The organism is Marinobacter sp. CA1 (genome assembly GCF_020546665.1).
In the GTDB taxonomy this organism is placed as follows: Bacteria; Pseudomonadota; Gammaproteobacteria; order Pseudomonadales; family Oleiphilaceae; genus Marinobacter; species Marinobacter xestospongiae.
On record NZ_CP071785.1, the window covers coordinates 285,127 to 341,020 of the forward strand.

Here is a 55,894-nt window from a genome sequence, read left to right on the forward strand (position 1 = left end):
GTGTGGATTCTGCGCAAACTGCTGCACTCCATGGACGACGATACCGCGGCACTGGAGTTCCTGCTCGACAAGCTGCGGGAAACCAAGACCAACGACGAGTTCTTCCTGTCGATGAAGCGTCGGTAAGACCGTCGGCGGCGCTGGCCGCAACAGCTTGAACTGAGATGGGGAGCTTCTTGTTGATACGGGGCTCCCCATTCTTGTTTTACCGACACCGTTTTTGATCCGCTGGCTGTCCCCGACCCAAGCCCAACCCGGAGCCTGACATGAAGTACCGCGACCTGCGTGATTTTATCGAGCAGCTCGAACAGCAGGGTGAGCTGAAACGCATCCGTACCGAAGTTGATCCCTATCTGGAAATGACCGAAATCTGCGATCGCACCCTGCGGGCGGGCGGTCCGGCGCTGTTGTTCGAAAACCCCAAGGGCCACCGCATGCCGGTGTTGGCCAACCTGTTCGGCACTCCCAAACGGGTGGCCATGGGGATGGGGCAGGACAACGTCACCGCGTTGCGGGAGATCGGCAAATTGCTGGCGTTTCTGAAGGAGCCGGACCCGCCCAAAGGGTTCAAGGACGCCATCGAAAAGCTGCCGGTGTTTCGCCAGGTGATGCGGATGAGCCCGAAGGTGTTGCGGTCGGCGCCCTGCCAGGAAGTGGTGATTGAGAAGGATCAGGTCGATCTCTACCAGATCCCGGTCCAGCACTGCTGGCCCGGCGATGCCGCGCCGCTGGTCACCTGGCCGCTGGTGATCACCCGCGGTCCCCACAAGGAGCGCCAGAACCTGGGTATCTACCGTCAGCAGCTGATCGGGCGCAACCGCTTGATCATGCGTTGGCTCAGCCATCGGGGCGGCGCGCTGGACTTCCAGGAATGGCAGCAGGCGCATCCCGGTAAGCCGTTCCCGGTCACCGTGGCGCTGGGGGCTGATCCGGCCACCATTCTTGGGGCGGTGACGCCGGTGCCGGATACCCTGTCGGAGTACGCCTTTGCAGGGCTGTTGCGCGGTGGCCGTACCGAACTGGTGCAGGCCGACGTGGGCGATCTGCAGGTGCCCGCCAGTGCCGAGATTGTGCTGGAAGGCTACATCTACCCGGATGATATGGCGCCGGAAGGGCCGTTTGGTGATCACACCGGTTACTACAACGAAGTCGAGCAGTTTCCGGTGTTCACCGTGGAGCGCATCACCCACCGCCGTGACCCCATCTACCACAGTACCTACACCGGCCGTCCGCCGGACGAGCCGGCCATTCTTGGGGTGGCACTGAACGAAGTGTTCATTCCGATCCTGCAGAAGCAGTTCCCGGAGATTGTTGATTTCTACCTGCCCCCGGAAGGCTGTTCCTACCGGCTGGCGGTGGTGACCATGAAGAAGCAGTACCCCGGTCATGCCAAGCGGGTAATGATGGGGGTATGGTCGTTCCTGCGTCAGTTCATGTACACCAAGTTCGTGATCGTTACCGATGACGACGTCAATGCCCGGGACTGGAACGATGTTATCTGGGCCATCACCACACGGATGGACCCCGCCCGGGATACCACCCTGGTGGAAAACACCCCCATCGATTACCTGGACTTTGCCTCCCCGGTGGCGGGCCTGGGCTCCAAGATGGGGCTGGACGCCACCAGTAAGTGGCCGGGCGAGACCGATCGGGAGTGGGGTACCCCCATTGAAATGACCGCAGAGGTCCGCCAGCGCGTGGATGAGCTCTGGGACGAGCTGGGTATTGACGCCGTGGCCAGGGATGGCGGCGGATTATACTGACATGGCTGACATGACGGGGGCGCGGTTTCGCGTTACCCTGCGCCCCGCCGACTTGCGGTACCACGTCGCCCACGGAGAGGATCTGCTGACGGCGGCCACCCGGGCCGGCATTGCGGTACCTGCGGCCTGCCGCAATGGGGTGTGCGAGCTGTGCGAGGCACGGCTGCTGTGCGGGCAGGCGCGAAACACCCGCAACCAACAAGACATTGCCCCTGGCTCGCGGCTGATGCTGTGCCGGACGGTGGCGCAGGGGCCGCTGGAACTGGAGATTGACGCCGTTATGGCAGCAGGACAGAGCAAGCCGAACACCATGCAGGCCTCGGTGGTGGACATCGAACCCATCAGTCACGACGTCTACCGGGTCACCCTGAAACTGCCTCGGCGGCGGGAGCTGACCTTCCACGCCGGCCAGTACCTGTCGTTGCAGGTTCCCGATGCCGAGCCCAGCTACTTCTCCATCGCCAGCAGTCCGTCGGCCACCGACATTGAGCTGCACATCCAGGTGTCACCGGACTGGGGCTCTTCCCAGCGCATTGTCGATGCCCTGAAAGCGTCCGACACGGTGACCCTGACCCTGCCCCACGGCAAGGCCTGTCTCGCCGCCGTTCCTGAGCGTCCGTTGCTGCTGGTGGCGGCCGGTACCGGATTCGCCCAGATGAAGAGCCTGGTGGACTACCTGCGGGAAAATAACTGCCAACAGCCGGTACGGCTGTACTGGGGGGTACGCCGCCACGAAGACATGTACCTGCGCACGCTGGCCCAGCAATGGCATGAAGAGTGGGCGCCGTTGAGCTTTGTGCCGGTGGTGGGTGACAACGAGGACAATGACTGGGCTGGTCACCATGACCAGCTGGTGCGGTCGGTGCTCGCCTCCGGAGCGGACTGGCAGAACGTGGAAGTGCATGCCAGCGGCTCACCGGCGATGGTGTATACCCTGCTGGACGCCCTGCTGGACGCCGGATTGCCACAAGACGCCTTCTTCTCCGACGTGCTGGAATACGCGCCGCGTTAGTACCGGGCGGCGCGCCCTTCTCTCAGCCTGGTGGTTTACGCCTTGGGCATCGGCAGGTCGGGCAGGCCGCTGTCTTTCACCAGCCCCTGCATCAAGAGCTTGACGCTGGTCTCGTCCTCGCCCATGTGGGCGTTGAGACGGCTCAGTTCCGCCATGGTTTCCCGGCTGCGACGCAGTCGCAGGCTGGTTTCAAAATACTCCCGGGCTTTGCCCCAGAGCTGGTTGCGCAGGCTGAGTCGGCCCAGGGCCAGCAGCAGCTCGGCGTTGTTGGGGCGGTCCTGTAACCAGCGTTCCGCCGCCAGCAGCTGTTCATCCGGCTTGTCACCCTGGAGCCGGCCATAGAGGTTGATCAGTTCGTCGCTCCAGTGATTGCGCAGTACCTTGCGCAGCAGGGTTTCGGCCTGGGCTTCGTCACCCAGCTCCGCCAGCAGTTGGGCGTATTCGCGGATGGTCTGCTCATCCCGGCGGACGCTGCCGGGCACTTCATCCCACAGCCGGGTCAGCGGCGTGAGTGAGCCTTCACCGGCTTCCGCTGACTGCCGGCGGCAGTCGGCCGCGGCCTTCTGCATCAGGTTGTGCCAGATGGTACGCTCCAGTTCCTCCCGCTCATCGTCGTCCACCAGCCCGCGTTTGCGCAGCTCTGGCAGCAGCTGGGACAGCTCGCGCCAGTCCTCCAGGCGGACGTAGGTGTTCTTGAGCAGTTTCAGTACGAATGGGTGATGGGGTGCCTGCTTGCGCAGCCGTACCAGCGTGGCCAGAGCCGGCTCGAGACGGTTACCCGCCAGTTGCAGCTGGGCCTGGGTGATGCCCACGGCCATGTCTGATCCCGGGGTGCTGTCGAAGGCCTGACGCAGCAGTTCATCAACATTGTCGTGATCGCCGGACTCAAAGGCCGCCTGGGCCGCCGCCAGATAGTTGATCAGCGGGGTATCGGCGTGGCTGGCCGAGGCTTCCAGCAGCTTGCGGGCCCGTGGCCAGTTGCCCTCGGCCAGGGCCAGCAGGCCCTGGGTGGTGCGACGGCGGGCGCGGCGGGCGTTGCCCTGGGCCAGCCAGCCGGTAACCAGGCTGGTGCGGTGAAACAGCCGTCGACTGAGGTTGGCCAGCATCAGCAAGGTCGCCACCAGAACCACCAGCAGGAACAACCCAACCCAGAAGTTGGTCTCGATCAGCCGGTTGCCCAGGCTGATGCGAATGTAGCCCAGGTCGTACTGGATGCCCATGCTGAGGGCGGTCCCCAGCAGCAGGGCGAACAGGATCAGCAGCAGGTAGCGGATCATTGGCCGTTGCCTCCCTCGCTGTCTGCCGACTCACTGCTTTCGGTGTTCAAGCGGCCGGACAGGCGGGCCTTGAGCAGCGCCAGGGATTCACTGATATCCGGCAGCTCGGGGTCGACCTGTTTGCCTTCCAGCTCGGCCAGGGTGTCCAGCAGCGCGGTGATGCGGTTGTCGGTGCCATCGTACCACTGCTCGAGGGCGCCTCGGGCCTTGGCCAGGGCGCGGTCATACAGCACCTGGTTGCCCCGCAGCACCGCCAGTTCCGCTTCTTCCAGCATCAATTGCATGTTGAGGCGGGCGTAGGCGGCCTGTTCCGGCGACATCAAGGGCTGTACCGGCTGGTCCAGGCGCCGGTAGGAGACGGCGTTGCCCACGGTGGTCTTGACCTGTTGCCAGGCCCGGGCCCAGATGCCGGGATCGCCGGCGGCCGGGGTGGCCGGCTGGTCCTGGAATAGCGCAGGCCCTTCGCCCTGATAGAGTGTGTCGTCCGTCAGCTCCTGCATGCTGGCGATGGCGGCCTCCAGGGTGAGGTAGAGTCCGGTTCGATCAACGTCGCTGATGGCCTTGAGGGCCAGGACTTCCCGGGCCAGCTGCTTGCGGATGGTGAATACGCCGACGTCATCGGATTCCCGCAGCACCTTGTCGGCCTCGTTGAGCGCGGCCAGGGCGCCGCGAATGTCCTTCTCTACCTGCAGCCGCTGATTGGCAATGCGCATCAGGTATTCGGCTTCCGCCAGCAGCCAGTCGGTGCGGGTACGGTTGCCGGTGGCCAGCAGTTCGCGGGCGTTGTGGTCAATCTGGCGCTGGAAGGTGGCGAGCTGGCTTTGCTGATTGCTCAGACGCTGTTCCAGTGACTGCAGCCGGTCGGCCTGGCGGTCAACGCCAGCGCCATAGCGCTGATCCAGTTGTTGATCGCTCTGTTGCAGTTCGCCCAGGGTCTGCTGCAGTTGCTGTCGCCACTGCCACTGCTGCCAGTTCCAGACCGCCAGGGCGACCACCAGAATGAAGGTGAGCAGGGCCACCAGCCACAGCGGCCAGAGACGCTGGCGCGGGCTGGGGGTGGATTCCACGGGCGCGGGCAGTTGGCTGTTTGAGTCAGTCACAGGCTTCCTTACTTGCTTGTCAGGCCCCGCTGGTGGGGCAAACCCGATTACCGGGCCGGCATGTCGGTATCCGGTGCGGTCGGGGCCAGATGCTGGGCAACGGCGGCGATCACCTGGTGGTCACTCAGCTCCGGGGGGATGCACAGGTTGTGGAATCCCGCCCGGGCTGCCTGATCGGCCACCCGCTGCACCGGCACAACCAGCAGTCGCTGGTACAGAGTATGGTCACTATTCTCACCCAGCGCGATGAAATTGTTCAATGTTTCTCCAGACAGCAGCACCACGGCATGGGGGGCGAAGTCCCGCAACAGGGTGTCCAGCTGCTGACCGGCATCGGCCGGACACTGGCGCCGGTAGAGCGCCAGCGGCGTCACCTCGGCGCCCCGTTGCTGGAGGGTGTCCCGCAGCAGCTCACGGCCGTTTTCGCCCCGGGCCAGCAGGACTTTCTGCCCGCTCAGCCGGGCCAGTTCCGGCAGCGCCAGCAGCGCTTCGCTGTCTACCCCGGTGCTGGGCCAGTGAGGCTGGAGCCCGGCCTGCTGCAGCACCCGGGCGGTACCCTGGCCGACACCGTACCAGTGCAGGCCCAGGGGCAGCTGTGGCCACCAGGTATCGATCAGTGCCAGCAACTGGCGGGCGGCGTAGGGGCTGACCGCGATGACGTGGTGGAACTGGTCGAGATTCTGGATCGCGGTCCGGGTGGCCGCGGTGTCCGGCAGCGGCAGTCGCTCCAGCAGGGGCAGGGCGCGGGCCTCGGCACCGGCGGCGTGAAACGCCGCCACCAGCCGGTCGGCTTCCGGCTGCGGTCGGCACACCAGCACCCGGCACCCGCGCAGGGGCGACTCAGCGTGGGGTGTGGCCATAGATCTCGGCCAGAATCCGGTCTGCACCCAGCCGCAGCAGGTCTTCGGCCAGTTCGCGGCCGAGGCGTTCACCCTCGCCACGGGGCGCCCGACCCTCGGCGCGGAGAATCTCGGTGCCATCGACGGAGCCCACCAGGCCGCGCAGCCACAGGGTGTCATCGTCTTCGAGCAGGGCATAGGCGGCGATGGGGACCTGGCAACCGCCTTCAAGGCGGTGGTTGAGGGCCCGCTCGGCGCGCACCCGGTCGGCGGAGTCGGGATGGTCGAGGGGAGCCAGTAGATCGATCAGTTCCTGGTCGTCGAGGCGGCACTCGATACCGAGCGCGCCCTGGCCCACGGCCGGCAGCGACACGGTGTCCGGCATGGCGTTGCGGATGCGATCTTCAAAGCCCAGGCGCTTGAGGCCGGAGCTGGCCAGGATGATGGCGTCGTAGTCGCCGGCGTCGAGCTTGGCCAGGCGGGTGTTGACGTTCCCCCGCAGCGTCCGAACCTGGAGGTCGGGGCGATGGGACCGCAGCTGGGCTTCCCGGCGCATGCTGGCGGTGCCGACCACGGCGCCCTGGGGCAACTCGTCCACCGAGTTGTAGTGGTTGCTGACGAAGGCGTCGGTGGGGTCTTCCCGTTCACAGATCGCCACCAGTCCCAGGCCTTCGGGGAACTCCATGGGCACGTCCTTCATCGAGTGCACCGCGAGATCGGCGCGACCGTCGAGCATGGCTTCTTCCAGCTCCTTGACGAACAGGCCCTTGCCGCCAATCTTCGCCAGCGGCACATCGAGGATCTTGTCGCCCTGGGTCTTGATACCCAGCAGCTCGACGGTGATGTGGTCGTGCAGGCGTTCCAGCTCCGCCTTGATGAATTCGGCCTGCCACAGCGCCAGGGCGCTGTTGCGGGTTGCAATGCGTAGGGTGCGTTTAGCCATGGTTGAATCGTTCGCCAAGTCGGTGAAAAGTTGCCGACAAGGTTAACGCGTTGAGTGGCAAATGTCCCGCCATCCGCGGCCGCGGATTTCGCCTCAGAGGCCGGCTCCGTCACCGTCCTGCAGGCGTTCGCGCACCGCGCTGGCATGACGCCGGCTGACCGGCAGGCGGGTGTCGTCCGTCAGCCGGGCGAACCAGTGACCGCGACCGTCCCGCACCAGGCCCTGCAGGTAACGCAGGCCCACCAGGGTGTGACGGTGGATGCGCAGCAGCCGTTCCGGGTACCCCTGTTCCAGTTCCTTGAGGGTGTGGTCGGTCACCGTTTCGCCGCGGTCGTGATGAATGGTGACGTATTTCTGGTCGGCCTGGCAGTAGTGCACCTGGTTGATGTCGATCAACTCGGTACCGCGGTGGGTTTTTACCGCCAGTTGGCCGGCATCGTCGTCCTGGCGTTGTTGCAGTGCCCGCAACTGCACCCGGTTGACGCGACCGGCGCGGGCCAGGGCATCGGCCAGCGCCTGTTGCCGTACCGGTTTGAGCAGGTAGGACACCGCCTGGACGTTGAAGGCATCAATGGCGTAGTGGTCAAAGGCGGTGCAGAAGATCACTGCCGGCGGATTGTCGAGGTTGCTGAGGTGTTCCGCGGCTTCCAGCCCGTCCATGCCGGGCATGCGGATATCCAGCAGCACCACGTCCGGGGCCAGTTCGGCCACCCGGGCGAGGACGTCGTGGCCGTCTGCCGCTTCGCCGCAGACGTGGAACCCGGGCAGGGCGTCCACCAGGCGGCGCAGCCGGTCGCGGGCCAGGGGTTCGTCGTCGGCAATCAGAAGGCGTTGGTCGGTGGTCATGGCGTTGTCATGGTCAGGGGGTTCGGGTGGATCGGTGGCTGGGTACCCGCTGTCGGGGCAGCCTCAGGGTGACGGTATAGATGTCGTGCTGGTGGCTCTGCTTGAGCACCGCCGTTTCGCCGAACAGCGCCTGTAACCGGGCCTGGATGTTGGCCAGCGCCATGCGGTTGCCGTCGTGGCGGCTCTGGTCGGTTTGGGGGCGGGGGTTCTGTACCAGCAGGTAGGCGAACTCGCCGCGCTGGTAACCTTCAATACGCAGGGTGCCGCCGTCGGGGCAGGGCTGAATGCCGTGGTAGATGGCGTTCTCCACCAGCGGTTGCAGTGTCAGTGGCGGAATGGCCTGCTGGTCGAGCTCCGGGGCCACCTGCCAGTCGACGGTCAGGCGGTCGCCGAGCCTCAGCCCTTCCAGCATCAGGTAGTTGCGACACAGGCCCAGCTCCTCGGACAGGCTGATCAGCCGGTCCTGGGCCTTCAGGCTGGCGCGGAACAGTTCTGACAGATCCAGCACGGCGTCTTCCGCCAGGTCCGGCCGGCTGCTGATCAGGCTGGCGATGGTGTTCATGCTGTTGAACAGGAAGTGCGGGTGGATGCGGGCCTGCAGGGCCGCCAGCCGGGCCTGCATCTCGGCCTGCTTCTGTTGCTGCCACTGGGCCTGCAGGTAAAAGTAGCGCAGCGCCATCAGGGTGATGATCAGTGCCGCCAGCAGCTTCTTGCCGATGGCCATCCAGCCGTTGACGCCGGGTTCCGGGTGCAGCATGTTGTCGGCGAACAGGCTGAAGATGAACACGTCGGCGAGCACGATCAGGGTGATCAGGGTGCTGGCGCGGGCCACCGACAATCGGGCCAGCAGGCCCCGCAGCGGGCAGATGATGGCGGCGCTGGTGAGGGCGGTCCACTGCACGAACAGCGACAACAGGCCAAAGTAGTTCCAGTCGATCCAGGTGTTTTCACTGTGCATCACCGCCAGCAGCAGCACCATCAGCTCGCTGCTCACCAGCAGCAGGAACACCGCCCGCACCCGACACAGGTCGGGGACGAAAAAATCATTGACCGGGTCATCCCGGCGGGGCGAGGCTCGGCGTTGCCGTTGGCTCATGGGCATCCTGTCGCTGTCGGTTCCTTGTTCGCTGGCGCCCGGGTGGGCGAGCGGTCCGTCGAGAGTGCTATAATCCCCCGATTTCACCCATGTCCGCAAATGCCGGGCCCTCTGCAGGAACGAGAGACCATGACGGATTCCAACACCACCTCCGAGAAACCCTGGGGCGGTCGCTTCAGCGAACCCACGGACGCTTTTGTTGAACGGTTCACCGCCTCGGTCGGTTTTGACCAGCGGCTGTACCACCACGATATTACCGGGTCCATCGCCCACGCCACCATGCTGGCGGAAGTCGGCGTGCTGACCGCCGAGGAGAAAACCCAGATCATCGAGGGGCTGGAAGCGGTCAAGGCCGACATCGAGGCCGGCGAATTCCAGTGGTCGGTGAGCCTGGAGGACGTTCACATGAACGTCGAGGCGCGACTGACCGACCGTATCGGCGTCACCGGCAAGAAACTCCACACCGGCCGCAGCCGCAACGACCAGGTGGCCACCGACATCCGCCTCTACCTGCGTGACGAAATCGACGTCATCGCCGAGGAGCTGCAGCGTCTGCGCGCCGGTCTGCTGGATCTGGCGGAGCGGGAAGCCGACACCATCATGCCCGGCTTCACCCATCTGCAGACCGCCCAGCCGGTCACCTTCGGCCACCACCTGCTGGCCTGGTACGAGATGCTGGTCCGGGATGCCGAACGGCTGCTGGACTGCCGCAAGCGGGTCAATGTGATGCCCCTGGGCGCAGCGGCGCTGGCGGGCACCACCTACCCGATTGATCGCAGCATCACCGCCCGTCTGCTGGGCTTCGACCGACCCACCGAGAACTCCCTGGATTCGGTCAGTGATCGCGACTTCGCCATCGAATTCTGCAGTTTCGCGGCCCTGCTGATGACCCACCTGTCCCGCTTCAGCGAAGAGCTGGTGCTGTGGACCTCGGCCCAGTTCGACTTCATCGACCTGCCGGACCGCTTCTGCACCGGCTCATCGATCATGCCGCAGAAAAAGAACCCGGACGTGCCGGAACTGGTCCGTGGCAAGACCGGTCGCGTCAATGGCCACCTGATCAGCCTGCTGACCCTGATGAAAGGCCAGCCGCTGGCCTACAACAAGGATAACCAGGAAGACAAGGAGCCGCTGTTCGACACCGTCGACACCGTCAAGGGCTGCCTGAAAGCCTACGCCGACATGGTGCCGGCGATTGTCGCCAAGGCCGACAACATGCGCGAAGCCGCCCGCAAGGGTTTCTCCACCGCCACCGATCTGGCGGACTACCTGGTGAAAAAAGGCGTACCGTTCCGTGATGCCCACGAAATCGTTGGCAAAGCGGTGGCGTTCGGCGTGGCAGAGTCCCGCGACCTGTCCGAGATGACCCTGGTGGAGCTGCAGAAATTCTCCGGCATCATCGCCGAGGACGTGTTCGAGGTGCTGACCCTGGAAGGATCGGTCCAGGCCCGGGATCACCTCGGCGGCACCGCGCCGGACCAGGTCCGGGCCGCGGTGGCACGGGCACGCCAGCAGCTGGGCTGAGCCCGGACTGCGGGTGCGGTATCGGCCGCTGGCGTCCGTCAGCCGCCGATACGGCCGGTTTCCAGGTCCACCACCGCCGGCGTCAGGTCGGCCAGGGGCCTGGGTCGATGCAGGCGGTAGCCCTGGCCGAAGTGAATGCCCAGGGCCCGAATCCGCCGCAGGGTGTCGTCGTCCTCAATGAACGGCGCCACCGTTGCCTTGCCCGCGCCTTCGGCGATCTTGTGCAGGGCCTCCACCATCACCTGCTGGACCGGGTCCCGCTCCAGCTGCTGCACCATTTTCTGGTCAAGCTTGATGATGTCCACCGGCAATCGCGCCGCCAGGGTGTAACTCTCCACCGATGCACCGGCGCCATCCAGGGCAACCCGACAGCCGAGCTCGTGGAGCGCATCGCAGAGCACGGCCACCTCATCCGGGTACTGGGTGGCGTGAGCCTCGCTGACTTCCAGACAGAAACTCTCATTGGGAAACGCCGAGGCCGCCAGCTGGGTCTGGAGGAATTCGGCAAAGCCGTCGTCCAGCACCGAGGCCAGTGACAGGTTGAAGCCACAGTACTTCAGCCGCGGCTCCAGCAGCCGGTGTCGGCCGAGCCAGTCCAGGGTCTGGCGAATCACCTCGCGGTCGATGCGTTTGGCCAGATCGAAACGTTCCGCCACCGGCAGGAAGTCCCCCGGTCGCAGCAGGCCGTCGCCGTCCGGGTTCTGGAATCGCGCCAGAATTTCAATGTGATCGCCCCAGGTGACGCTGCTGACCGGACGCAGTGACTGGTATTCCAGCACCAGGGTGTGCTGGTCCAGGCACTGGTGGATGTGGCTGAGCAGGCGTCGGGCCTCGGATTCCTGCAGTGCCTCGGAGTCGGCGTAGGCCGCGTGCAGGCGGTTGCGGCCCGCCACCTTGGCGGTGTGGCACAGGTCTGCCGCCTGGGACAGCAGATCCTTGGGTGCTTCTGCCAATCCTTCCCCCATCAGCAACAGGCCGGCGCTGGCGGTGGTGGACAGCTGCTGACCCTGCCATTCAAAGACAAACTCTTCGATCAACTCGAGGATGTTGGCGGCCACTTTGCGGGCCTCCGCCTCGGCGCAATTCTCCAGCAGCAGTGCAAAGGTGTCGCCAGCCAAGCGGGCGAGGGCATCCCGCTGCCGCACCTTGAGTCCAATGGCGGAGGCCAGCTCCCGCAGGTAGCGGTCGCAGGTGCCGCTGCCGGCGGTGTCGTTGAAGCTGGTGAAGTGGTCGAGGTCGAGGTAGAGCAGGGCGCCGCCCTGGGCATGGCCGCTTTCCAGCCATTTGCCGGTGCGGGCGAGGAATTCCCGCCGGTTGAGCAGTCCGGTGATGGGGTCGTGGCTGCTGAGATAGGCCCGCCGCCCGCCACTGCGAACCTTGTCGGTAATGTCGCGGGCGACATGTACGGCCCCCAGGGTTTCGCCGTCCCGGCTGCGCAGCAACTGGTAATGCACTTCAAACACCGGCGCGCCACTGTGGCGGGTGGTCAGCGGCATTTCCACGGTGAAGCCTTCGCGTTCGAAGGTGCGATGCCAGAGTCGCTCCAGCAGTCGGCGGTCGTTGGGCCAGGCCTGCAACAGCTCCGCCAGGCTGTCGCCCACCTGCGGCCGGCATTGGTAGGTCGCCTCGAAATGATGGCGGTAGGCGTCGTTGCAGCAGATCAAACGCAGCTCGCGGTCCACCGCTACGACCAGGTCCTGGCTGGCGCCGAGGATGGCGCCGAGCAGCTCCCGGGCTTCGTTGGCGGCGCGTTCCTGCTGCTGGGTGGCTGTCTGGTCCACCAGGGTGCCGGCCAGACGCACGACCTGGCCGTCCTCGTGAAAGGCGCGGCCGGTGAGCCGGACCCGACGCAGATTCTGGCGGGCGGTGATCAGCTCAAAGGTGTGGTCGAAGCCCTGCCCGGTGCGGATGCAGCGGCGGAACAGGGCGCGTACCCGGGGCTGGTTGCCCTGGCAGTAGAACAGTGCCTGTTCGGGGGTGATGTCGCAGCCCGGGCGCAGTTCCAGCAGGCTGAACAGACCTTCGCTCCAGCTGACCTGATTGCTGGCCAGGTCCAGTTCCCACAGCCCCAGCCCGGCCGAGGTTTCCATCATCTGTAGTAGCCGCGGGTCCAGCTGCAGGCCGTCCCGCCACACAATGCGGGCATCGGCGGGCTGGTCGGCGTCACGCTGCTCCAGGCGCAGGGCGACTTCGGCGGTAAAGAAGTAGCCGTCGTTATGACGCAGGGTAATGGTGACCGGATGGCCGAGGCGGAACTGGTGACGATGACCGCTGGCGAAGGGGTCGTCCTGGCGGGTGGCAATCAGGCGGCTGACCGGGCAGTCGCGCAGGTCGCCGTGGCCATAGCCCAGCAGGACTTCGGCGTCGGCATCGGCGTAGGTGATGCGACCGGTGTCATTGACCCGCAGCAGGCCACGGCGACCGCTGGTGTCCTGCGGGTCGCTGCGGTAGCGGCGAATGTAAAATTCTTTCACGGCGTCGGCTCCTCCGGAGGGCAGAGGTTTCTTTCTTATTCTGAATTTGCCACGATGCAGTCATCATACTGATTCCAGTCCCAGAAAGAACCTCTCCCGCGGAGATACCGTGACCGCCCACACACGCCCGATCGCGCTCGACTTTGACGAGGGCATAGACCGCAAGACCCTGCGCCGGTTGCGGGACCGGTTTCTGGCGGTCAATCGCGCTCGCTGGCAGCGGGCGCATTCGGCGCTGACCTACCGCCAGCAGGTGGTGCTGGATATCCTGCCGCTGGTGTTTCACCTCAACCACCCGTCGTTGCCTGGTTACCTGGACCGGGACTGTCCCTATGGTCTCAGCCATTACCAGCCGGGTGACGAGGCGCTGGGAGCGGCCCAGCGGCTGGCGCGGTCGTTTGCCTACCGCGATACCGGCAAGCGTCGCCCCGATCTGCACGGGTTGTTCCTGATGGGCAGTCCCGGCTCGCTGGGGCATTCGGTGGCCAGCGATCTGGATGTCTGGCTGTGCCATGACCCGCAGCTGCCGGCGGTGGCGGTGGCCCAGCTCGAACGCAAGGCCGAGGCGGTGTCGGCCTGGGCCGAGAGTTACGGTGTCGAGCTGCATGTCTTTGTGTTTTCCGCCGACGACTGGCGCCAGCGCCAGCAACGGGCGGAGGTGACCGGCGAAAACTGCGGCAGCGCCCAGCACTACCTGTTGCTGGATGAGTTCTACCGTACCGGCATTCACCTGGGCGGGCGTTATCCGCTGTGGTGGCTGGTACCGGTGGCGGACGAGCCGGACTATCAGGCCCGGCTGCGGCAACTGGTGGACTGTCGCTTCATCCGTGCGGACGAATACATCGATTTCGGTTCGGTGCCCCGGATCCCGGAGGAGGAGTTCCTCGGCGCCGGGGTCTGGCAGCTTTACAAGGGCATCGATTCGCCCTGGAAGTCGATTCTCAAACTGCTGCTGATCGAATGCTACGCCAGCCACCGGGATGCCGGCCCGCTGGCGCTGACCTTCAAGGCGGCGGTCTACGGTGGCGAGACCCGGGCCGATTACCTCGATCCCTATGTGTTGCTGTACCAGCGCCTGGAGCAGTGGCTGCTGGCGGAAGAGGCTCCGGACCGTCTCGAGCTGGTGCGGCGCAGCCTGTACCTCAAGGTGGGGCTGCCGCTGACCCGCACCGAGCAAAGCGCCGAAGGCTGGCAGGGCTGTTTGTTGAACCGGCTGGTGGCGGCGTGGGAGTGGGATCGCAAGACCCTGTCGTTCCTCGATAACCGCCAGCGCTGGCGGGTAGAGGACGTGATCCAGATGCGGCGGCTGGTGGTCAACGAGTTGACCCACAGTTATCGGCTGCTGTCGCGCCTGGCCCGGGACCACGGCAGCACCGCGGCCATCAGCCAGCGTGATATGAACCTGCTGGGCCGCAAACTGTACGCGGTGTTCCAGCGCAAGGCCGGCAAGGTTGAGCTGATCAACCCCAACCTGGCGCCGTCGCTGGAAGAAGAGAACCTGTCGTTCCACCACGCCTCGGAGCAGGGCGGCAACGCCAACGGTGGCTGGCGTCTGTACCGGGATCTGGAGAACCCGGCCGACGCCTTCTGGCAACCGGTCATCCGGCGGGCCCAGAGTCTGACCGAGCTGGTGCTGTGGTGTCACTGCAATGGCCTGCTCACCCGTGCCACTCGTCTGAATGTCCGGGCCGGGGAGACCGCCGCCAGTGTTGCCGAAACCCGGGAAATGCGGGAGGCGCTGGAGGCGGCCCTGCCAGTGCCGCTGCAACCGCCATCGCGGGAGGCGCTGCAACGGCCGGCCCGTCCGGCACGGCTGGTGCTGCTGGTGAACGTGGCGCTGGACCCCCAGGCCCGGCTGACCGAACGGGGGCTGCACAAGCTCAGCAGCCGCAGCGATTCGCTGGGATTCAGTGGGGGCCGTGAGAACCTGGTTCAGGGCATCGACCAGGTGACCCTCAATACCTGGCACGAGGTCAGCCTGCAGCATTACGCTGCCGGCGACACCCTGATCCAGTGTCTGAAGAACGTGCTGGCGATGGTGGCGGCGACACCGGAGGCGATGACGGAACTGACCGTGCACAGCGACAGTTCCGGCCATGGCCCGATCATCGCCCGGCGGGTGTCGGCGCTGTTTGCTGATGTCATGCGTCAGTTCTTTGCCGGTGGCCTGGGGCCGCACCCGCTGCGCTACGTCATCGAGGTGGACCGGCGTTACTTTGTATTGCAGTTCAGTGACCGTGAACCCGGTTTCACCGTGGTGGACAGTGTCGAGGCGTTGCTGACGCATCTGGGCAGTCCGCAACCGGGTTATGTGCCGGTGGTGTTCGATCGCCAGGCACTGCTGGACGACCCGGCGCTGCGCACTGTGTGCCAGGCCAGCGAGCCGGAATCGGTGCAGGTGTTCTATCAGGTTCAGGGGCGCCGGGTGCGGTTGTGGGTGGTGGATGAGGTCGGGTCGCTGTTCCACTGGCAGCAAGCCTTTGTTTCCCGTCGCCAGTTGCTGATGCCGTTGTTGCGTTTTCTCGATACCCTCATTGAGCGTCGTCAGTTGCGGCGTTCGCTGGGCGGATTTGGCGATATTTCCGGTATCCGCTGCTACGAACTGGTGGCCCGGGATGGCCAATGGCTGGCGGAGCGGCGCCAGGTGTCGGCCGACGAGCCCGCCCGCCGGGTGCTGGAGGTGCAGGCGGTTGGGGTGCGCCAGGATGGTGCCGGGCTGGCCTTCGATCTGTACTGCAACGACCAGGAGTTCGCCGCCCAGGAATATGGTGACCGGCTGATGGCCGCGGTGGCCCACTACATTCGCTCGCTTCGTCCCAGCGGTGAACCCTATCCGGTCTATCTCAATGACGTGCACCTGCCCCATGACCTGGAACCCATGGCCTATCAGCAGGATCTGCAGACCTGTCAGTACCTGTCCTACCGCCACCGGCTCGAGACCGAACTCAACCGCGCCCTGGGCAATGCCTGACCTCGCCCCGTGATGGCGGACTCAGGTATACTCGATTCAATTTGCAACTTAGGGGTGGCCGTCAATGAGGCTTCAACGACTTGCCATGATTCTGCTGCTGTTCACCGCCCTGATCGGCTGTGGCCAGAAAGGCGCCTTGTACCGGGACGCCGGGCCTGAACAGGCGCCCGCGGCGGCGGCAGAGCCGGCCGATCGCGACGGGCGCCAGCGCTGACGCCGACCCCGCAACCTGTCAGGACTATCGATGGATCATTTCAACTACCGCAACGGTGAGCTGTTTGCGGAAGACGTGGCGGTGGCCGACCTGGCCGAGCGCTTTGGCACTCCCGCCTATATCTATTCCCGCGCCACCCTGGAGCGCCATTACCAGGCCTATCACAAGGCCCTTGGCGATCGACCGGGGTTGATCTGTTACGCCGTCAAGGCCAACAGCAACCTGGCGGTGCTGAACGTGCTGGCACGACTGGGTGCCGGTTTTGACATCGTCTCTGCCGGTGAGCTGGAACGGGTGATCCGTGCCGGCGGTGATCCGGCCAAGGTGGTGTTCTCCGGGGTGGGCAAGCAGCCCTGGGAGATGCGTCGGGCGCTGGAAGCCGGGGTGCATTGCTTTAATGTTGAATCCGACACCGAGCTGGATCGTCTTAATGCGGTGGCGGCGGAGCTTGGCGTCAAGGCGCCGGTGTCACTGCGGGTCAACCCGGACGTGGACGCTGGCACCCACCCTTACATTTCCACCGGGCTCAAGGAAAACAAGTTCGGTATCGACATTACCCAGGCGCCCGCGGTATACGCTCGCGCTGCGGCCATGAGCAACCTGGAGGTCATCGGGGTGGATTGCCACATCGGCTCCCAGCTCACCACGGTGGCGCCGTTCCTCGACGCCCTGGATCGGGTGCTGGCGCTGGTGGACACGCTGGCGGAGCAGGGCATCCACATCCGGCATCTCGATATGGGCGGTGGCCTGGGGGTGCGGTATCAGCAGGAGCAACCGCCGGAGCCCTACGAGTACGTCAGCCAGCTGGTTGAGCGTCTGGGCGACCGGTCGCTGGCGCTGGTGCTGGAGCCGGGGCGGTCGATTGCCGCCAACGCCGGCATCCTGGTGACCCGGGTGGAATTCCTCAAGCGTACCGAACACCGCAATTTTGCCATCATCGATGCCGCCATGAACGACCTGATCCGGCCGGCCCTGTATAGCGCCTGGCAGGACATCGTGCCGGTGCACCAGCGCGAGGATGAGCCCGAACAGCAGTGGGATCTGGTGGGGCCGGTGTGTGAAACCGGCGATTTCCTCGGCAAGGAGCGCCCGCTGAAACTGCGGGACGGCGACCTGTTGGCGGTCCGCTCCGCGGGCGCCTATGGTTTTGTCATGAGTTCCAACTACAACACCCGTAACCGGCCGCCAGAGCTGATGGTGGACGGCGCTGATGTGCACGTGGTGCGGCGCCGGGAAACCCTGGACGACCAGCTGGCGCCTGAAAGCTGCCTGCCGGAGTAAACGGGATGAGCCAGAATCGACGGGGGCCGCGTTCGCCCCTGATCACGTTTACCAAGATGCACGGTCTGGGCAACGATTTCATGGTGATCGATGCCATCAGTCAACCGTTCCGGCTGCGCCCAGAGATGATCCGCACCCTGGCGGACCGGCATTTCGGGGTCGGTTTTGACCAGTTGCTGGTGGTCGAGCCGCCCGGCCAGCCGGACGTGGATTTCCGTTACCGCATCTTCAACAGTGACGGCTCGGAAGTGGAACAGTGCGGCAATGGCGCCCGCTGTTTTGCCCGCTTTGTGCGTGACCGTCGGCTTACCAACAAGAAGGTGATCCGGGTCCAGACCGCTAAGGGCGTGATCGAGCTGCGGCTGGTGAAAGATGGCCTGGTGGCGGTGGACATGGGCGTGCCTGAACTGGAGCCGGCCGCGATTCCGTTCGTGGCGGACAGCCGTCAGCACACCTACCCGGTGCGGGTGGGTGAGCAGACTGTGACCCTCAGCGCGGTGTCCATGGGCAATCCCCATGGCGTGCTGCTGGTGGATGACGTCGATACCGCGCCGGTTGCCACCCTGGGGCCGGCACTGGAAAGCCACACCTGTTTCCCGGCCCGCGCCAACATCGGTTTCCTGCAGATTGTCGATCGCGGCCACGCCCGTTTGCGGGTTTTCGAGCGCGGCAGCGGGGAAACCCTGGCCTGTGGCAGTGGCGCCTGTGCCGCGGTGGTTGCCGGTCGGTTACGGGGTCTGCTCGATGAGCGAGTGGAGGTTCGCTTACCTGGCGGCCCGCTGATCATCGAATGGCGGGGTGACGGGGCCCCTGTTATGATGGAAGGTCCGGCCACCAGCGTCTTTGAGGGACAGTTGCGACTCCCGGCCGAACCCGCCAGCCGTGGTCGCCGTCAGCGGCGCCCCGCTGACAACAAGCGTAAAACCGAGACCAAACGCCCACCCGAGGGCCGGGGCCGATCACGCCAGCGCCCGCGGGTGAGCGCTGAAGCCGGTCCCGCACGGGACTGATCCTGAAAGGAGAAGGCAATGACAGATCAAACGGCCCGCAAGAAGGCCGGGGACCTGAGCCGCGAGGCGGTCGCCGATTACCTGCGTGACCACCCGGACTTCTTCATCGGCCAGGACGAGTTGCTGCGCAGCCTGACTCTGCCCCATGACAGCGGACGGGCGATCTCCCTGGTGGAGCGGCAGGTTCACCTGTTCCGGGAACAGCGCGACACCCTGCGCAAGGAGCTGGTGGAGCTGGTCGCCATCGCCCGCCACAATGACCGCCTGTTCGAGAAGAGCAAGCGCTTGGTGCTGCAGGTGATTGAGGCCGGTAGTCTGAACGAGATGGCGGCGGCGATTGACGACAGCATCCGTGGCGACTTCGGCCTCGATGCCGCGTCGGTTCTGCTGTTCAGTGACCAGCCGCTGCCGGTCAGCCCCCAGGGGCCGTTGCAGGTGGTGTCTCCGGAACAGGCGGAAGCCCGCCTCGGTAACTGGCTGGACGGTGACCGGGCGGTGTGTGGGCAGTTCAAGGAAAGTGAACGCAATTTCCTGTTCCCGGACCGGGACCAGCCGGTGGCGTCGGTTGCCCTGGTGCCGCTGCGGGACGCCAAGGTACGTGGCGTGTTTGCCATCGGCAGCTGCCAGCCGGGTTACTTTGACCAGAGCATGGGGTCGCTGTTCCTGACCTACATCAGTGATACTCTCAGCCGACTGTTGCCTTCCATGATGCATCGTCACGGCGTGCCCCCGACGGTCGTCGATGTGGTGGCGGAGAACCCCTGACCGTGCCCCAGCGAGCACCTGAGCCCGAACCCGCCTGTTCACCTTCGATGCCGACGGCGCTGACCGCCGGCATAGATCGTTTTATCGACCACCTGGCTTCGGAACGCCGCCAGGCAGAACACACCTGTAGCAACTACCAGCGCGACCTGCTGCGCCTGGCCGGGTTTGTGGCGGCGCGCCAGGGCGAGTGGGCCGGGCTCGACAGTCACCAGCTGCGCCAGTACATCGCCCAGCTGAGCCGTGAGGGTTTGTCCGGTCGCTCCATTGCCCGTCACCTGTCGGCCATCCGCCGCTTTTACGATTTCCTGTTAAGGGAACGACTGGTGGCCGATAACCCCGCCCTTGGCCTGAAAGCACCGAAATCGCCCCGGCGTCTGCCCCAGGTGGTGGATGTGGATCAGCTCGGCCAGCTGCTGGATGCCGGTGCCGACGATCCCCTGGAATGTCGGGACCGGGCGATGTTTGAACTGATGTACTCCTCCGGTCTGCGGCTGGCGGAGCTGGTTGGCGCCGATCTCACGGCGCTGGACCTGCGCCAGGGGGAAATCCGGGTACTGGGGAAAGGCGGGAAAGAGCGCCTGCTGCCGGTGGGTGAGCAGGCGCTGAAGGCCTTGCGGGCCTGGCTGGCGCTGCGCCACGGGCTGGCAGCCGAGGGTGAGACCGCGCTGTTTGTCAGCCAGCGCGGGCAGCGACTTGGCCGCCGCAGTGTCCAGCTGCGGCTGCAGCGCTGGGGCCTGCACAAAGGGGCCAGCCAGCGACTCTACCCTCACTTGTTGCGGCACTCCTTCGCCAGCCACCTGCTGGAATCGTCCGGTGATCTGCGCGCCGTGCAGGAGCTGCTCGGCCACGCCGATATCAGCACCACCCAGGTTTACACCCATCTGGATTTCCAGCATCTGGCCCGGGTCTACGATCGCAGTCATCCCAGGGCCAAACGGCAGAACGGACGCGGAGGCAGCAAAAGTGACCGCGGCTGATTCGATGATCCCGGAGGGCAGGGCTATAGTTTACAGAATCCTGGCAATACAGATCACAGGGGAATGGCATGTCATCAGCTGAGTCATGGAAGGCCAAGTACCTCAGGGAGATCGAAGAGGCCGAGGTCCGCGAGCAGCGGTGGCAGGAAGAGCGACACACCCTCGGCCGGATGCTGGTGCGTACCAGTCTGGCTTCCGAGGGTCAGGGCCCGCACCTGGACAGCCTGCTCGGGCAGTTGCGGGATCTGCTGCGCAAAGACCATTACGACCTGGAACGCCTGCGGCAGTTGCAGGCGTCTATTGATCGTCAGCTTACCCAGCTGGATGACCGCAAGCAGCAGACCTTCGGTCAGCTCAAGGAACGGGTGGATGCGCTGGTGGAAACGGCTCGCCGCCATCCCCAGTTTCAGCCTGAGAAAGACGGTCTGCGACGACTGGAAAAAGCCTTCCGCAAGCCCGATCAGTTGCGGGAAACCCTGCCGCAATGGTTCTGCGAACTGGCGGAGCTGGTCGCGCGGGCGCTGGCGGCGGACCCGGCGACGGAGCACAAGCCCGGATTGCTGGGGCGCTGGTTCGGCAATGGCGACGAACACCACGACGAGACGCCGGAATTGGCGGCCCCGCTGGAGCTGAGCGACGAGGATCTGGCCCAGCGGCTGCGGATCGCCCGCCGGATCTCGGAGCTGCTGGGGCAGATGTTGGCCCAGCTTGCCCTCGATCCTCATGCCCACGCCCGTGCCGAGACCCTGCGGGATCACCTGGCGGTGAGCAACGACTGGGCTGAACTGCGGGCCTCCCTCAACGAAGTGGCGGACCTGCTGATTGCCGCCGTGCGGCGCGGCCAACAGGAATTCGAGGCATTCCTGAAACGGCTGGATGAGCGGCTGCTGGCGCTGCAGGACCATTTCCTGGACCAGTCCGACATGCTGGCCGGTGCCCAGACCGCCTCACAGGCGTTTGACCGCGGCTTGCGGGAGGGCCTGGAAGAGCTGGGGCAGCGGGTGAAGGCGTCAGAAGACGTGCACGAGCTGAAGCGTTCGGTCAACGACCATATTGAAACCATCTCGGTGGTGGTGGCCCGGTATCGCGAGGAAGAAAGTGAGCGTGAGCGCCGGCTGGCCAGTCAGGTGGCGACCATGCAGGAAAAGCTGGCAGCGCTGGAGGCCCATTCGGAACAGATGCAGGAGCGCCTGCGGGAAGAGCGCAGCCGAGCCCTGACCGATGTGCTGACCCAGTTGCCCAACCGCGAGGCCTGGCAGGAGCGGCTGGCGTTCGAGTTCAAGCGCTGGCAGCGTTACCGCCATTCGCTGACGGTGGTGATGCTGGATATTGACCACTTCAAGCGGATCAACGACTCCTATGGCCACAAGGCCGGAGACCGGGTTATCCAGCTGCTGGGCAAGACCCTCAGTGAGCGTTTGCGCAGCACCGACTTTGTTGCCCGCTATGGTGGTGAGGAATTTGTGGTATTGATGCCGGAAACTGACAACGACGGCGCCAGCAGGGTGGTGGAAAGCCTGCGCGAGCACATCGCCCAGTTGCCGTTCCACTTCCGCGGTGAGCCGGTCTCGATTACCTTCTCCGCCGGCGTGGCGCAACTGCGCGACGGCGATGACCAGGACTCGGTGTTCGACCGTGCCGACAAGGCCCTGTACCAGGCCAAGGACGGCGGTCGTAACCGGGTGCAGGTGGCCGGTTAGGGCGGCACCTCAGTGCCGCAGCATGGCGTCCAGTTCGTCGATGACTTCCGCCCAGTCCGAGTCATCCGCCAGGCCCTCGGCAAGGAAGTGCGCCTGGCCCTCGTTCCAGAACGGCGCCTTGGCCAGCGTGGTGTCCTGGCGCAGCGGCGCGTGACGGCGGACAAACTGCTCAATGCTGGCTTGATCCGCGGGCAGGCCGAGTTGCTCAAACAGGGTGGTCAGGGTGTGTTTGCTGGTGTCCATTGGGGTCCTCGTCAATCCGTGTTGCGGCAAGTCGAAGCGGGCCAGTGGCTCGCGGGCACCCCTGAACAGGGCACCTCTGACTAAATCTAGCGGATGGACTGGTGTCCTGTCAGGTTATTTCGATAATCTGCCCTCAGGTGTCTGGCGGTGCCTGAAATGGCACTCATAGATGGTGTATTAAACGCGTAGCGGCACCCCAGGTTGCCGATGAAGAGGTTTCAGTGAAGGGTTTTCGGTGAGCGGGTTGTTGGGTCGTTGGTTGCGTTGTTGTGCGTGGTGGTTGTTGGTTCTGTCTCTGCCGTTGGCCGCGGAACCGCCGCTGGAATCCCCGCCACCGGTGCTGGGCATTGAAGACCTGAGCTGGCTGCAGCAGCAGACCGGCTTCACCGTCGGTGTCCGCAGTGATCAGGTGCCGCTGGCGTTCCGTGCCGGTGGCACCGGCATGGCCGGCACCTACATCGATTACCTCAACCGCATCGCCAGCAAGCTCGACAAGCCCCTGGAGCAGACCGGGGCGCCAGCGGCGGAACTGGATCAGTTGCTGGCCACCGGCCAGATTGATGCCCTGGTCACCACCCTGCCGCCGGGCAAGCAGCCGCCGGAGGGCCGGGTGGTGACGCCACCGCTGATGAGCCTGACCTACGGCCTGTTTGTTGACGCGGGTGATCCCAGCATCCGCCAGCTGGCGGATCTGGAGCGCCGACGCATCGCGCTGATCGACGACGATGCCAACCAGTTCCTGATGCTCGACCCGGTGGAGAATTTCCAGCCGGTGCCGGTGGCCAACGTCAGCGAGGCGGTCAGCAAGGTGCTGTCGGGCCAGGCCGATGCTTTCGTCGGCCCGGTGCCGGTGGTGTCGGATTACCTGCAGTCGGCGATGATCAATGGCATCGGGCTGGCGGTGCTGCTGGACAGCCAGCCGGTGGACGTGGTGCTGGAGGTGATGGCCAACCGGCCGCAGCTGCATCGGGTACTCAACCGGGCGGTGGAGTCCATTTCCCACAACGAACACCGCTCCATCCGCCAGGCCTGGCTGCCCTTCTCGGTGCCGGAAGCCGGCGAGCAGGTGGCGGTGGCGCTGACCGAGAGCGAGCAGGGCTGGCTCAAACGCAATCCCAACCTGCGGGTGGCGTATCGCACGCTGTGGCCACCGTTCGAGTTTCTGGAGGACGGCAAGGTCCGCGGCCTGGTGCCGGATCTGGTCACCCGCCTGGAGAGCCAGCTCGGCATCACCATGGCCCGCAGCCAGTTGACCGACCTGGCGGACGCCGAGGCCAAGCTGCGCAGTGGCGAGATCGACATCCTGCCGGCGTTGTCCCTCACTCCCCAGCGTGAAGGTGAGTTCCTGTTCAGCCGACCCTACCTGACCCTGCCGATTGCGCTGGTGATCCGCGACGATGGCCGTTTTATCGGCGATCTGCGTGAGCTGCGCCAGGAGCGGGTGGGTGTCGTGGGTGGTCAGGCCGGCCACGATTACCTGCTGATCAATCACCCGGATCTGGACCTGTATCCCATGGAGACTGTGGAGGAGGGCCTGCTGGCGCTGTCCAATGGCGACCTGGATGTGATGGTCACGCAGATTCCCGCGGTCAGCTACACCGTGGCCCGGCTGGGGCTGTCCAACCTGCGCATCACCAGCATTACCCCCTATCAGTACGAACTGCGGTTTGCCGTAAACCGGGACCGGCCGGAGCTGTTGCGCATCATCAACAAGGCCTTGGGTAGCCTGACCCCGGAGGAAACCGAAGCGATCTACAACCGCTGGATTCACCTCGACATCAAGCAGGAGACCGATTACACCGCGGTGCGGCGGGTGATCCTGATCGCGCTGGTGGTGGTGATGATCTTCCTGTACTGGAACCGCAAGCTGTCGCGGGAGGTGGACGAACGAATCCGCTCGGAGGAGGCGCTGCGACGCAGCGAGGACGAACTGCGGGCGGCCAAGCTGGAAGCCGAACGGCTGGCCAACGAGGCCGAGGGTGCCAACCGCGCCAAGAGTGAGTTCCTGGCCAATATGTCTCACGAAATCCGCACCCCGATGAATGCGGTGATCGGCTACAGCGACCTGCTCGACAAGTGCGTGACCGAACCTCAGCAACGCAGTTATCTGGAGGCGATCCGGGCCGGCAGCCGCAGCCTGCTGATGCTGATCAACGACATTCTCGATCTGTCCCGGATCGAGGCGGGCAAGATGCGGCTGGAGTACGCGCCGCTGACCGTGCGGCGGCTGCTGGACGACGTCCGCCACATCTTCGATCTGCGGGCCCAGGAGCAGGGCATTGCCCTGGACGTGTCCGTGGACAGCGATACCCCGGCGGTGATGCTGCTGGACGAGACTCGGTTGCGCCAGGTGTTATTCAATCTGGTGGGTAATGCCATCAAATTCACCCACGAGGGTGAGGTGACGGTACAGGCCCGGGCCAGTGACTCGCTGGAAGCGAAGGGCCCAGACGGGGCCCAGTTCTGCTGCCTGGTGCTGACCGTGACCGATTCCGGCATCGGCATCGCCGAGGATCAGCTGGAGCGGATCTTCGATGCCTTCGAGCAGCAGGAGGGCCAGAGCAGCCGCAAGTACGGCGGTACCGGACTGGGCCTGGCCATCAGCCGCAAGCTGGTGCACATGATGGGCGGAGAGCTGTCGGTGGAAAGTGAGCAGGGGCGTGGCTCCACCTTCACCGTGACCCTGCGCAATGTGGAGGTTGTGGAGCAGGCCGCAGAGGTGGATGAATCCGCCCAGGAAGTTGAACACCCGCTGGTGGAAACCCTCAACATGCAGGAGCGCGGCTGGCTGCGCAATCAGCTGGCGGACGATTTCGGGGATGAGTGGCAGTCGGTGCGGGAAAGTGGCGATCCGGAGCAGATGCGCTACTTTGCCAGCCGGGTGCTGTCCTGGGGCCAGCGCTTCCGCTCCCGCACCGTGACGCTCTATGCCGAACGACTGCTGGCGGATATCGATGCCTTCAACCTGGACGCCATCAACAGCGCGCTGGACGGGTTTCCGAAACTGCTGGGTGAGGACTGATCGCCGTCACGACCACTGCTCCTGACGGCTTACAGGCAGTCGTACTGGCTGTTGCGATCGAACGCCACGGATACCATGTCGTAGCCGTCGTCTGAAAGGGTGCGAATCAGTTCCCGGTCCTTCAGCAGGGTCATACAGACCTTGTGGACACTGGCCTGTAACTGGGCGTCTTCCGGAGGGGCCGGGAAGCGGAAGTCGACAATCAGGTACTTGCGGTCCACGGCCGCAGTTACCGGAATGTCCATTCGTTCGACGCTGTCGTAACCGATGTAGGTGGCTTCCCCGCCGGGAAACAGGTCCGACATCAGTACATCGATGTTCTCGGCTTGGGCCTGGGAGGCGGTGGCGACTCCCGAAGCCATCAGCAGGGCACAGAGCTTGGCGATCCTGGTCATAATGATCTGTCCGTACGCAGTGTAACGATCCGCAAAATTGCGTTACAAAGATTGTTACAGATCGTGAGCAACCTTGCCTGTCTCCTACCCCTACTTTTTTCAATTGTTTGCAGTTGGCACACAATGCCCGGGCCGGTGTTGGCGCTTCCGACCGCGTCGGCGATCAACTATGATGGGGAAAAACCGGTGTAAGGAGAGCCCGTTAGATGTTCCAGCTGATCTTCAAGGGAGAGTGTGCCCCGGGTACTGACCTGGCCACTGCCCGTAACAACGCCCGCAGCCTGTTCAAGGCGTCCCTGGACCAGGTGGACAAGATGTTCAGTGGCCAACGGGTGGTGATCCGCAACAAGCTGGATGAGGCCCAGGCAGAGAAGTACCGCGCGGTGCTCGCCAAACACGGCATGGTCGCCCATGTGGAGCCGATGGCGGCAGCGGCGCCATCGCCCCAGCCGGCCTCTCAGTCCGTCTCACCCCAGCCTGCGGCACAGCCCGCCTCACCACCGACAAGCTCACCACAGCCAGGCTCTGCCCAGACAAGCCCGCCGCCGGCGGACTCTGCTCCCGTGTCGAAACCGGCCGAGCCTGCCGCCTCCGGCGGGGAGGGCGTCAAGGTCGAGCCCGGGGATCGTTTGCCGGTGGCTGGCGACAAGGTGGACGACATCCTTGCCAGCAGTGGCCTGACCCTGGACCCGGTCGGCGTCGACCTGGCCGAGGTGGACGAGGTGGAACCGCCGATGTTCGAACACCTGGACGAGTGGACGATCGCGCCGGCAGGCAGTGACCTGGCGGAAAAGAGAGACACACCGCCGCCGGTGGTGCCAGACACCTCCCATCTGTCGATCGACAAGGGCCCGTCGGACGATGACCGCAAGGATCATTGAGCCGAACAACGCTGAGCCGAGGAACAACCGCCGCCCGTGCCCATCTTCCTGATTCCGCTGCTGTGCCTGGCGTTCTGGTGCGTTTATCCCCAGACCGCGGGCGCGGCTGATTCCGCCGAAAACAGGGCGGCTGTCGCTGCGCCGTCTGACTGGCAGAGCACGGAACGCCCCAAGGTGGGGTTGGTACTCAGTGGTGGCGGTGCCAAGGGGCTGGCCCATGTCGGCGTCCTGCGGGTGCTGGAAGAAATCCGGGTGCCGGTGGACTATATCGCTGGTACCAGTGCCGGCTCGGCGGTGGCGGCGATGTACGCCCTGGGTATGCCGGTGGATGAAATCGAGCAGCGTTTCATCGACATGAACTGGTTGTCGAGCTTTCGTGACAATCCGGGCCGTATCTACCGACCGGTACGCCGTACCCGTGAAGACTGGCGTTACCCGGTGGTGCCGGGCATTGGCGTCAGCGCAGACGGGGTGCACCTGGGACAGGGGCTGATCTCCGGTCAGAACCTCGGCTTCATCCTCAACGAACTGACCCGCGATGCCGCCCTGGTGCGGGATTTCGACCAGCTGGCGATTCCCTTCCGCGCCGTCGCCACGGATCTGGAAACCGGTGAGGAAGTGGTGCTGCGGGAGGGCAGTTTGGCGGATGCGGTACGGGCCTCCATGAGTATCCCCGGTGTCTATGCGCCGCTCACCCTCGATGGTCGGGTGCTGGTGGACGGTGGCGTCGCCAACAACATCCCGATCAGTGTGGTCCAGGACATGGGCGCCGATGTGGTGATCGCAGTGGACATCACCGATCCCCTGGCCAGTGGCGACCGCCTGCGGGAGGCGTTTTCGGTGGTGGGGCAGCTCACCACCATGCTGACCCGTGAAAACGCCGTGGAGCAGCTGGCGCGGCTGGGGGAGAAGGACGTCCTGATCCGCCCGGACCTGGAAGGAGTAACCTCAGCGGATTTCTACCAGGCCGCCAGGATCTTCGAAATTGGTGCCACCGCCGCCCGCCAAAAAGCCTCGGCGCTGCATGACCTGACGGTGGAGCCAGAGCAGTGGCAGGCCTACCAGACCCGGCGCGCCGAACGACCATTCCGGCCTGGTCCGGTGGTGGCCATCGAGATCAATCCCGAGTCCCGGCTGTCCGAAGAGTTCCTGCGTTCCCGTTTGCACCAGCAACTGGGCCAGCCGCTGGACGTGGCGCAGCTGGAACTGGACCTGAAGCACCTCTACGGCCTCGGCTACCACGAAACCATCAGCTACAACCTGCGCCCTGTCGAAGGGGGCGCCGCGCTGGAGCTACGGGCCCGGGAAAAAAGCTGGGGCCCCAATTACCTCAGTTTCGGGCTGGGGTTTGAGGACAACTTCCGCGATTACACCAATTTCAACGTCGCCGCCTCGTTGCGGATGACCGAGCTGAACCGCCTGGGTGGGGAATGGCAGACGGGTCTGCAACTGGGCACCGAACCCTACCTGCGTAGCGCCTGGTTCCAGCCTCTGGGGTTCGGTTCCAACCAGTTTGTCGAGGCGGCGGTCGAGTACGAAAAGGAGCGCTTCAACCTCTTCGACCCGTCTGGCGAGCGCTTTGCCGATGCCGATATCAGCCATCGCCAGCTGGAGCTCAGCCTCGGCACGGCGCTGTCCATCAATACCGAAGCTCGGCTGGGGCTGACTCGGGGTTACGCCAGCCCGGGGGAGTTCCTGCGTTACCTGGCGGAGCTGGACAACCACGTCCATCAGGGCGGCCTGGAGCTGGGACTGGTGCACGATTCCCTGGATGATCCGTTGCTGCCGTCCCGAGGCATGTTCTTTGGTGTGCGCGGGCACCTGGAGCGTCCGGGGCTCGGCTCCGAACGAAACAACGACCGCCTCAGCCTGATGGTGTCCGGGGCCATGCCCTGGCGGCAGTACCGTCTGTTGGGGTCGCTCTACCTCGACTCGGTGGTGCGGGGGCAGGCCGGCCTTGAGGATGTGGTGTTGCTGGGGGGCTTCCGCCGCCTTTCCGGCTACGGCTACGGTGAAGTCAACGGTCCCGATGCCGCGCTGGCGTCGGTGTCCGGTTACCGGGAATTCGGCGGGCCTTTCGTTCCCTTCTACGCCGGGCTTGGTTTTGAAACCGGCAATGCCTGGGAGCGGCTGCGGGATGCCCGTGGCAACGACCTGCGCCATTCCTGGAGCGCCTTTGCCGGTATCGATACCTTCCTTGGACCGGTGCAGGTCACCGGCGCCTACAACGATGAGAACCGCTGGTCGGTGTACCTCAACATCGGTTATTACCTCGGCCGCCTGTTCGAGCAGTAACGCCGTTCCGAAGTGATTTCAACCTCCTCAGTGCCCGGGCAGGGGCGCGACCAGGTACAGTCTGGCGCGCGGGCAGGGGCCATTCAGCGGCCGTTCCAGTAACGCCTTGAACTCATCCCCCGGCTGGCTGCCATCCGGCGCCGGGTGAAACAGCACATCGCCGCCCGGTACGAATTCCCAGGTCGCCAGCTCAGCATTGGCCATCGCGCTGCCCAGCGACAGCAGCGTGGCGATGCCCCGTACCTGACTCCAGGCGCAGCGGGGCTCGGGTTGGGGCACCGGTGCCGTCGCTTTGGGCGGCGGGCTGGGCGCCACCGGAGCCGACGGTGATGGTGTGGTCGACGGTTTGGGATCTGCGGTTGCTGGCGGCGGTTGCTGGCTGGGCGGCGTGGCGGCGCAGGCGGTCAGCAGCAGCGGCAACAGGCTGGTGGCCAGCCGCGGTGTCGGGTTAGCGGGCATGGCTGGGCTGGGTGTCGAGATAGCGGATGACCTTGTCGCACTGGTCGTCGGCGTAGCCCTGGATGATCCGACACAACTGCGCTTCATCACGCTGCCGGATGGCGGCGATGGAATTGCGCATGAAGCTCAGGTTGTCCGCCAGGCAATGGTCGCCGCCACCCTTGAAGGCAACGAAGGCGCAGCGTTTGGCCGACGGCCAGAGGTCGTCGATGGCGGAGACAATGAAGTAGTTGTCGGCGTAGGCCAGGGAGGCCTGGGTGTAGTGGATGCCAAGGTCGAGAAACCCCGGCAGATCGTTACTGACGCGGCAGTCTTCCATGCGCTGGTAGAGCGATTCCAGCCGGGCCATGTCGTCGGCCTGCCAGGCGCGGGCGAACTTGCGACCGGTGTGGCTCAGGTACAGCGCCATCACATCGTACAGGCTGCGGACGAAGAAGCTGTCGAGCCGGGTAACGAAGGTGCCGCGGCGGGGAACGTTCTGCACCAGATGGCGCCGTTCGGCCAGCCGCAATCCTTCCCGCAGCGAACCGTGGCTGACGTTCAGCTGCCGTGCCATGGTGGATTCAACGATGCGCTCACCGGACTGCAGCTGGCCAAAGGCCACCAGGTCTTCGAGGTGACGGGCCACCTGCTCGGTAAGGGACTCTTGCGGTTTGAACGGGGTCATGGTCTCCGGCATCGACGCTGACGGCTGGGAGCCGGGTGGTGAACTGGCGCTCATGGTCTCACATACCGGGACTCGAAGGAATGTCTACAACAACGGCGCCAGCAGGCGAACCGCACGGCAACTGATGCGAAACAGCAGCGAACGGTCGCGATAGTCGCGGGCGGTCATGAGCTGACACTGGGCCAGGTCCTCCGTCAGCATGGTGTCAACCGCGCGAACAAACGACGGTGCCGTGGTGAGGGCGGAGATCTCGAAGTTCAGTCGCATTGAGCGGTTGTCCAGGTTGGCGGTGCCGATGGCGGCGTAGCGATCATCCACCAGCACCACTTTCTGGTGCATGAACCCGGGCTGGTAGCGGTAGATGCCAATGCCGGCCTGGCTGGCCTGCACCAGGTAGGAATAGGCCGCCATGCGGATCAGCGGGTTGTCGGATTTCTCCGGAATCAGGATGCGGACATCCACCCCTCGCAGGGCCGCCAGTTGCAGGGCATTGATGACCTGGAAGTCCGGCACGAAATAGGGCGAGGCGATCCAGATCCGGGACTGGGCGTTGTTGATGCAGTTAAGGAAGAACAGGGTGCAGGTTTCGTGGGGGTCCGCCGGTCCGGTGGGCAGGATCAGCGCCTCCTGGTCGCCGGCCCGCAGGGGTTCCCAGTGCAACGTTGGGGTGTCGTCGCTGGCCCAGTTCCAGTCTTCCAGCCACGCCAGTTGCAGCCCCAGGGCCGCCGGGCCTTCCACGCGGCAGTGGGTATCGCGCCAGGGTTCCTGATCCATCGCGCAGCCAAGGTACTCGTCCCCCAGGTTGATGCCACCGACAAAGCCGACGGTGCCATCGCACACCAGCAGCTTGCGGTGATTGCGGAAGTTGATCTGGAACCGCCGGCGACGGATGTTGCCGTCCCCGAACGACGCCACGTTGGCACCGGCGGCACTCAGTTCCCGCAGGTACTTGCGGGGCAGCCAGACGCTGCCGATGTCGTCGTAGAGAAACCACACCTGCACCCCCTGCGCCAGTTTGCGCTTGAGGATGGTCTTGATGCGCTGACCGACGCGGTCGGAGCGGACTATGTAGAACTCCAGCAGAATGTAGTGGCGGGCGTCCTCCATCGCCTCGAACAGCGCCTCGAATGTGGCCTCGCCGTCTTTCAGCAGGGTGAACTGGTTGCCACCGGTGAAGGGCTGGCGAGCCAGCCGGCTGAGTACCTGCAGGTCCCGGCCGGCATCCCCCTGCTGCGGTGCAGAGATGGTCTCCGGGCCCTGTTCGAGGCGATTGAGCAGGGGCCGTAACGACTTGTCGCCAAGGCGACGGGCACGAACATAGCCGGAGAAGCGGTTGCGACCGAACAGCAGGAACAAAGGCACCGCCAGGTAAGGCAGCCCCAGCAGCCCCATGATCCAGGCAATCGCGCCCTGGGCGGTGCGGTAGGTAAGCAGAATCCGGTAGACACAGACCAGCGCCAGGGCGTACAGCAGGGCAACGGCCAGGGCGAGGAAGGACGGCAACTCGGGCATCAGGCGGATGGCTCCTGCTGGTGTTCGCTGCGGTACTGCGCCGGTGCCTGGCCGGTCCAGCGCTTGAACGCCCGGCTGAAGGCACTGAGCTCGGAGAAGCCCAGCAGGAACGCAATCTCGCCAAGGGCATACTGGTTGTCGGCGACGTAACGCAGGGCCTTGTCCTTGCGGACCTGCTCCACCAGATCGTGGAAGCTGATGCCTTCTTTCTTTAGTCGCCGGTACAGGGTCTGGCGGCTCATGTGGCACTGTCGGGCCAGGTTGTCGGCATTGACCTGGTTGGTGGAGAGCTGTTTCGAGATCAGCTGGCGGATCTTGCGGCTGAAGGACTTCTGGCTGCGCCAGCGGGCCAGCACTGTGTTGACCTGTTTCAGCACCGCCGAGTAGACGTAGGGGTTCCGCCGTGGAATAGGGCGGGCCAGGTGCTGGGCGTGGAAGGCCACCCGGGTCACCGGCTGGTCAAACCGCACCTCACCGCCAAAGAGCCCGCTGTATTCGTCGGCGTAGGCCGGGCGTGGATGGGCGAGCTCGGCCCACTCGGCACGAAAGCCGGGGTAGATAAAGTGGCGGGTACGGCTGATGGCGGCAGCCAGGGTCCGGTCCATGTCCAGGCGGCAGTAGTGATCGGGGCTGTCGGGTTGCCAGCTGAGAATGGTGAGGTCACCGCTCTGGGCCAGGCTGAGGGTGACGGATTCGTTGATCAGCCGGTGCAGGCGTACGTACTGGCCAACAGCGTCTCCGAGAGTGTCGCAGTTGAAGAACACATGGCCCACCAGGCCCATGGCGCCGGGATCGCCCCACTGGCCAATGTGCAGGCCGATGGCGGGGTCGTTGGTGATCGCCTCGGCAAAGCGCCAGAGCCGGTAGTGCTGCTCGGCATCGATGCGCTGGTCCGGCTGGGCCAGGCTCTCCAGGCTCTGGCCGAGCTGGTTTTCAATGGCTTCGCTGTCACACAGCTCATGCTGTAGCAGGTAGTTCACCACGGCCAGGGTGCTGGACGCCGCTACCTGGGGAATCGGGTTCTGCACCTCGGTTGTCGCCACCATCATGTCATCCGGAACGGTCGAAATGGGTTGCTGCCATGACCATCGACTGCGGCAAGATTGATACGAAATGTCAAGTTTCTGGGTCAGCCTGTCAAGGAGTTGTCACGACCATAACGATAGCATGGGAACTCCAGACAGAGGCACTGTGCCAAAATCAATGGAGGTGATTTGTATGGAACCGATTTTCGTACCGCACAACGAAACCGAACGGGAAAACTGCCGCGCACTGGCAGAGTACCTCAACAGCATTTTCTACTGCTGAAGGCATGGGTAAGAGTGTCGCCTGGCGTTGATGGGCGCCCGGTGACACGGTTTTTTCAGGTGAGATGTTTTATTGCATCCAGGGGCCGTGACCGGCCCCTTTTTTTTGTTCCATGTTTTTCCTCGCTCGCAACACCGCCCTGGAAGAGCCGTTCCCGGCGCCAAGAGAAGAACTTCTTCGAGACCCGGGGGATCGATTATCAGGCCGGGCTTGGCTGGGGATGTAAGTGCTTACTAGCGGCTAACCGAGCGGACTACGGACCCCGGATACACCTTTAGCCATAACGTGGGTGTAGATCTGCGTGGTCCGCACATCTTCATGGCCAAGCAACTCCTGCACCGTGCGGATGTCATAGCCAACCTCTAGCAGGTGGGTCGCGAAGCTGTGCCGGAAGGTGTGGCAGGAAGCCTTTTTAACGATGCCGGCCTCCCGAATGGCGCGTTTCACGGCCCGCTGTACGGAGTCTTTGCTGATGTGATGACGCCCGGTTCGCCCGGAGCGGGGATCGGTGGACAGCCGCTCGGAAGGAAAGACGTATTGCCAGGGCAGGCTAATTGCTGCCCCTGGGTATTTGCGGGCCAGTGCGTTTGGCATATATACCTCACCATGGCCCAACTCACGATCCATCCGGTGCATCAGCTGAGTCTTACGGCAAGCCGCCTTCAGTTCATCAACCAATGGCGATGGCAGCAGGGTTTGCCGGTCCTTGTCACCCTTGCCGGATCTCACCGTAATAGTTTCCCGGTTAAAGTCGATGTCTTTCACCCGCAGCCGAACGGCCTCCATCAAGCGAAGCCCGCTGCCATACATCAAACCCGCCATGGCATGGTACGGAGGCGCCAATTGGGCAATCACCCGCTGGGCTTCATCCTGGGAAAACACGCTGGGCAGGCGTTGGCTCTTCTTGGCGCGAACCGCATTACTGAAATCTCCCAGGGGTTGCTTTAACACCTCTCGGTACAGGAACACGATGGCGTTCAGCGCCTGATTCTGGGTACCAGCCGCGACATTACGTTCCACCGCCAGAAACGTCAGGAATCGCTGAATGTCTTGATTACCCAAATCCCGGGGATGCCGCAATTGATGAAAGCGGATAAAAAAGCGAATCCAGTAGAGGTAGGATTTCTCCGTACTCAGGCTGTAATGCTTGAGACGAATTGCGTGACGAACCTGCTCCAGCAGGCGAGGTGGTTTACTGTCCATAGTTCCTCCGACACTGTTTATCCATGGCTCTTCACTTATCCGTGTGGGTTAGGAGCCATAGGCAGTCCGCCATAGTGAAACAGTATCGCCCGCTTGAACCTTTCCTTGCTCCGGAATCCTCTGGATCGAACCTTTAAAGTTCTTATCTGTCCGTTGATGGCTTCCGCCAGTCCATTTGAGGCTCGAAATCGCATGGCGTTGAGAATGCCAAACAACTTGGTTTCGATCTGATTTGCCGCTGACGCCAAGGCCCGAACTTCTGTTAGCCGAGCCATCTGAACCCATTCCAGCCAAGCCGAACGAGCACCTTTGACACGATACCCCTGCCAGATGTCTCGAGCCTTTTCCTTGAGGTACCACACCAGGCCGGTGTCTTTGAGCGCATCCGACAAGTTCCGGATTTGCCGAACCTGCTGTCCCTCAAGGCTCTTGCGGTGACGTAACCAGGTATATCGGCTTCGGTGGATCTCCTGACGCATCGAACGATCCGCCCGCGCCATGTCAGCCTTGCGAGTGGCATCAAGCGTCCGGGTCAGCATCTGTGCAACATGAAAGTGATCGAAGGCAATCTTCCGGTGGGCTTTCTCGATATGGTCAAACGTGGCCTTCTGATAGGCCGGGCTCATGTCCATGGAGATCGAGATAATCGACTGTTTGCACGGCTCTTTCAGGCTTTCGTAAAAACGGCCAAGACTGTCTGAAGACCGGCCGTCTTCCACCGCGAGGACCTGCCCCTCGGCATTGGAAACGATCGTCACATAGTCGTGCCCCTTGCGGAATGCCGTCTCATCGACCGCCAGCCGAGTAGTATCCCGGTTGGGCGTATTGGCCAGCCCCCGACGCACCGCTCGATCCATGATGTTGTCGATGGCGGTCCAACTCAGACGCAACTGTTTGCTGACGGCAGAGATCGAAGCTGCCTTGAGCCAACTAATCACAAAGGCTTCAAACAGCAATGTGTACCGGCTGTTCTGTTCAGCCCAGGGTACGCTGATAGTCAGGCAACCATGCTCCGGACACTGTACTCGAGGGACTTGAGCAACCACTTGCGTCCGAAATTGGCAGGTATCGAGATGACGCCAACGACGCTCCCGTGAGTCGTAGCCCGGGCAGGTACGGGCACAGCGAGGGCAGACCAGTTTGGCGCTGCGGTCTAGATCGACCTGGACTACGACTTCTCCCTGGCTCTTATCAAGCTCGACGCCTGAGACAAACCAGGGCGAGGAGAGCCCAAGAATCTGTTGGTAAAGGGTGCATTGATCCAACGGTAGTCACCATCCGTCGCGTTAATCGGATGGGATAACAGTGACCAAAAACGATAGGAAAATAAAGGGTTACCCACCAGAAGAAGTGAAGAGCCTTATCCATACAGTTGTCGGGATATTATGGCATCTGACACATTTTACGCAAACGAACCTAGAGAAAATCTCTCTAAGTGCTTGATAGAGTCGGAATTGCCGTATAGGTTTGATGGAGAAATGTGGCGGGATATCACGTCTGGTGACGTGTTTAAACACGTCATGTGCCGTTGAATCAATGTTAGCACTCTTGAAAGATTATGAACATCGTAGAAATTATAGAGAAAAGAGGTTGTGGTGAGCTTAGAATAAACTTTGCAACCAATTGGAATTACTCCACTAATCAAATATTGAGTGGATTTGGTCTCTTTCCAAATGAAGAGAATCTTATTGAGGTGACTATCGAAGTTGCTCGTGAGATTGTCGAGACTCTACTTTGGCGTGATCTTGCTTACAGCGGTGAAATCATGTCAAAGAATGATGCTATAAAGTATTCTGAGTATTTGATCTATTCCCAAGCACCAAGAGAATCTACTTTTTATACTAATGCAGAATGGCAAAAGTATCACCAAACAAGCTCCTTCAGCTCAAAGCGTTTTACTAATTCTACATTTGATGGTGGTGTTCTATGTGTGGGTAAAGATTCATCGATGAGTATATGGGTTGAAGATGAAGATTAGTGCTAACAAGGGCCAGCAACGGACTGTCAAAAGTGTCACTCAAATTGCTAGCGCAATTACGTGCCACTTTTTCCAGCCGCTGTGGCCGGCGTTAGCTTCTTCTGAGGGAAGTTCATGATTCTGTACAAGTACATGTCCTTCGGTGCCGCGCGAAAGGTGATCGATACCCTATCACTAGGATTTTCATGCCTTGAAGATTTGAACGACCCTTTTGAATGCACAGCCTTTGGTTTTAAAGATAGCGAGGGGGCTATAAGCGCAAAAACCGCCACGGATGCTTATAGAAACCGCTTTTCGAGAAAATACGGTGTTTTATCGTTGACTCGTCAGCCGTTAAACGCACTTATGTGGTCGCATTATGGAGACTCTCACCAAGGTGTAGTGCTTGGGTTTGATTGTGATTTGGCCGGCTTTTCAGACCCGAAAAGCAACGTGATTCCAAGCCAGTATGGAGAGCTGATCTACTCAGCTACGAAGCCGCACAACGATCTACCCGTGATTGGCGAGAATGAGCTAATGGATATTGGTGGTAGCCTTCGTTTTGATTCGAATGCCTTCAATCTAATGAAGAGAGCTTTTCTGTATAAGTCTCTCGAGTGGGCGTACGAAGAAGAAGTCCGTGTTGTAAAAAATATTGGGGGAATCCCCTTCGGTTATCACACAGGCGGTGGTCGCCATCGTGAATGTAATATGGTAACTGTCTCTGGTAGACCTCTATACTGCTTTGATGTGCCAGAGAATTCGCTCAAAGAAATTTACTTGGGGCGGCATTTATATAGAAACGTTACAAAAGGTGGCTCTGTTACCGATGAAGAGTTGAAAGGTGTGCTTCAGTCCTGGGGGGAAAAAGATATCAAGATGATGCAATGTGAACCCGACGTTCACTCCTGGAACCTCGTTGCAAAACCATCTATCAATAAAAGCTAACCAGTGGCTGTTGGCGGACGCACCTATGCTGGCGCTCCGGCACGCCGCAAAGCCAAGGCGTTGATATGACTCCCCACGTCAAGAGGCAAACACCGGTCCAGGCCCGTTTTTCAGAGCTACATTCCCGCGGTAAAGGGCGGGTCAGGACAGACGCTGAGGCCAGTAATCGTCGACGGTTTTCATGCTGATATCCGTGGGTTCTCACCACCTTACTTTTCCGTCGTGAAGCCGGTCCTCCGTCTATGAGCGAGCGTCTGGTCTGAGTCGTCAGCCAGGCTTCCTAACGCGCGTCGAGGGTTGCTTCACACTCCGCGGCCTGAAGCGCCTGTCCTGTCCCATAATCGTTGTCATAGCATCAACCTTGGATCGGGTTTGGCGATCACCACTTCCCGGGCAATCGCCCAGATGTGACCGACCAGTTCTCTGGCAATGGCGGCCACGACCACGTTTCGATGTTTGCCGCGCTGCATCAGCGATCGATAGCGTCGACAGAGTCGGACCTGAGCATCCCAGGCCTTTTCCACAATGGCCTTGGGCAAGTCTTCCTGGCGCTGCTGCAAGATCCGGGAGGTTTTGGCCGGGTATCGATAGGCATGGGCTGCTTCGATCAGCATGCGTCTTGCCCGTTTGTTGCCGGCACAGGTCAGTGGCCCGATCCGACGGCGGCTGCCACTGGATCGTTCGCTGGGCGTTAGACCAACGTATGCCATCAGCTTCCTGGGGTTGTCGAAGCGCTGGAGATCCCCCAGTTCAGCGACAACGCTGGTAGCGACCAGCAACTGAACACCCCGTAGCGCCTGGACGGCTTTGACCAGTGGGTAGAACCGCCATCGCCGCACCTGGTAGCTGAGTTCGTTATCGAGCCGTTCGAGACGCTTGTGGCGTTCGACAATGGTGTAGAGCATTTCCCGGAACACGGTGTTCTGGGACGGCGTGGGCATGACCAGTTCGGAGAGCCAGCGCAGGTGTGCGGCCGACCAGTTGGCTGAACCGGTGTAGCGGATATCCTGTCGCAACAGGAACGCCTTGAGCTGGCTCTTGGCGTTTTTGAGATCCCACATGGCAGTTTCCCGGGCTCGGGAAAGATCGCGGATGGCCTCATCTTCCGGTTCCGGCACATAAATGGGATCAATGTCGCCGTTGCGCAGCAACTGGGCCAGTTGCATACAATCGCGCTTGTCGGTTTTGACCTGTTGGCCGGGCTTCTTCGGGATCATGGATGGCGCCACCACGAAGCAGGGATAGTCCCAGCTTGAGAGCAATCGATAGAGCCAGTAACCGCAAGGGCCGGCTTCATACACGAACTGAAGCTGGCAGCCTGGATGTCGGGACTCGAACTGCCGGACCATCTTTCGGATGGCGTAGTGCTGGGTGCCAATGGTGCCCACGTAAGTGACTGGATCGGTTCGGGAATCTGTGGCGTAGGCCACGGCAATGGTGTCTTTGTGCGTATCCAGTCCGATGAACAGTGTGCTATGTTTTTTCATGGTGCTGCCCCCAATTTTACGCATGAGAACACGTAAATTATGGCTCTGGCTGAGGCTAACCCACGAAGCGGGGGCAGCCCTCTAGTGGGGAGTCATAATGTCTATGTTTTGAGGAAGAATTCGACAAATGCGTTTACCTCAAGAAGCTGAAGAGACACTGAGAAGCAATATCAAGTTCTGCTTCAGTAGCGAGTTTGTAGTCACAGAGGAAGACGCAAAGTGGTTTCAAGAAAATCTTGGACTAGCCGATTCACGTTCAGCGTTCGTCGCTTTCTACACCATCGTAGCTTTTCCTCCCGTCGGAAATGGGCCCGAGCTACTAACTTTAGAGTCGATCCTCGAGAACTCAGCAGAAGATATTCAAGAGCTACCGGAAGGGCTCGGCACTCGCTTCATTCGACTAACCTCGTTCGAAGGTGAGGGTGCGTACTATTTCGACGTTAAAACAGACAAAATATATGATGTCGCTTGGGGGCAAGAGGCTGATTTGAGCAGTGGTCAACTCAGCCCTTTGGAGGAATCCTTTTTCGATTTTCTAGCAAGGTATTATAAAAAAACATAACAATCGGCTGCACGGCGACCGATTTTCCGCCGCTTCGCGACTCCAAACCGGCGCGTGAGCCGGGCGTTGTACGTAAAGGTAAGCAATGAAAACAGATATAAAAAAGGTTTGGCGTGCGCTTCGGCCAACAGTCAAAGATGGCTTCACCTTTAATGAGACAAAGGATGTAGTCGCGGCTGCTGCATTGCCGGTGGAAGAGTTGGCGCACCTCCAACAGAAGTCATTGCCAGCGAAGGGAGCATCAAAAGGAGAGCTTCTTGATGCGTTGGATGGTTTGATTTCGAAAGAGCCTAATCCTGACAAGGCAATACAGTATCTTATAGCCGCAATGCTTGAGCAGAAAAGCCACCTTGAAGCTCGCATCTCAGATTGCGCACAGAGGTTTGGCTGGAAATTAGTTGATGGGCAGCTTCGGCCGTTGGATTTTCAAGTCGATGATGCTGTCCAAGATTTTTCTGCGGAAGTGAAGGGTCTTCTTCGAACCGCATATCGGCGGTTTGGCGAAGGAGATTATTCGGGCGCAATGACCGCCATATGTAGCGGATTAGACACAGTCACAAATTACCTCTACACAGTACATGATCTTGGAAACCCTCATGACGACTCATATCAGCAGAGGGTGTCTCGGTCATTTGCGGTCTTAGAGCCCGTCTATCGAGACAGATTTGGTCAGATGACCGATGATGGCAACGAAGTTAATAGGTTATGGCAAAACTATCGTGGTGCCATCAATCAAGCAGCTTACGTTATGGGGTCGTTTCGGCGAAATGCTAGTGATGTACATGGTGTGTCTGCCTGTCCCCCGGAGTTGATCAGGCACGCAATCGACAGCGGCACCTTCATCATCAGGAGCATCACATCTGAAACTTCGGGAAACGTACAACAAGACGATGCACTCGACTTTTAAAAGCTAGCGCTTTCAAAAGCGAGTGATCTTGGCGTTATATGAATAAATAGGGAGAGTTCATGAATCCAAAAGTTTTTGTAAGTCATGCAAGCGAAGACAAGGTTCGATTTGTGAATAAGTTTGCTACCAAATTGAGAGAAAACGGTGTTGATGCTTGGTTAGATAAATGGGAGATGCTACCGGGTGACAGTCTCGTAGATAAGATCTTTGAAGAAGGTCTTAAGGAGGCTGAAGCGGTAATAATTGTTTTGTCGAACTTCAGCGTCAGTAAGCCTTGGGTTCGTGAGGAACTAAATGCAAGTATCGTAAGCAAGTTATCTAAAGGAACTAAGATAATTCCCGTTGTTCTTGATGATTGCAAAGTACCGGAATCGTTGACATCCACTTTGTGGGAATCGATTAGTAATTTTGAAGACTATGAGACTAGTTTCAAGAGGATATTATCATCGATTTTTGGTGCCACGGATAAGCCCGCCTTAGGTTCATCGCCTGCGCATGTGACCAGTAAATATCATGAGATTGGCGGCCTTACAAAAGCAGATAATCTTATTCTAAAATCCTCCTGTGATCAGGCCATAGAAACTGGTGATATTTTTGTCAATCCAGAATCATTATTTTCTAACGGCAACGATTTTGGTTTTAGCCGCGCCGAGATTAAGGACTGCATAGAGGTTCTTGAAGAAAATGGATATCTGGACGTAACTAGGTTTTTAGGGGGTGGGGATAACTACGGTTGTCATTACAAGGTTACTACATACGGGTTCGATAAGTATGCAAATGCATATATCAGTGATTATGCTTCAATTGTTGAGGGTGTCGTCAGCGCTATAGTGAATGAAAATATGACTAACAATGCTGAGTTACGAGAAAAGATTGGTAAAGAAGTTATCGTCATCAATCATATCCTGGATGTACTAGAATCGAATGGTCATATCAAGCTAATCAAACTCTTAGGTGGCGGAATCCAGATACATCATGTAGCAGCAAGTCTTCGCAGGGCTTTAGCGTGATTCATATAACAAGCGCGTCAATTAGGACGCTCGCAAGCTCGCGCCTATTACGCAGGCGTTACAAAGCAAGGGAGAGTGCGTAGTAATGATCGCCAGGGAATGGAAATGCCGGGTGCCGGAAGTCCATAGTGAAGGGTTTACGGGCTATTTATACGAAACCGGCATCAAAGACTCTTCCGCAACTCCTGGGTTTCTCGGCGCTCAGATTTTCCACCGTTCCCTCGCCGGCAAAGTTGAACTCACCCTCATCACATACTGGGACACGCTGGCATCCATCAAGGCTTTCGCTGGCGACGAAATTTCTCGGGCCCGTCTGTACCCGGAAGACGAGGTATATGAGCTTGAGCCTGACCTTTCAGTGCAGCACTATGAGGTTATCGAACATCAGATTTCACCAGAGCTTCGGGGGGTAAACGGGTGCTCTTGCTTTGTAACCAGTCAATCAAGTTCGTTCCGGCCTGCGGCCTCCACCGGACGCCCCTGTCGGGCCGCCGCTTATTTCAGCGTTAGACATTCGCAAGCATTTTAAAAGAGATAAGTGCACCTACATGAGTCAGAATAGACCGAAAAAATCTCGTCTTAAGAAAGGTCGAACCATTGCCGGTTGGCGACTCATCGAAAAGCTGGGTTCCGGAGGAAATGGCGATGTTTGGAAAGTCGTCAATGACTCCGGAAACGAGTATGCAATGAAATTCCTACGGCAAATAGATGACGTCACATATGAGCGTTTTAAATCAGAGGTACATATTCTCTCGACCGTAGACATCGACGGAGTTATCAAGATAGTCGAATCATTTATACCTCAAGAAAAATCTGAAGGTATCCCGTGGTTTGTAATGCCTCTGGCAGAGAGTTTTACAGATTATATCAAAAGAAAAGCAGCATTAGATGTTGTGTCAGACTTTGTGTGTTTGGCTAAAACTCTGGAAGAACTTCATCATAAGGAAATATCTCATCGTGATATCAAGCCTGAAAATCTATTATTCTTAAATGGCCGTTTATTTTTCACTGATTTTGGCCTTGTAAAATATCCTAAAAAAGAAAAAGTGACTCCCCAGAAGCGGGATGTAGGAGCTAAATTTACAATGGCTCCGGAAATGAGGCGCATAGCAAGCGACGCAGATGGTAAAAAAGCTGATATCTATTCATTTGCCAAGACACTCTGGATCGCGCTTACTGGTGAGTCGAAGGGGTTTGACGGCCAATATGTTCCTAACGGGATATTGGGGCTAAATAAATACCATCGTGGTCTATATTTAACATCTTTGGACGAGCTAATAGTACGATCGACGGATAATGATCCAGGTTTGCGGCCATCGATGGGTTATTTCTATGAAGAGCTAGAAAAATGGCTCCGATTAAATGAAGATTTCGAAGAAAGAAACGTAACTGAATGGTTCGAGCTACAAAAAATTATTTTTCCCATTGGGGTTCCTGAACGCACGACGTGGACAAATTTAGACTCAATTGTTGCTGTTATTAATGAGCTGTCGAAAGCGCACTCTCTCAATCACATGTTTTTTCCCGATGTCGGTGGCCACACGATCACCGGAGCATCAATTGCGTATGAAGACGGATTTATTGCTTTGCATGTCGGTGAAAAAATTGCTGAGCTATTGAGGCCCAAAAAGCTCACGTATGAATCGTTCGGTGTCGATCCTTCTTGGGACTACTTCAGGTTAGAGGCGGAACCGGTCAAGCCAACAGGCATAGAGAACGCGGTGAGCTACGACGGTATTGTAGAAGCTCTTACTGAGATTGAGCCAGGGGAGTACGTACCCTATGGGGCTTGGGATCATGGTGAATACAACGGGGAAGAATTGCCTGATTTCGCCCGCCCTGTTAGTCGTTACTTAAAGGGATCTTTTGTTTTTTTCTGTACGACATCAATCTATAACAGGTTGAGAGGCAAATACGACGCCTATAATGCAGGTCATAACAAAATGACTGAAGATGAATTTCGTGAATTTATTCGATCCGATGCCGAACATGTGGCTAAACTTAGTAAAGTCTAACAAGTTGCTGCACGCGGATAAATTACTCGCTGCGCTCCTAATTTACCGGTGAGCAAAGCGTTATAAGTGAGTTATGCCACACGTTTATCTCGATCAAAACGCCCTATCCGGAATGAGAGAGCGGGTACTCGCAAAATCTCATGATGAGGAACTGCGTGCCCTCAAAACACTAGTTACTGGTAAGAGTGTTGAGGTTCTTTACACGGCGACCCACTTGCGCGAAATCCAGCAAATTCCTCACGAAAGTTACCGACAGGAGCATCTAGATCTCCTTTGGGGGCTTGGAGCAGCCTATTTGACCCCGATAACGAATATGCTGGTGAGAAGTCATCCGAAAAACGTGTGGAATGATTTTTTGGAGAATGAATCGCAGAATGCCAAGTCGGGTACAAAATCGCTTGTCGAAATCCAGGATCTTATTCATCGAAAATTATCAGGCCTCCCGGTAGATCAAACTTTCAGCGAGCTGAACGCGATGCTCCAAAATGATCTTCAAATAGTTTTGAAGGATGCGTTGAGCCACCTCGACAGCACATTGGGTTCCGAAGTTGGCGAAGATCAGCTTGAGTCAATGAAGGTTCAGATAGAGTCACAGCTATCACAGATTAAAAACATGCAGGGACTCGATGTCCCAGATGATCAAGAATTAGGGCCAAAACCTTTCAGAGAGCTTGATCAAATCAAGGAAATAGAGAAGCTTCCCCCCGAACAGGTAATCCCTTCGATAGAAGGATTTTTTCGCAAGGAAAACCCAAATTTTCATTGGAGCGACTATTTCGAGGGCACACCTGAGAACCACATTGCTGTTTGCTACTCTCTCCTAAACTGGGCCGGATATTGGGCAGACGATTTTACCAGTATGGGAAAGGGGAAAGACCGGTTCAATGCATCAAAGAATGATCTGATGCATGTTCAAAGTGGTGCTCGCTGCTATCTTCTTGTTTCCAACGATGTGGCATTTCTGAAAAAAGCCGATGCTATTTACAAGCATCTCAATATTGGGACCTTGCCTGTGAGACCCGGTGAGGCGCTCCGATACTTATAACCAGTGCGTCAACGGGACCGTTTTGTTCCGCTGCCGCTCCAAAACGGCCCGTTACGCGGGCGTTATGGGGAGAGCCGTCTCCGCCAGTAGCCTGGTTTTCTGGAGTGGTGAGCAAAAGCAACGACTATAATAGCTTGGTTTCTTTCGATGGTTACGAGGGAGAAGGGGAATCTATGAAGGATGAGTTGTTTTGCTCCGGATTCTGCGGCGTCAGGGTTGACTGGAACCAGTGGGGGATAGGGTTCCTCAAGCCGCTCAATTGCTTGTTCGAAAGCATTGATCAGGCGTTCTCCAAGCCCAACTTCTTCCTGCTCATACCAGGTAGCGGCTTCTTCCAATTCTGTAGCAGCTTCCCTGCTGACTCTTGCTCTCAAAACGATCAGCCTCTGATTCGATCTCTGGCGCGGGACAGAACTTCCTTTGCATCGAGCAGCTCTGCTTCTCCTGAATCAATCTGGTGGATTCTTCGGCGAATCTCACGGTCCCACGCTTCTGCAACACCTTCATCTGCAGGGCCATCCAGGCTTGCCACCAGATCTTTGGCTAAAGCGGCGCGCTCCCGTTCGGAGAGCGTCATGGCAGCATTTCTGAGGGTTTCGAGTTCGAGCGCAGTCATTTGACACCCCGCGGAGATAGATATAGGTAAATGATGCAGGATGTTTCACCCCATAACAAGTGGCAGCACGGTGACCGCTTTTCCGCCGCGCTGCGGCTCCAAACCGGCGCGTGAGCCGGGCGTTATGCACCTCACTCAGCCTACTTTCCGCATACTAACGCTTTACGTTATTAACGCTCTGCGTCACCATTTCTATATGATCATATCGTTCAAGTGTAAAAATGCCGAGAAGCTGGCAAGCGGACGCCGAGTTAGACGCTTCGTCAATTTTGAGCGAGTTGCTTTGAGGAAAATTCGGTAACTCCAGGCTGCAAGCCAGTTGGATGATCTTAAAGTACCACCCGGGAATATGTTGGAGCCATTGCTTGGTGATCGCCAAGGTCAGCACAGCATCCGAATCAACAGGCAGTTCCGGGTTTGCTTCCGATGGACCAAGGCTGGCGCGGAAGATGTCGAAATTGTTGATTACCATTAGGAGGTAACTCATGCGCAACATTGAAGCTGTAACGCCAGGGGAGTTACTGAAGGAAGAGTTTCTTGAGCCGATGGGTATTTCTCAATACCGCTTGGCCAAAGAGATTGGGGTGCCTGCTCAGAGGATAGGCCAGATTATTGCTGGAAAGCGTTCGGTAACCGCAGACACGGACCTGCGACTTTGTCGCTTTTTTGGTTTGTCCAATGGCTACTGGTTGCGAGCTCAGGCAGCCTACGACATTGAGATTGCGGAAGATGCCCTTGAGGATCAGTTAAAGAATATTCGTCCGTGGAGTGCTGTATCTGAAATCGGGCCCAGGGCATAATCGGGTGAAACCGGCTGAACGGTGATCTTCCCACAGGGGGCTTTCACCCCATTAGTTCATGCCCATGCTGGGCGTACACCAGGCCATGCACCGGCTGCCAAAACCTCCGCTTCGCTGCGGTTCTGTCACCGGTGATGGCGGGCGTTAAGCTTTGTTGTTGCGCAGTGCGCAACACGCTATAATCCCCTCCTGATTAAATCATTTCGTCACAAAGGGCTGAAACGGTTCTACTCGACGTGGCAACACGTCAGGCATACAGCCTGACCACGCCAAGAAGCTGCGAATGCAGCTGGCTGCGCTGGACACGGCCACTTCGGTGGAAGATATGGATATACCGGGTTTCCGGCTTTATCCATTGAAGGCTAGAGACAAAGGGCGGTGGTCGATTCGTGTTACCGGAAATTGGCGCATGACGTTCGAATTTCAGGACGGTAACGCCTACATTCCTGATTATGAGGATTATCATTAATGGCTATGCATAATCCGCCGCATCCTGGTGAATTCATTCGGGAAGTGTACCTGGAGCCTTTTGATATCAGTTCCCGTCAGCTTGCTTCCAGTTTGGGGGTCTCTCCCTCCACTTTGTCTCGGCTGCTCAAAGGGAATAGTGGTATTAGCCCGGAAATGTCGCTTCGACTATCCAAGGTTCTCGGGCGTTCTCCTGAGAGTTGGTTGGCGATGCAAGATATGTACGATCTATGGGTGGCCCGCAACACGGTCAACCTGGATGGAATCCATCCCCTGGACTTCGAGGAAGCTTAACCAATGGCTGTTGTTGGACGCGCCTGCGCTCCGGTGCGCCGAGAAGCCAGGGCGTTGATATGACTCCCCACGTCAAGAGGCAAACACCGGTCCAGGCCCGTTTTTCAGAGCTACATTCCCGCGGTAAAGGGCGGGTCAGGACAGACGCTGAGGCCAGTAATCGTCGACGGTTTTCATGCTGATATCCGTGGGTTCTCACCACCTTACTTTTCCGTCGTGAAGCCGGTCCTCCGTCTATGAGCGAGCGTCTGGTCTGAGTCGTCAGCCAGGCTTCCTAACGCGCGTCGAGGGTTGCTTCACACTCCGCGGCCTGAAGCGCCTGTCCTGTCCCATAATCGTTGTCATAGCATCAACCTTGGATCGGGTTTGGCGATCACCACTTCCCGGGCAATCGCCCAGATGTGACCGACCAGTTCTCTGGCAATGGCGGCCACGACCACGTTTCGATGTTTGCCGCGCTGCATCAGCGATCGATAGCGTCGACAGAGTCGGACCTGAGCATCCCAGGCCTTTTCCACAATGGCCTTGGGCAAGTCTTCCTGGCGCTGCTGCAAGATCCGGGAGGTTTTGGCCGGGTATCGATAGGCATGGGCTGCTTCGATCAGCATGCGTCTTGCCCGTTTGTTGCCGGCACAGGTCAGTGGCCCGATCCGACGGCGGCTGCCACTGGATCGTTCGCTGGGCGTTAGACCAACGTATGCCATCAGCTTCCTGGGGTTGTCGAAGCGCTGGAGATCCCCCAGTTCAGCGACAACGCTGGTAGCGACCAGCAACTGAACACCCCGTAGCGCCTGGACGGCTTTGACCAGTGGGTAGAACCGCCATCGCCGCACCTGGTAGCTGAGTTCGTTATCGAGCCGTTCGAGACGCTTGTGGCGTTCGACAATGGTGTAGAGCATTTCCCGGAACACGGTGTTCTGGGACGGCGTGGGCATGACCAGTTCGGAGAGCCAGCGCAGGTGTGCGGCCGACCAGTTGGCTGAACCGGTGTAGCGGATATCCTGTCGCAACAGGAACGCCTTGAGCTGGCTCTTGGCGTTTTTGAGATCCCACATGGCAGTTTCCCGGGCTCGGGAAAGATCGCGGATGGCCTCATCTTCCGGTTCCGGCACATAAATGGGATCAATGTCGCCGTTGCGCAGCAACTGGGCCAGTTGCATACAATCGCGCTTGTCGGTTTTGACCTGTTGGCCGGGCTTCTTCGGGATCATGGATGGCGCCACCACGAAGCAGGGATAGTCCCAGCTTGAGAGCAATCGATAGAGCCAGTAACCGCAAGGGCCGGCTTCATACACGAACTGAAGCTGGCAGCCTGGATGTCGGGACTCGAACTGCCGGACCATCTTTCGGATGGCGTAGTGCTGGGTGCCAATGGTGCCCACGTAAGTGACTGGATCGGTTCGGGAATCTGTGGCGTAGGCCACGGCAATGGTGTCTTTGTGCGTATCCAGTCCGATGAACAGTGTGCTATGTTTTTTCATGGTGCTGCCCCCAATTTTACGCATGAGAACACGTAAATTATGGCTCTGGCTGAGGCTAACCCACGAAGCGGGGGCAGCCCTCTAGTGGGGAGTCATAATGTCTATACGCTTAGGTAGAACAGTAAACAAGTATGGTTAGTAATTTAAGAGAAGTTTATCAACTGAAGGTCCAATTAAAGGGGATTCGTCCACCAATCTGGAGACGTTTCTTGATATCCAATACATCTACACTTGAAGAATTTCACCGCACAATTCAGATTGTCATGGGCTGGACGAATTCTCATTTACATCAGTTCATATCTGGAATGTCAAGATATGGAATGGTAGATCCGGAATTTGGAATGGATTGGGATGATGAGTTACAGGACGAGCTCAATTTTAAGGTAAAAGATATCTTAAAAAATGAAGGCGACTCAATTCTATATGAGTATGATTTTGGTGATGGCTGGGAGCATAAAGTCACATTGGAAAAAGTTCTCCCTTACGATAAAGAGCAATTTCTACCAACGTGTATCAAGGGCAAGCGAGGCTGCCCACCTGAAGATGTTGGCGGTGTATGGGGATATGCTGAATTTCTCGAGAAATGGGTTGATGAAAACCATCCTGAACATGAAGATTTAACAGAATGGGCTGGAGACTATTTTGATCCCGAAATATTTGACCAGATTGAAACAAATGAAATACTGAAAGAAGTATTCGCCAGCGTATAACAAGGGCCAGCAACGGACTGCCAAACCTGTGGCCGGCGTTATCACATAAGGAAGTGTATCAATGAAGCAAACAGGTAGTTGTCTCTGCGCCTGAAGTCAACCGAGGGGATGGGCTTGGAGCTCAAAATACTGTCTCCCGTTTTTAAAATCATCTAATTGTTTGATTTTTATAGTTAAATGTCTTAAGTCGAATGGCATTCGGGGCGCCGTGAGATGCCTCCCTATCCCGATTAAATGCCAGTGACAGCAAGATCCAGGGCCCCAACAATCTGCTCCCTAAAATGGGAGAGGGAACCAACAGGGTTTTTGAGATGCTTTTCTGGTATGGAGGAGATTTGCGGGGTTAACAGCAGCAGCTCCTGATCGGCAAAGCTGATTTCCGGTGTGAGTCCTTGCATGGCTTTGCCTCCAAAGGCAGAACGTTTGCCCAAAGGAATAACGATTCGAGTTGCCAGATCGCTCAGGAGGCTGCTCTGAATATCGACAAGGTAAGGGTAGTGCGCTTTGCTGGTTTTGCTTGGGTTGGGGTACACATCGAACTGTGCCATTAAAACTCCCTGAATTCGTCGCCAAAGCACCCATGTTGTTCGACAAAGTCGTTGTAACTTTTTATGGCAGTACGATTTTCCTCAATCCATTGTGCTGCTTCGCGTTTCGCAAGTTCTTCTTTCAGAGCTCGCTCCAGGGTGGCGGACAAGTTAATGTTCAATTCTCGGGTCTTACGCAGCAGATCGCTATTGATTGAGAGGTTCGCGGCTTTTTTGGGCGCGGCTAAATCATAGAGTTCGGCCATGGGGATCTCCAGGTAGCTTTTCCATCTACAACTTGAGTCTACGCGCATGGTAATGCGCATACAAACATTTGACCAATGGCTGTTGTCGGACGCGCCTACGCTGGCGCTCCGGGCACGCCGCAAAGCCAGGGCGTTATGTTTCTCGCAGAGCCGGTTCGAGTCCTAAGTGGTCAACAAATGGAACGAAATCCCGATCCAGAAAGAGCAGCGGGAGGTTGTTCTCTATGCAGAACGTCGCGATGATGGTGGCGGCGGTTTTTCGGATCGTGATTCCTTTTTTGCGGAGCGCCCGATAGGTGTCGGCGTACTTTCCAGCCATCTCTTTGCCAAACATTTCGTACTGATCCAGAGCGAGCAGGCTTTGTTTGGTCTGACGGTATTGTTTGTCGTCGCGGATTCGTTGAAGGATCTCCAGAAATATGAGGTCGCCGATAGCGACAGACCCTTGGACGATGGAGGTATCAAGCAGATCAGTGTGCGGGTTTTCGGCCCCCTTGAAGTAGTCGATCCAGACGCTGGTATCCTCCAGTATCATCTGGCACTCCGCATTTCATCGAAAACATAACAATCGGTTGCACAGTGACCGATTCTCCGCCGCTTCGTGCCTCCAAACCGGCCCATTACGCCGGCGTTAAATCAGTAGTTATACCGGAGCTGGGCGATAAGCAAAGCGTCATCCGTGACTTTGTAAACTATTCGGTGTTCTTCGTTGATCCGGCGAGACCAGTATCCGGCGAGGCTGTGTTTGAGGGGCTCTGGTTTGCCAACACCTTCGAACGGCTCTCGCTTGGTCTCCTTGATCAGCTTGTTGATTCGGTTAAGAATCTTTTTGTCGGTTTTTTGCCAGTACAGATAGTCTTCCCAGGCGTTCTCAGAGAAGACGAGTTTCATTCAAGAAGATCCTTTTCTCGACCACCGCCTTGCTCCAGCTCGGCAACGGACTCCAGCAAACGGCGGGCGTTTTTTGGCGCGCGCAGGAGGTATGCCGTTTCTTGCAGCGCCTCGTAGTCCTCCAGGGACATCATCACCACGGACTGCGATTTGCTCCGGGTGATGACCACAGGGGAATGGTCTTCACAGACCTGCTCCATGGTTTTCGCCAGATTGGTTCTGGCGGCTGTATAACTAATGGCATCCATAAGGCTGCTCCTGTACAGGATGTTGACCATGTTCAGGATACCGTACGCCAAAGGACTTAACAATCGTCTGCACAGCGACCGATTTTCCGCCGCTCGGCGACTCCAAACCGGCGCGTGAGCCGGGTTAGGGCTGGTCGTAGTGCCCTCCAATGGCGAGAACGTACTTCCACGCTCCTCTGTGATGAACCGTTCTTAGGTCTGCTTCATGGTGTCGGTGTACGGCGGCCAGCCCAGGGGCTTGCCGGCCAGCAGGTGAAGGTGCAGGTGGAATACGGTCTGGCCGGCGCTCTCTCCGCAGTTCATCACGACCCGATAGCCGTCCTCGGCAAAGCCCATCTCGGCGGCGAGCTTGGCGGCTACCAGATAGAGGTGCCCGAGCAGTTCTCGATCCGCTTCCTGGATGTCGTTGATGGTGGCAATGCGCCGCCGGGGGATGATCAGCAGGTGTACCGGAGCCTGGGGGTTGATGTCCCGGAACGCCAGGCTGAGATCGTCCTCATAGACGATGTCGGCGGGAATCTCCCGGTTGATGATTTTGTCGAAAATAGTTTCTGACATCGGGGCGGCTCCTTGCGGGTGGCGGTGATTGGCTTGCTGCTCAGGCTCAGTGGGAACTGAGCCCGGGCAAACGGTTGATCAGCAGTTGTAGGGCCGGTGGCCACTGTTCCTCAATGCCCATGGCATAGCGTGCCACCCGGTTGCGGGCAAAGGGCATGGCCTGGGCCAGGCCGAGGCCGAGGTTACGGGCCAGGTGCAGTGGCGGCAGGCGGTTGCTGAACAGATGGTAGAACAGGTCCATTGCCAGCATCATGCGGCGGTTGGCCGGGCGGCGCTGGTGTTCGTACTGGGCGAGGGTGGCGGCATTGGCCAGATCGGTGCCGCTGCGACGGCATTCCCGCAGCAGCGCCTGCAGGCACTGGGCGTCCTGGAACCCCAGGTTGACACCCTGACCCGCCAGCGGGTTGATGGTGTGGGCGGCATCGCCTACCAGTACCACCCGGTCCCGAACGTAGTGTTTGGCGTGCTGGCGGGCAATGGGAAAGCTGGCCCGGCCGTCGAGGTGGGTCAGGGGAGGCAGGTTGTCAGGGAACGCCTGCTGAACTTCTTGCAGCAGTTCTTCCGGCGTCAACTGCTTGAGCCGGGCCAGGGTGTCCGGGTGGTCGTACCACACCAGCGAGGCCCAGCTCTCGCCAGGGTACTGGTCGCCGGCGCTGTGCAAAGGCAGGAAGGCCCGGGGACCGGTGGGGTAGAACCCCTGCCAGGTGATGTCTTCAACCCCACCGCGGTAGCGCACCGACAGCACCATGGCCTGCTGGCCATACTGGTCACGCTCGGTGCCGATGCCGGCCAGACTCCGGATCGGCGACTGGGCGCCGTCGGCTCCCACCACCAGTTGGCCGGCCAGTTGGCGGCCGTCGGCCAGTTCCACCCGGGCGCCGTCAGGCCCGGAACTGAGGCCGGTGACGGCCTGACCGGTCAGCAGGGTCACGCTGTCCTGCTGTTCGGCGCACTGCCACAGGGCGCTCTGGGTGATGCGGTTCTCGACAATGTGGCCCAGGTGACTGGTGCTGAGATCCTGGGCATCGAAGGTGGTGCGTGCCAGCGGCCGCGGCAGCAGTGTCGACAGTGGGTGCGGGGACTGGTCCCACACCGCCAGGCGACGATAGGGCGTCAGCCGCATGGCGGCCATCAGCGGCCAGGTGCCCAGCTGCCGCAGGTAACGTTCGCTGCCGGCGCTGAGGGCGGAGACCCGCAGGTCCGGTGCCTGTGAGGAATCAAAGGGGGAGGGCGTGTCCCGGTCCACCAGGGCCACGGAAAGTCCACTCTGGCCAAGGCCGGTGGCAAGGGCGGCGCCCACCATCCCGGCGCCCACCACCACAATGTCGTACGCGCTTGTCATAGGGTGTCCTGTCTGGAGTGTGTCCAGCGGCCGGTGCAACCGCGCCCCGGCCGGAAAACCCTAGTTTACGCGCTGGCAGCGGTCGCACAAGCGCGGCCACTGCAACACCTCGCTCAATAGCCCAGCACGTCCGAGGTCATAATCTCGTCCAGTGCCATCTTGCGGGGTTTCTGGCCCTTCTTCAGCCAGGCTGGCTTGGGGGCCCCGGGCTTGGTGAAGCCCTGGTTGATCACCACCGGGTGCACCAGTGCCAGGAAGTCGGCGGTTTTCATGTGAATGGATTCGGTGTGGGTGCCGGCCGCAAACGCCAGTTCCGGTTGTTCGGTAAGGGCCTCGGCACAGTACACCGACATGTCGAACAGGTTGCCGAACGGTGGCATGGCGCCGACCTCGCAGTCCGGGAAGCGGTCCTGAAAGGCCTGCTCATCGGCCAGGTCGACAAAGTCGGTATCGAGAATGTTGCTGAGTCGTTGCCATTTCACCCGCCAGGTGGCGGGCATGACCAGCATGGCCATCTTGCCGTCCAGCTCGATGATCACGGTCTTGACCACCCGGTCGCCGGCGATCTTGACGTGATGGGCCAGCTGTTGGGCGGTGTACGCGGGGGGATGGGGCAGGCACATGTACTCCACGCCTGCCTGGTCGAGAAATTCTTTTAACTGCTGTACCGGCATCGTTACAACCTCCTACCAGCAATGACAGCTAGCCGATCGGCGCGCCAACCGGCGTGGCTGGAATCCGGTGCTCCAGACTCCTTACCCGACAGCTTAGCTGAGCCGTTCCGGAATGCGAGGGCATTTATGTGACGTTTTGCGAACAGCTGCACCAGGGTAGTGCGAGTCAGGAGGGTGGCCGGAACAGACTGTTCCGGCCGGGGTGAGGGGCCTCAGTCGGCCTTATACAAATGCACGTCGCGCTGTGGGAAAGGGATAGAGATTCCCTCGGCGTCGAAGGTCTTCTTGACGTTTTCCTGCATGTCGAAATAGAACGGCCAGTAGTTCTCGGCTTTCAGCCATACCCGTACGGTGAAATCCACCGAGCTCTCGCCCAGGCCGCCGACCACCACCATGGGTGCCGGATCGGTCATGGCGCGGTCGTCGTTCTCGATCAGCCGACGGATGATGCCCTTGGCTTTCTCGATGTCGTCACCGTAGCCGATGCCGAAGCTCATATCGCAGCGGCGGGTGTTGTAGGCGCTGTAATTGATCAGGCTGGCGTTGGACAGGTTGCCGTTGGGGATGATGATGCGGCGGTTGTCGAAGGTGTTGAGCACGGTGTAGAGAATCTGGATCTCCACCACGGTGCCCAGGTAGCCCTGGGCTTCGATCACATCGCCTACCTTGAAGGGCTTGAAGATAAGAATCAGCACGCCGCCGGCAAAGTTCGCCAGGCTGCCCTGCAGCGCCAGGCCCACGGCCAGGCCGGCGGCACCCATGATGGCAACGAACGAGGTGGTGGCAATGCCCACCATTGAGGCCACCGAGATCAGCAGCAGGATCTTCAGGGTGATGCCGATCAGTCCACAGAGAAACTTGCTGAGGGTGGGGTCCTTGGCGGTCAGCCGGTTTTCCAGCATGTTCATCAGTCGCTTGATCAGCCACAGGCCGACGATCAGCGTCACCAGGGCCAGAACTACCTTGGGGGCATAGGCGACAATCATTGCCGTTGCCTGGTCGATCAGCCCAGAGGCAGCGCCGTTCGCTCCAAACAGGTCTTCCATTGGAAACTCCTTTGTTTCATTCGTGTTATGACCGCGCCTGGTCGGCAGTGATGCTCATAACCAGGAGGCTTGCGGATGTTTATAGCAGAGTATGCCTGCACTGGCGTACCCGATCATGACAGTACGGTAGGGATTGCAGATCGATTACTGCCGACTCCACGCCACCAGCTCGTCCGGCGTTCCCCGTACTGCAATACGGCCTTCTTTCTGGCTGAGCTGGTAGTCGTACATCGGGTCGTAGTAGTTCTCCAGCAGGTCCTGAATCCAGGCGTCGTGGCCGTCCAGGCCGGCTCCGGCCAGCTGTCGGGTGAGGGCGTCTTCCATGCTTTGCCGCAAGCGGCGGTGGCGCTCGCCGCCAAGGCGGCGGCGAATGCGGTCCAGTGCGCTGAGCAGGTAATCACTGAAGTTGAACCAGCCGGCTTCCTCGCCATCCCGTTCGCGGTAGCTGGCGAGCATGGTTTCAACGTAGTCCTCACGGATGATGGCAACACGTTCGGCCATGGGCCGTTCGAGGATCATCAGGTCCGCCTGGGCCATGCGCTCGCGCAGCGTGTCCGGTAGCGCGCAACGGCCAATCAGCCGGCTTTCATCTTCCAGGTAGATCGGCCCCTGGCGCAGGTGACAGGCTTTCAGCAGGGCGATCGCCAGCGCGTTCTCGAAGTCAATCTGGCTGGGCTGGGGGGTGACCTGGCGGCCAAAACTGGAGCCCCGGTGATTGGCCAGGCCTTCCAGATCCAGCGGGTTGGGCAGGTTCTGCAATACCCGGGTCTTGCCGGTGCCGGTGCGGCCGCTGAGGATGCGCAGCGGGGCGTTGGCGGCCAGTTGCTCCAGGCTGTCGATGAGAAAGCGACGCAGCGCCTTGTAGCCGCCAACCACCAGCGGGTAATCGATACCGGCGTCCTTCAGCCACTGCTGGGTCAGCTGGGAACGCAGGCCACCACGAAAGCAGAACAGGTACCCGTCCGGGTGCTGGATCGCAAACCGTTTCCAGGCGGCGATGCGTTCCGCCTTGAGGTCGCCGGACACCAGTTGGTGGCCCAGCTCGATGGCACTGGCCTGGCCCTTTTCCTTATAGCGGATGCCGACACGGTGGCGTTCGTCGTCGTTCATCAGTGGCGCGTTGACGGCGCCGGGGAAGCTGCCCTTGGTGAACTCCACCGGGGCCCGGACATCCATCAGTGGCGTATCCGCAAGGAACAGGTTGAGGTAATCGTTGGTGTTGGCGCGGGCGCTCATGATGTTCGGGCTTCCTGACAGGGTGTGGGCTTGCCGATCCTGGGCCGGCGCCGGTCTCGGCGCTGGCTGAGTGGTAAGGGACGTAGGGGCCAGTATAACGAACCCGTCGTCGGTTTCAGAGGTTCCCGGGGTGGCGTTGCCGGGTGTGCGGCTTACAATAGCGCGCTATCGATTCTGATGACCTGACCAGGAAGCCCGATGTCCTCCGATTCTCCAGCCTCTGCTTCTCCGGCCGCTGCACGACGGCTCGACCAGCATCTCCAGCAGACCCTGCCCCATGGCCGGGTGGCACAGACCCGGCCGGCGGGCTGTCCAGACCTCAACCTGTGGCTGTTTGATCCCCAGGTTCTGGAAGGGCCGCTCAGTCACGACGAGGCCCAGGCGGTGGTGGACGCGCCGGCCTACTGGTCGTTCTGCTGGGCCAGTGGCCAGGTGCTGGCGGCCTGGATTCTGCGTCACCCGGAGGCGGTGGCCGGCAAGCGGGTGCTGGATTTTGGCTGTGGCTCCGGCATTGTCGCCATTGCGGCGGCTCGGGCCGGGGCTCGCGATGTCATTGCCTGTGACCTTGATCCCGCCGCGCTGGATGCCGCCGAGGCCAACGCGCTCACCAATGGCGTAACGGTGGCCCGGTGTGAGGATTTCTTCCGCCGTCCGGCAGGCATCGATGTGATCACCGCCGCCGACGTGCTCTACGACCCGGACAACCGGCCGCTGCTGGCCACGTTCCATGACGCCGCGCCCACGGTGTTGTTGGCCGACTCCCGGGTGCGGGATCTGGGTGATGACCGCTACCAGCTGAAGACGGTGGCGGAAGCCCGCACCTGGCCGGACCTCCACGAGTTCGAGGAGTTCAACCGGGTGCGGATCTACCGCTGCGATTCGGCATCGTCCGGAGCCGCTTCCTGAGCGCTATTCGCAGCTGGGGGTGAATGGACGGTAAGGCTCCAGTTCGCCGCTCTGGTAATTGACCTGCTGGTCATTGGCGATGGCCTCGCGCACCTGCCACTCACCGCCGGTTTTGCTTAGCAG

General features: G+C 60.2%; 58 protein-coding genes (2 of these 58 running past the window's edge). 28 read left to right on the forward strand and 30 right to left on the reverse strand.

Annotation, left to right across the window (positions count from 1 at the left end; genetic code table 11):
- From rho to J2887_RS01270, 3 genes are all read left to right on the forward strand, one after another.
- On the forward strand, positions 1-126 hold the end of the coding sequence (rho, locus tag J2887_RS01260) for a transcription termination factor Rho (protein ID WP_227173577.1). 1,137 nt of this gene lie to the left of the window's left edge; 126 of the gene's 1,263 nt are visible here — the last part of the coding sequence; its start codon lies off the left edge, out of view; it ends in the stop codon at positions 124-126.
- A gap of 140 nt (positions 127-266) precedes the next feature.
- Positions 267-1,763 carry a 4-hydroxy-3-polyprenylbenzoate decarboxylase gene (gene ubiD, locus J2887_RS01265; protein ID WP_227173579.1) on the forward strand — a complete coding sequence of 499 codons (1,497 nt, stop codon included), beginning with the start codon at positions 267-269 and terminating at the stop codon, positions 1,761-1,763.
- A 1-nt stretch (position 1,764) separates the two neighbouring features.
- Positions 1,765-2,775 carry a 2Fe-2S iron-sulfur cluster-binding protein gene (locus tag J2887_RS01270; RefSeq protein ID WP_227173581.1) on the forward strand — a complete coding sequence of 337 codons (1,011 nt, stop codon included), beginning with the start codon at positions 1,765-1,767 and terminating at the stop codon, positions 2,773-2,775.
- Between the two features lie 35 nt (positions 2,776-2,810).
- Here the strand turns inward: J2887_RS01270 and J2887_RS01275 are convergent, their stop codons facing one another.
- From J2887_RS01275 to J2887_RS01300, 6 genes are all read right to left on the reverse strand, one after another.
- The gene (locus tag J2887_RS01275) at positions 2,811-4,052 is read right to left on the reverse strand and encodes a heme biosynthesis protein HemY (RefSeq protein ID WP_227173583.1); all 1,242 of its coding nucleotides are present in this window, start codon (positions 4,050-4,052) and stop codon (positions 2,811-2,813) included.
- Positions 4,049-5,152 (reverse strand): uroporphyrinogen-III C-methyltransferase, encoded by a 1,104-nt coding sequence (locus tag J2887_RS01280; protein ID WP_227173584.1) that lies wholly within the window; start codon positions 5,150-5,152, stop codon positions 4,049-4,051. The genes J2887_RS01275 and J2887_RS01280 overlap by 4 nt, the downstream gene beginning before the upstream one ends.
- Before the next feature lie 47 nt (positions 5,153-5,199).
- On the reverse strand, positions 5,200-6,012 hold the full coding sequence (locus J2887_RS01285; protein ID WP_227173586.1) for a uroporphyrinogen-III synthase: 813 nt from the start codon (positions 6,010-6,012) through the stop codon (positions 5,200-5,202).
- Complete coding sequence (hemC, locus tag J2887_RS01290) at positions 5,993-6,934, reverse strand: hydroxymethylbilane synthase (protein WP_227173588.1); 942 nt, start codon at positions 6,932-6,934, stop codon at positions 5,993-5,995. Before hemC ends, J2887_RS01285 begins: the two co-directional genes overlap by 20 nt.
- A 93-nt stretch (positions 6,935-7,027) precedes the next feature.
- Positions 7,028-7,780, reverse strand: coding sequence for a LytR/AlgR family response regulator transcription factor (locus J2887_RS01295; protein ID WP_227173590.1), 753 nt, complete (start codon positions 7,778-7,780; stop codon positions 7,028-7,030).
- 13 nt (positions 7,781-7,793) lie between these two features.
- On the reverse strand, positions 7,794-8,882 hold the full coding sequence (locus J2887_RS01300) for a sensor histidine kinase (RefSeq protein WP_416381880.1): 1,089 nt from the start codon (positions 8,880-8,882) through the stop codon (positions 7,794-7,796).
- 123 nt (positions 8,883-9,005) lie between these two features.
- Between J2887_RS01300 and argH the strand changes: the two genes are divergently transcribed.
- Positions 9,006-10,400 carry an argininosuccinate lyase gene (gene argH, locus J2887_RS01305; RefSeq protein WP_227173594.1) on the forward strand — a complete coding sequence of 465 codons (1,395 nt, stop codon included), beginning with the start codon at positions 9,006-9,008 and terminating at the stop codon, positions 10,398-10,400.
- A 38-nt stretch (positions 10,401-10,438) separates the two neighbouring features.
- Here the strand turns inward: argH and J2887_RS01310 are convergent, their stop codons facing one another.
- Positions 10,439-12,874 carry an EAL domain-containing protein gene (locus tag J2887_RS01310; protein WP_227173595.1) on the reverse strand — a complete coding sequence of 812 codons (2,436 nt, stop codon included), beginning with the start codon at positions 12,872-12,874 and terminating at the stop codon, positions 10,439-10,441.
- A gap of 109 nt (positions 12,875-12,983) precedes the next feature.
- Between J2887_RS01310 and J2887_RS01315 the strand changes: the two genes are divergently transcribed.
- From J2887_RS01315 to J2887_RS01345, 7 genes are all read left to right on the forward strand, one after another.
- Positions 12,984-15,845, forward strand: coding sequence for a class I adenylate cyclase (locus J2887_RS01315; protein WP_227173597.1), 2,862 nt, complete (start codon positions 12,984-12,986; stop codon positions 15,843-15,845).
- 64 nt (positions 15,846-15,909) lie between these two features.
- Positions 15,910-16,059 (forward strand): LPS translocon maturation chaperone LptM, encoded by a 150-nt coding sequence (lptM, locus tag J2887_RS01320; RefSeq protein ID WP_227173598.1) that lies wholly within the window; start codon positions 15,910-15,912, stop codon positions 16,057-16,059.
- 30 nt (positions 16,060-16,089) lie between these two features.
- Entirely contained in the window at positions 16,090-17,340 is a 1,251-nt protein-coding gene (gene lysA, locus J2887_RS01325) for a diaminopimelate decarboxylase (protein ID WP_227173599.1), read from the forward strand.
- A gap of 5 nt (positions 17,341-17,345) precedes the next feature.
- On the forward strand, positions 17,346-18,350 hold the full coding sequence (dapF, locus tag J2887_RS01330; protein ID WP_228752831.1) for a diaminopimelate epimerase: 1,005 nt from the start codon (positions 17,346-17,348) through the stop codon (positions 18,348-18,350).
- Between the two features lie 18 nt (positions 18,351-18,368).
- A complete protein-coding gene (locus J2887_RS01335; protein WP_227173601.1) occupies positions 18,369-19,115 on the forward strand; it encodes a DUF484 family protein in 747 nt (248 codons plus the stop codon).
- 47 nt (positions 19,116-19,162) lie between these two features.
- Positions 19,163-20,092 (forward strand): tyrosine recombinase XerC, encoded by a 930-nt coding sequence (gene xerC, locus J2887_RS01340; protein ID WP_227176023.1) that lies wholly within the window; start codon positions 19,163-19,165, stop codon positions 20,090-20,092.
- A gap of 68 nt (positions 20,093-20,160) precedes the next feature.
- The gene (locus J2887_RS01345; RefSeq protein WP_227173602.1) at positions 20,161-21,792 is read left to right on the forward strand and encodes a GGDEF domain-containing protein; all 1,632 of its coding nucleotides are present in this window, start codon (positions 20,161-20,163) and stop codon (positions 21,790-21,792) included.
- Positions 21,793-21,801: 9 nt separating this feature from the next.
- Here the strand turns inward: J2887_RS01345 and J2887_RS01350 are convergent, their stop codons facing one another.
- A complete protein-coding gene (locus J2887_RS01350) occupies positions 21,802-22,035 on the reverse strand; it encodes a DUF2789 domain-containing protein (RefSeq protein WP_227173604.1) in 234 nt (77 codons plus the stop codon).
- Between the two features lie 280 nt (positions 22,036-22,315).
- Here J2887_RS01350 and J2887_RS01355 point away from each other — a divergent pair, with 280 nt between their 5' ends.
- Positions 22,316-25,057, forward strand: coding sequence for a transporter substrate-binding domain-containing protein (locus tag J2887_RS01355; RefSeq protein WP_227173606.1), 2,742 nt, complete (start codon positions 22,316-22,318; stop codon positions 25,055-25,057).
- Positions 25,058-25,086: 29 nt separating this feature from the next.
- Here the strand turns inward: J2887_RS01355 and J2887_RS01360 are convergent, their stop codons facing one another.
- Positions 25,087-25,452 carry a hypothetical protein gene (locus J2887_RS01360; protein WP_227173608.1) on the reverse strand — a complete coding sequence of 122 codons (366 nt, stop codon included), beginning with the start codon at positions 25,450-25,452 and terminating at the stop codon, positions 25,087-25,089.
- Between the two features lie 206 nt (positions 25,453-25,658).
- On the opposite strand from J2887_RS01360, the gene J2887_RS01365 reads away from it, so the two are divergent.
- Both J2887_RS01365 and J2887_RS01370 read left to right on the forward strand, forming a co-directional pair.
- Positions 25,659-26,333 carry a hypothetical protein gene (locus J2887_RS01365; RefSeq protein ID WP_227173610.1) on the forward strand — a complete coding sequence of 225 codons (675 nt, stop codon included), beginning with the start codon at positions 25,659-25,661 and terminating at the stop codon, positions 26,331-26,333.
- 36 nt (positions 26,334-26,369) lie between these two features.
- The gene (locus J2887_RS01370; protein WP_227173612.1) at positions 26,370-28,628 is read left to right on the forward strand and encodes a patatin-like phospholipase family protein; all 2,259 of its coding nucleotides are present in this window, start codon (positions 26,370-26,372) and stop codon (positions 28,626-28,628) included.
- A 27-nt stretch (positions 28,629-28,655) separates the two neighbouring features.
- Here J2887_RS01370 and J2887_RS01375 read toward each other — a convergent pair whose 3' ends face one another.
- The 6 genes from J2887_RS01375 to J2887_RS01400 form a co-directional block, all read right to left on the reverse strand.
- Positions 28,656-29,087 carry a hypothetical protein gene (locus J2887_RS01375; protein ID WP_227173613.1) on the reverse strand — a complete coding sequence of 144 codons (432 nt, stop codon included), beginning with the start codon at positions 29,085-29,087 and terminating at the stop codon, positions 28,656-28,658.
- Positions 29,077-29,808, reverse strand: a complete 732-nt coding sequence (locus J2887_RS01380; protein ID WP_227173615.1) for a GntR family transcriptional regulator — start codon at positions 29,806-29,808, stop codon at positions 29,077-29,079. The genes J2887_RS01375 and J2887_RS01380 overlap by 11 nt, the downstream gene beginning before the upstream one ends.
- Positions 29,809-29,838: 30 nt before the next feature.
- Entirely contained in the window at positions 29,839-31,266 is a 1,428-nt protein-coding gene (gene cls / locus J2887_RS01385; RefSeq protein WP_227173617.1) for a cardiolipin synthase, read from the reverse strand.
- A complete protein-coding gene (locus tag J2887_RS01390; RefSeq protein WP_227173618.1) occupies positions 31,266-32,315 on the reverse strand; it encodes an AraC family transcriptional regulator in 1,050 nt (349 codons plus the stop codon). Before J2887_RS01390 ends, cls begins: the two co-directional genes overlap by 1 nt.
- A gap of 499 nt (positions 32,316-32,814) precedes the next feature.
- A complete protein-coding gene (locus J2887_RS01395) occupies positions 32,815-33,777 on the reverse strand; it encodes an integron integrase (protein WP_227173620.1) in 963 nt (320 codons plus the stop codon).
- Between the two features lie 35 nt (positions 33,778-33,812).
- On the reverse strand, positions 33,813-35,042 hold the full coding sequence (locus J2887_RS01400; RefSeq protein ID WP_227173622.1) for an ISL3 family transposase: 1,230 nt from the start codon (positions 35,040-35,042) through the stop codon (positions 33,813-33,815).
- Between the two features lie 293 nt (positions 35,043-35,335).
- Between J2887_RS01400 and J2887_RS01405 the strand changes: the two genes are divergently transcribed.
- The gene (locus J2887_RS01405; RefSeq protein ID WP_227173623.1) at positions 35,336-35,755 is read left to right on the forward strand and encodes a hypothetical protein; all 420 of its coding nucleotides are present in this window, start codon (positions 35,336-35,338) and stop codon (positions 35,753-35,755) included.
- Positions 35,756-35,869: 114 nt separating this feature from the next.
- Positions 35,870-36,682 carry a DUF2971 domain-containing protein gene (locus J2887_RS01410; RefSeq protein ID WP_227173625.1) on the forward strand — a complete coding sequence of 271 codons (813 nt, stop codon included), beginning with the start codon at positions 35,870-35,872 and terminating at the stop codon, positions 36,680-36,682.
- 347 nt (positions 36,683-37,029) lie between these two features.
- On the opposite strand, the gene J2887_RS01415 is transcribed toward J2887_RS01410, so the two are convergent.
- Positions 37,030-38,169 carry an IS110 family transposase gene (locus J2887_RS01415; RefSeq protein WP_227173627.1) on the reverse strand — a complete coding sequence of 380 codons (1,140 nt, stop codon included), beginning with the start codon at positions 38,167-38,169 and terminating at the stop codon, positions 37,030-37,032.
- Between the two features lie 127 nt (positions 38,170-38,296).
- On the opposite strand from J2887_RS01415, the gene J2887_RS01420 reads away from it, so the two are divergent.
- The 6 genes from J2887_RS01420 to J2887_RS01445 all read left to right on the forward strand — a co-directional run bounded on the left by J2887_RS01420 (position 38,297) and on the right by J2887_RS01445 (position 43,708).
- Positions 38,297-38,731 carry a hypothetical protein gene (locus J2887_RS01420; protein ID WP_227173629.1) on the forward strand — a complete coding sequence of 145 codons (435 nt, stop codon included), beginning with the start codon at positions 38,297-38,299 and terminating at the stop codon, positions 38,729-38,731.
- 85 nt (positions 38,732-38,816) lie between these two features.
- Entirely contained in the window at positions 38,817-39,638 is an 822-nt protein-coding gene (locus J2887_RS01425) for a hypothetical protein (RefSeq protein WP_227173631.1), read from the forward strand.
- Positions 39,639-39,697: 59 nt separating this feature from the next.
- A complete protein-coding gene (locus J2887_RS01430; RefSeq protein ID WP_227173633.1) occupies positions 39,698-40,648 on the forward strand; it encodes a toll/interleukin-1 receptor domain-containing protein in 951 nt (316 codons plus the stop codon).
- Between the two features lie 85 nt (positions 40,649-40,733).
- Complete coding sequence (locus J2887_RS01435) at positions 40,734-41,177, forward strand: antibiotic biosynthesis monooxygenase family protein (protein ID WP_227173635.1); 444 nt, start codon at positions 40,734-40,736, stop codon at positions 41,175-41,177.
- 19 nt (positions 41,178-41,196) lie between these two features.
- On the forward strand, positions 41,197-42,663 hold the full coding sequence (locus J2887_RS01440; protein WP_227173637.1) for a protein kinase domain-containing protein: 1,467 nt from the start codon (positions 41,197-41,199) through the stop codon (positions 42,661-42,663).
- Positions 42,664-42,736: 73 nt separating this feature from the next.
- Positions 42,737-43,708 carry a hypothetical protein gene (locus J2887_RS01445; protein ID WP_227173639.1) on the forward strand — a complete coding sequence of 324 codons (972 nt, stop codon included), beginning with the start codon at positions 42,737-42,739 and terminating at the stop codon, positions 43,706-43,708.
- Between the two features lie 62 nt (positions 43,709-43,770).
- Here the strand turns inward: J2887_RS01445 and J2887_RS21785 are convergent, their stop codons facing one another.
- Both J2887_RS21785 and J2887_RS01455 read right to left on the reverse strand, forming a co-directional pair.
- The gene (locus J2887_RS21785) at positions 43,771-44,082 is read right to left on the reverse strand and encodes a type II toxin-antitoxin system RelE/ParE family toxin (protein ID WP_227173642.1); all 312 of its coding nucleotides are present in this window, start codon (positions 44,080-44,082) and stop codon (positions 43,771-43,773) included.
- A gap of 5 nt (positions 44,083-44,087) precedes the next feature.
- The gene (locus tag J2887_RS01455; RefSeq protein ID WP_227173644.1) at positions 44,088-44,324 is read right to left on the reverse strand and encodes an addiction module protein; all 237 of its coding nucleotides are present in this window, start codon (positions 44,322-44,324) and stop codon (positions 44,088-44,090) included.
- Between the two features lie 349 nt (positions 44,325-44,673).
- Between J2887_RS01455 and J2887_RS21790 the strand changes: the two genes are divergently transcribed.
- From J2887_RS21790 to J2887_RS01475, 4 genes are all read left to right on the forward strand, one after another.
- Positions 44,674-44,799: a type II toxin-antitoxin system RelE/ParE family toxin gene (locus J2887_RS21790; protein WP_416381905.1), complete on the forward strand. Its 126-nt coding sequence runs from the start codon at positions 44,674-44,676 to the stop codon at positions 44,797-44,799.
- Between the two features lie 10 nt (positions 44,800-44,809).
- Positions 44,810-45,124 carry a HigA family addiction module antitoxin gene (locus J2887_RS01465; RefSeq protein WP_227173647.1) on the forward strand — a complete coding sequence of 105 codons (315 nt, stop codon included), beginning with the start codon at positions 44,810-44,812 and terminating at the stop codon, positions 45,122-45,124.
- Positions 45,125-45,407: 283 nt separating this feature from the next.
- Positions 45,408-45,593, forward strand: coding sequence for a type II toxin-antitoxin system RelE/ParE family toxin (locus J2887_RS01470; protein ID WP_267461609.1), 186 nt, complete (start codon positions 45,408-45,410; stop codon positions 45,591-45,593).
- Positions 45,593-45,886: a HigA family addiction module antitoxin gene (locus tag J2887_RS01475; protein ID WP_227173649.1), complete on the forward strand. Its 294-nt coding sequence runs from the start codon at positions 45,593-45,595 to the stop codon at positions 45,884-45,886. The genes J2887_RS01470 and J2887_RS01475 overlap by 1 nt, the downstream gene beginning before the upstream one ends.
- Positions 45,887-46,227: 341 nt before the next feature.
- On the opposite strand, the gene J2887_RS01480 is transcribed toward J2887_RS01475, so the two are convergent.
- Positions 46,228-47,367 (reverse strand): IS110 family transposase, encoded by a 1,140-nt coding sequence (locus J2887_RS01480; protein WP_227173627.1) that lies wholly within the window; start codon positions 47,365-47,367, stop codon positions 46,228-46,230.
- 131 nt (positions 47,368-47,498) lie between these two features.
- On the opposite strand from J2887_RS01480, the gene J2887_RS01485 reads away from it, so the two are divergent.
- Positions 47,499-48,077, forward strand: coding sequence for a plasmid pRiA4b ORF-3 family protein (locus tag J2887_RS01485; protein ID WP_227173650.1), 579 nt, complete (start codon positions 47,499-47,501; stop codon positions 48,075-48,077).
- A 230-nt stretch (positions 48,078-48,307) separates the two neighbouring features.
- Here J2887_RS01485 and J2887_RS01490 read toward each other — a convergent pair whose 3' ends face one another.
- From J2887_RS01490 to mnmH, 10 genes are all read right to left on the reverse strand, one after another.
- A complete protein-coding gene (locus tag J2887_RS01490) occupies positions 48,308-48,625 on the reverse strand; it encodes a CcdB family protein (RefSeq protein WP_227173652.1) in 318 nt (105 codons plus the stop codon).
- A complete protein-coding gene (locus J2887_RS01495) occupies positions 48,625-48,870 on the reverse strand; it encodes a type II toxin-antitoxin system CcdA family antitoxin (protein WP_227173654.1) in 246 nt (81 codons plus the stop codon). The genes J2887_RS01490 and J2887_RS01495 overlap by 1 nt, the downstream gene beginning before the upstream one ends.
- Positions 48,871-49,003: 133 nt before the next feature.
- The gene (locus J2887_RS01500; RefSeq protein WP_227173656.1) at positions 49,004-49,405 is read right to left on the reverse strand and encodes a PIN domain nuclease; all 402 of its coding nucleotides are present in this window, start codon (positions 49,403-49,405) and stop codon (positions 49,004-49,006) included.
- Between the two features lie 101 nt (positions 49,406-49,506).
- Positions 49,507-49,761 (reverse strand): Txe/YoeB family addiction module toxin, encoded by a 255-nt coding sequence (locus J2887_RS01505; protein WP_227173658.1) that lies wholly within the window; start codon positions 49,759-49,761, stop codon positions 49,507-49,509.
- On the reverse strand, positions 49,758-50,009 hold the full coding sequence (locus J2887_RS01510) for a type II toxin-antitoxin system Phd/YefM family antitoxin (protein WP_227173659.1): 252 nt from the start codon (positions 50,007-50,009) through the stop codon (positions 49,758-49,760). Before J2887_RS01510 ends, J2887_RS01505 begins: the two co-directional genes overlap by 4 nt.
- Before the next feature lie 192 nt (positions 50,010-50,201).
- The gene (locus tag J2887_RS01515; RefSeq protein ID WP_227173661.1) at positions 50,202-50,567 is read right to left on the reverse strand and encodes a histidine triad nucleotide-binding protein; all 366 of its coding nucleotides are present in this window, start codon (positions 50,565-50,567) and stop codon (positions 50,202-50,204) included.
- 46 nt (positions 50,568-50,613) lie between these two features.
- Positions 50,614-51,909 carry an FAD-dependent monooxygenase gene (locus J2887_RS01520; protein ID WP_227173663.1) on the reverse strand — a complete coding sequence of 432 codons (1,296 nt, stop codon included), beginning with the start codon at positions 51,907-51,909 and terminating at the stop codon, positions 50,614-50,616.
- A gap of 113 nt (positions 51,910-52,022) precedes the next feature.
- Positions 52,023-52,583, reverse strand: a complete 561-nt coding sequence (locus tag J2887_RS01525; RefSeq protein ID WP_227173665.1) for an aminoacyl-tRNA deacylase — start codon at positions 52,581-52,583, stop codon at positions 52,023-52,025.
- 212 nt (positions 52,584-52,795) lie between these two features.
- A complete protein-coding gene (locus J2887_RS01530; RefSeq protein ID WP_227173667.1) occupies positions 52,796-53,629 on the reverse strand; it encodes a mechanosensitive ion channel family protein in 834 nt (277 codons plus the stop codon).
- A gap of 144 nt (positions 53,630-53,773) precedes the next feature.
- Positions 53,774-54,865 (reverse strand): tRNA 2-selenouridine(34) synthase MnmH, encoded by a 1,092-nt coding sequence (gene mnmH, locus J2887_RS01535; protein WP_227173669.1) that lies wholly within the window; start codon positions 54,863-54,865, stop codon positions 53,774-53,776.
- Positions 54,866-55,063: 198 nt separating this feature from the next.
- Here mnmH and J2887_RS01540 point away from each other — a divergent pair, with 198 nt between their 5' ends.
- Complete coding sequence (locus J2887_RS01540; RefSeq protein ID WP_227173670.1) at positions 55,064-55,771, forward strand: class I SAM-dependent methyltransferase; 708 nt, start codon at positions 55,064-55,066, stop codon at positions 55,769-55,771.
- 3 nt (positions 55,772-55,774) lie between these two features.
- Here J2887_RS01540 and J2887_RS01545 read toward each other — a convergent pair whose 3' ends face one another.
- Positions 55,775-55,894, reverse strand: the 3' end of a protein-coding gene (locus tag J2887_RS01545; RefSeq protein ID WP_227173672.1) for a hypothetical protein. Its footprint extends 1,032 nt past the window's final position; the window shows 120 of its 1,152 coding nt (coding positions 1,033-1,152); its start codon lies beyond the right edge, outside the window — the gene reads right to left on this strand; the stop codon is at positions 55,775-55,777.

Coding starts and splice junctions, on each gene's coding strand:
- J2887_RS21790 (WP_416381905.1), top strand. CDS start 44,674: ATGTTGGAGCCATTGCTTGGTGATCGCCAAGGTCAGCACAGCATCCGA.
- J2887_RS01495 (WP_227173654.1), bottom strand. CDS start 48,870: ATGGCCGAACTCTATGATTTAGCCGCGCCCAAAAAAGCCGCGAACCTC.
- J2887_RS01470 (WP_267461609.1), top strand. CDS start 45,408: ATGCAGCTGGCTGCGCTGGACACGGCCACTTCGGTGGAAGATATGGAT.
- J2887_RS01430 (WP_227173633.1), top strand. CDS start 39,698: ATGAATCCAAAAGTTTTTGTAAGTCATGCAAGCGAAGACAAGGTTCGA.
- lptM (WP_227173598.1), top strand. CDS start 15,910: ATGAGGCTTCAACGACTTGCCATGATTCTGCTGCTGTTCACCGCCCTG.
- J2887_RS01440 (WP_227173637.1), top strand. CDS start 41,197: ATGAGTCAGAATAGACCGAAAAAATCTCGTCTTAAGAAAGGTCGAACC.
- J2887_RS01425 (WP_227173631.1), top strand. CDS start 38,817: ATGAAAACAGATATAAAAAAGGTTTGGCGTGCGCTTCGGCCAACAGTC.
- ubiD (WP_227173579.1), top strand. CDS start 267: ATGAAGTACCGCGACCTGCGTGATTTTATCGAGCAGCTCGAACAGCAG.
- J2887_RS01295 (WP_227173590.1), bottom strand. CDS start 7,780: ATGACCACCGACCAACGCCTTCTGATTGCCGACGACGAACCCCTGGCC.
- J2887_RS01395 (WP_227173620.1), bottom strand. CDS start 33,777: ATGGACAGTAAACCACCTCGCCTGCTGGAGCAGGTTCGTCACGCAATT.
- J2887_RS01405 (WP_227173623.1), top strand. CDS start 35,336: ATGAACATCGTAGAAATTATAGAGAAAAGAGGTTGTGGTGAGCTTAGA.
- lysA (WP_227173599.1), top strand. CDS start 16,090: ATGGATCATTTCAACTACCGCAACGGTGAGCTGTTTGCGGAAGACGTG.
- mnmH (WP_227173669.1), bottom strand. CDS start 54,865: ATGAGCGCCCGCGCCAACACCAACGATTACCTCAACCTGTTCCTTGCG.
- J2887_RS01285 (WP_227173586.1), bottom strand. CDS start 6,012: ATGGCCACACCCCACGCTGAGTCGCCCCTGCGCGGGTGCCGGGTGCTG.
- J2887_RS01510 (WP_227173659.1), bottom strand. CDS start 50,009: ATGGATGCCATTAGTTATACAGCCGCCAGAACCAATCTGGCGAAAACC.
- J2887_RS01485 (WP_227173650.1), top strand. CDS start 47,499: ATGGTTAGTAATTTAAGAGAAGTTTATCAACTGAAGGTCCAATTAAAG.
- J2887_RS01505 (WP_227173658.1), bottom strand. CDS start 49,761: ATGAAACTCGTCTTCTCTGAGAACGCCTGGGAAGACTATCTGTACTGG.
- J2887_RS01415 (WP_227173627.1), bottom strand. CDS start 38,169: ATGAAAAAACATAGCACACTGTTCATCGGACTGGATACGCACAAAGAC.
- J2887_RS01270 (WP_227173581.1), top strand. CDS start 1,765: ATGGCTGACATGACGGGGGCGCGGTTTCGCGTTACCCTGCGCCCCGCC.
- J2887_RS01410 (WP_227173625.1), top strand. CDS start 35,870: ATGATTCTGTACAAGTACATGTCCTTCGGTGCCGCGCGAAAGGTGATC.
- cls (WP_227173617.1), bottom strand. CDS start 31,266: ATGCCCGAGTTGCCGTCCTTCCTCGCCCTGGCCGTTGCCCTGCTGTAC.
- J2887_RS01515 (WP_227173661.1), bottom strand. CDS start 50,567: ATGTCAGAAACTATTTTCGACAAAATCATCAACCGGGAGATTCCCGCC.
- J2887_RS01350 (WP_227173604.1), bottom strand. CDS start 22,035: ATGGACACCAGCAAACACACCCTGACCACCCTGTTTGAGCAACTCGGC.
- J2887_RS01365 (WP_227173610.1), top strand. CDS start 25,659: ATGTTCCAGCTGATCTTCAAGGGAGAGTGTGCCCCGGGTACTGACCTG.
- J2887_RS01490 (WP_227173652.1), bottom strand. CDS start 48,625: ATGGCACAGTTCGATGTGTACCCCAACCCAAGCAAAACCAGCAAAGCG.
- J2887_RS01275 (WP_227173583.1), bottom strand. CDS start 4,052: ATGATCCGCTACCTGCTGCTGATCCTGTTCGCCCTGCTGCTGGGGACC.
- argH (WP_227173594.1), top strand. CDS start 9,006: ATGACGGATTCCAACACCACCTCCGAGAAACCCTGGGGCGGTCGCTTC.
- J2887_RS01360 (WP_227173608.1), bottom strand. CDS start 25,452: ATGACCAGGATCGCCAAGCTCTGTGCCCTGCTGATGGCTTCGGGAGTC.
- hemC (WP_227173588.1), bottom strand. CDS start 6,934: ATGGCTAAACGCACCCTACGCATTGCAACCCGCAACAGCGCCCTGGCG.
- J2887_RS01420 (WP_227173629.1), top strand. CDS start 38,297: ATGCGTTTACCTCAAGAAGCTGAAGAGACACTGAGAAGCAATATCAAG.
- J2887_RS01300 (WP_416381880.1), bottom strand. CDS start 8,882: ATGCCCATGAGCCAACGGCAACGCCGAGCCTCGCCCCGCCGGGATGAC.
- J2887_RS01390 (WP_227173618.1), bottom strand. CDS start 32,315: ATGATGGTGGCGACAACCGAGGTGCAGAACCCGATTCCCCAGGTAGCG.
- J2887_RS01525 (WP_227173665.1), bottom strand. CDS start 52,583: ATGCCGGTACAGCAGTTAAAAGAATTTCTCGACCAGGCAGGCGTGGAG.
- J2887_RS01465 (WP_227173647.1), top strand. CDS start 44,810: ATGCGCAACATTGAAGCTGTAACGCCAGGGGAGTTACTGAAGGAAGAG.
- J2887_RS01380 (WP_227173615.1), bottom strand. CDS start 29,808: ATGAGCGCCAGTTCACCACCCGGCTCCCAGCCGTCAGCGTCGATGCCG.
- J2887_RS01475 (WP_227173649.1), top strand. CDS start 45,593: ATGGCTATGCATAATCCGCCGCATCCTGGTGAATTCATTCGGGAAGTG.
- J2887_RS01345 (WP_227173602.1), top strand. CDS start 20,161: ATGTCATCAGCTGAGTCATGGAAGGCCAAGTACCTCAGGGAGATCGAA.
- J2887_RS01435 (WP_227173635.1), top strand. CDS start 40,734: ATGATCGCCAGGGAATGGAAATGCCGGGTGCCGGAAGTCCATAGTGAA.
- dapF (WP_228752831.1), top strand. CDS start 17,346: ATGAGCCAGAATCGACGGGGGCCGCGTTCGCCCCTGATCACGTTTACC.
- J2887_RS01530 (WP_227173667.1), bottom strand. CDS start 53,629: ATGGAAGACCTGTTTGGAGCGAACGGCGCTGCCTCTGGGCTGATCGAC.
- J2887_RS01520 (WP_227173663.1), bottom strand. CDS start 51,909: ATGACAAGCGCGTACGACATTGTGGTGGTGGGCGCCGGGATGGTGGGC.
- J2887_RS01335 (WP_227173601.1), top strand. CDS start 18,369: ATGACAGATCAAACGGCCCGCAAGAAGGCCGGGGACCTGAGCCGCGAG.
- J2887_RS01540 (WP_227173670.1), top strand. CDS start 55,064: ATGTCCTCCGATTCTCCAGCCTCTGCTTCTCCGGCCGCTGCACGACGG.
- J2887_RS01455 (WP_227173644.1), bottom strand. CDS start 44,324: ATGACTGCGCTCGAACTCGAAACCCTCAGAAATGCTGCCATGACGCTC.
- J2887_RS01500 (WP_227173656.1), bottom strand. CDS start 49,405: ATGATACTGGAGGATACCAGCGTCTGGATCGACTACTTCAAGGGGGCC.
- J2887_RS01375 (WP_227173613.1), bottom strand. CDS start 29,087: ATGCCCGCTAACCCGACACCGCGGCTGGCCACCAGCCTGTTGCCGCTG.
- xerC (WP_227176023.1), top strand. CDS start 19,163: ATGCCGACGGCGCTGACCGCCGGCATAGATCGTTTTATCGACCACCTG.
- J2887_RS01480 (WP_227173627.1), bottom strand. CDS start 47,367: ATGAAAAAACATAGCACACTGTTCATCGGACTGGATACGCACAAAGAC.
- J2887_RS01445 (WP_227173639.1), top strand. CDS start 42,737: ATGCCACACGTTTATCTCGATCAAAACGCCCTATCCGGAATGAGAGAG.